At 62.9% G+C, this 56430-nt stretch carries 55 protein-coding genes (2 of these 55 cut by a window edge); 34 read left to right on the forward strand and 21 right to left on the reverse strand.

The features are described from left to right. The 6 genes from murC to lpxC all read left to right on the forward strand — a co-directional run. Positions 1-198, forward strand: partial view of a UDP-N-acetylmuramate--L-alanine ligase gene (gene murC / locus D906_RS12725; RefSeq protein WP_016713564.1) — the 3' portion only. Its footprint begins 1251 nt before the window's first position; only the last 198 of its 1449 coding nucleotides appear in the window; the start codon falls outside the window, past its left edge; the stop codon is at positions 196-198. After that, on the forward strand, positions 195-1151 hold the full coding sequence (locus tag D906_RS12730; protein WP_019097341.1) for a D-alanine--D-alanine ligase: 957 nt from the start codon (positions 195-197) through the stop codon (positions 1149-1151). The genes murC and D906_RS12730 overlap by 4 nt, the downstream gene beginning before the upstream one ends. Before the next feature lie 5 nt (positions 1152-1156). Next, positions 1157-2026: a cell division protein FtsQ/DivIB gene (locus D906_RS12735; protein WP_019097340.1), complete on the forward strand. Its 870-nt coding sequence runs from the start codon at positions 1157-1159 to the stop codon at positions 2024-2026. A gap of 14 nt (positions 2027-2040) precedes the next feature. Further along, positions 2041-3303 carry a cell division protein FtsA gene (ftsA, locus tag D906_RS12740; RefSeq protein ID WP_016713566.1) on the forward strand — a complete coding sequence of 421 codons (1263 nt, stop codon included), beginning with the start codon at positions 2041-2043 and terminating at the stop codon, positions 3301-3303. A 55-nt stretch (positions 3304-3358) separates the two neighbouring features. Next, entirely contained in the window at positions 3359-4555 is a 1197-nt protein-coding gene (ftsZ, locus tag D906_RS12745) for a cell division protein FtsZ (protein ID WP_003251871.1), read from the forward strand. 112 nt (positions 4556-4667) lie between these two features. Then, complete coding sequence (lpxC, locus tag D906_RS12750) at positions 4668-5579, forward strand: UDP-3-O-acyl-N-acetylglucosamine deacetylase (RefSeq protein WP_016713567.1); 912 nt, start codon at positions 4668-4670, stop codon at positions 5577-5579. A gap of 53 nt (positions 5580-5632) precedes the next feature. Here lpxC and D906_RS12755 read toward each other — a convergent pair whose 3' ends face one another. After that, a complete protein-coding gene (locus D906_RS12755; RefSeq protein ID WP_016713568.1) occupies positions 5633-6088 on the reverse strand; it encodes a DUF721 domain-containing protein in 456 nt (151 codons plus the stop codon). 302 nt (positions 6089-6390) lie between these two features. Here D906_RS12755 and secA point away from each other — a divergent pair, with 302 nt between their 5' ends. The 4 genes from secA (at position 6391) to D906_RS12775 (ending at position 12144) form a co-directional block, all read left to right on the forward strand. Further along, on the forward strand, positions 6391-9126 hold the full coding sequence (secA, locus tag D906_RS12760) for a preprotein translocase subunit SecA (RefSeq protein ID WP_027609132.1): 2736 nt from the start codon (positions 6391-6393) through the stop codon (positions 9124-9126). An 87-nt stretch (positions 9127-9213) separates the two neighbouring features. Further along, positions 9214-10431, forward strand: a complete 1218-nt coding sequence (gene argJ / locus D906_RS12765; RefSeq protein WP_019097337.1) for a bifunctional glutamate N-acetyltransferase/amino-acid acetyltransferase ArgJ — start codon at positions 9214-9216, stop codon at positions 10429-10431. A gap of 139 nt (positions 10432-10570) precedes the next feature. After that, complete coding sequence (locus D906_RS12770) at positions 10571-11203, forward strand: glutathione S-transferase family protein (RefSeq protein WP_019097336.1); 633 nt, start codon at positions 10571-10573, stop codon at positions 11201-11203. Then, positions 11200-12144 (forward strand): Nudix family hydrolase, encoded by a 945-nt coding sequence (locus D906_RS12775; protein WP_025753954.1) that lies wholly within the window; start codon positions 11200-11202, stop codon positions 12142-12144. Before D906_RS12770 ends, D906_RS12775 begins: the two co-directional genes overlap by 4 nt. A 39-nt stretch (positions 12145-12183) precedes the next feature. On the opposite strand, the gene D906_RS12780 is transcribed toward D906_RS12775, so the two are convergent. The 3 genes from D906_RS12780 to D906_RS12790 are packed head-to-tail and all read right to left on the reverse strand — an operon-like array spanning position 12184 to position 15731. After that, positions 12184-12750: a cob(I)yrinic acid a,c-diamide adenosyltransferase gene (locus tag D906_RS12780; RefSeq protein ID WP_025753953.1), complete on the reverse strand. Its 567-nt coding sequence runs from the start codon at positions 12748-12750 to the stop codon at positions 12184-12186. A 1-nt stretch (position 12751) separates the two neighbouring features. Next, positions 12752-14776: an ATP-binding protein gene (locus D906_RS12785; protein WP_027609134.1), complete on the reverse strand. Its 2025-nt coding sequence runs from the start codon at positions 14774-14776 to the stop codon at positions 12752-12754. A 37-nt stretch (positions 14777-14813) separates the two neighbouring features. Continuing rightward, on the reverse strand, positions 14814-15731 hold the full coding sequence (locus D906_RS12790) for a putative 2-dehydropantoate 2-reductase (RefSeq protein ID WP_019098326.1): 918 nt from the start codon (positions 15729-15731) through the stop codon (positions 14814-14816). 100 nt (positions 15732-15831) lie between these two features. Between D906_RS12790 and D906_RS12795 the strand changes: the two genes are divergently transcribed. The 3 genes from D906_RS12795 (at position 15832) to D906_RS12805 (ending at position 18625) form a co-directional block, all read left to right on the forward strand. After that, positions 15832-16317, forward strand: a complete 486-nt coding sequence (locus tag D906_RS12795) for a YajQ family cyclic di-GMP-binding protein (protein ID WP_016713577.1) — start codon at positions 15832-15834, stop codon at positions 16315-16317. Positions 16318-16429: 112 nt separating this feature from the next. Then, on the forward strand, positions 16430-17269 hold the full coding sequence (locus D906_RS12800; RefSeq protein ID WP_016713578.1) for a mechanosensitive ion channel family protein: 840 nt from the start codon (positions 16430-16432) through the stop codon (positions 17267-17269). Between the two features lie 111 nt (positions 17270-17380). Beyond that, positions 17381-18625: an MFS transporter gene (locus D906_RS12805; RefSeq protein WP_019098325.1), complete on the forward strand. Its 1245-nt coding sequence runs from the start codon at positions 17381-17383 to the stop codon at positions 18623-18625. A 114-nt stretch (positions 18626-18739) separates the two neighbouring features. Here D906_RS12805 and D906_RS12810 read toward each other — a convergent pair whose 3' ends face one another. Both D906_RS12810 and D906_RS12815 read right to left on the reverse strand, forming a co-directional pair. Then, the gene (locus D906_RS12810; RefSeq protein WP_016713580.1) at positions 18740-20287 is read right to left on the reverse strand and encodes an AmpG family muropeptide MFS transporter; all 1548 of its coding nucleotides are present in this window, start codon (positions 20285-20287) and stop codon (positions 18740-18742) included. A 43-nt stretch (positions 20288-20330) separates the two neighbouring features. After that, positions 20331-20684, reverse strand: coding sequence for an MGMT family protein (locus D906_RS12815; RefSeq protein WP_027615383.1), 354 nt, complete (start codon positions 20682-20684; stop codon positions 20331-20333). 152 nt (positions 20685-20836) lie between these two features. On the opposite strand from D906_RS12815, the gene D906_RS12820 reads away from it, so the two are divergent. The 5 genes from D906_RS12820 (at position 20837) to groL (ending at position 25425) form a co-directional block, all read left to right on the forward strand. After that, positions 20837-21847, forward strand: a complete 1011-nt coding sequence (locus D906_RS12820) for a DUF481 domain-containing protein (protein ID WP_019098324.1) — start codon at positions 20837-20839, stop codon at positions 21845-21847. Positions 21848-21939: 92 nt separating this feature from the next. Continuing rightward, positions 21940-22671, forward strand: a complete 732-nt coding sequence (locus D906_RS12825; RefSeq protein WP_019098323.1) for a HugZ family protein — start codon at positions 21940-21942, stop codon at positions 22669-22671. A gap of 67 nt (positions 22672-22738) precedes the next feature. Next, a complete protein-coding gene (locus D906_RS12830) occupies positions 22739-23200 on the forward strand; it encodes an FxsA family protein (RefSeq protein WP_019098322.1) in 462 nt (153 codons plus the stop codon). A gap of 242 nt (positions 23201-23442) precedes the next feature. Next, complete coding sequence (locus D906_RS12835) at positions 23443-23736, forward strand: co-chaperone GroES (RefSeq protein WP_016488938.1); 294 nt, start codon at positions 23443-23445, stop codon at positions 23734-23736. A 48-nt stretch (positions 23737-23784) separates the two neighbouring features. Further along, the gene (gene groL, locus D906_RS12840) at positions 23785-25425 is read left to right on the forward strand and encodes a chaperonin GroEL (RefSeq protein WP_016713585.1); all 1641 of its coding nucleotides are present in this window, start codon (positions 23785-23787) and stop codon (positions 25423-25425) included. A 100-nt stretch (positions 25426-25525) separates the two neighbouring features. On the opposite strand, the gene D906_RS12845 is transcribed toward groL, so the two are convergent. Further along, entirely contained in the window at positions 25526-26254 is a 729-nt protein-coding gene (locus tag D906_RS12845) for a phosphatase PAP2 family protein (RefSeq protein ID WP_019098321.1), read from the reverse strand. A gap of 183 nt (positions 26255-26437) precedes the next feature. Here D906_RS12845 and colR point away from each other — a divergent pair, with 183 nt between their 5' ends. The 5 genes from colR (at position 26438) to D906_RS12870 (ending at position 30145) form a co-directional block, all read left to right on the forward strand. Further along, a complete protein-coding gene (colR, locus tag D906_RS12850) occupies positions 26438-27121 on the forward strand; it encodes a two-component system response regulator ColR (RefSeq protein WP_003255215.1) in 684 nt (227 codons plus the stop codon). After that, positions 27111-28421, forward strand: a complete 1311-nt coding sequence (locus D906_RS12855; RefSeq protein ID WP_019098320.1) for a HAMP domain-containing sensor histidine kinase — start codon at positions 27111-27113, stop codon at positions 28419-28421. Before colR ends, D906_RS12855 begins: the two co-directional genes overlap by 11 nt. Positions 28422-28529: 108 nt before the next feature. Beyond that, positions 28530-29210 carry a class I SAM-dependent methyltransferase gene (locus D906_RS12860; RefSeq protein WP_019098319.1) on the forward strand — a complete coding sequence of 227 codons (681 nt, stop codon included), beginning with the start codon at positions 28530-28532 and terminating at the stop codon, positions 29208-29210. A 6-nt stretch (positions 29211-29216) separates the two neighbouring features. After that, entirely contained in the window at positions 29217-29915 is a 699-nt protein-coding gene (locus tag D906_RS12865; protein ID WP_019098318.1) for a lipopolysaccharide kinase InaA family protein, read from the forward strand. After that, entirely contained in the window at positions 29915-30145 is a 231-nt protein-coding gene (locus D906_RS12870) for a hypothetical protein (RefSeq protein ID WP_019098317.1), read from the forward strand. The genes D906_RS12865 and D906_RS12870 overlap by 1 nt, the downstream gene beginning before the upstream one ends. A gap of 169 nt (positions 30146-30314) precedes the next feature. On the opposite strand, the gene D906_RS12880 is transcribed toward D906_RS12870, so the two are convergent. The 9 genes from D906_RS12880 to D906_RS12920 all read right to left on the reverse strand — a co-directional run bounded on the left by D906_RS12880 (position 30315) and on the right by D906_RS12920 (position 43816). Further along, the gene (locus D906_RS12880) at positions 30315-33359 is read right to left on the reverse strand and encodes a multidrug efflux RND transporter permease subunit (protein ID WP_027615384.1); all 3045 of its coding nucleotides are present in this window, start codon (positions 33357-33359) and stop codon (positions 30315-30317) included. A 10-nt stretch (positions 33360-33369) separates the two neighbouring features. Then, complete coding sequence (locus tag D906_RS12885; protein WP_027615385.1) at positions 33370-34518, reverse strand: efflux RND transporter periplasmic adaptor subunit; 1149 nt, start codon at positions 34516-34518, stop codon at positions 33370-33372. A gap of 233 nt (positions 34519-34751) precedes the next feature. Next, positions 34752-35849 (reverse strand): DUF1513 domain-containing protein, encoded by a 1098-nt coding sequence (locus D906_RS12890; RefSeq protein WP_019099630.1) that lies wholly within the window; start codon positions 35847-35849, stop codon positions 34752-34754. Between the two features lie 2 nt (positions 35850-35851). Continuing rightward, a complete protein-coding gene (locus D906_RS12895; RefSeq protein ID WP_016713598.1) occupies positions 35852-36916 on the reverse strand; it encodes an imelysin family protein in 1065 nt (354 codons plus the stop codon). A 20-nt stretch (positions 36917-36936) separates the two neighbouring features. Beyond that, entirely contained in the window at positions 36937-38364 is a 1428-nt protein-coding gene (locus D906_RS12900; RefSeq protein ID WP_027615386.1) for a di-heme oxidoredictase family protein, read from the reverse strand. A gap of 162 nt (positions 38365-38526) precedes the next feature. Then, entirely contained in the window at positions 38527-39864 is a 1338-nt protein-coding gene (locus D906_RS12905) for an imelysin family protein (RefSeq protein WP_019099628.1), read from the reverse strand. 157 nt (positions 39865-40021) lie between these two features. Then, positions 40022-42076, reverse strand: a complete 2055-nt coding sequence (locus tag D906_RS12910) for a bifunctional diguanylate cyclase/phosphodiesterase (protein ID WP_019099627.1) — start codon at positions 42074-42076, stop codon at positions 40022-40024. A 259-nt stretch (positions 42077-42335) separates the two neighbouring features. Then, positions 42336-42932 (reverse strand): superoxide dismutase, encoded by a 597-nt coding sequence (locus D906_RS12915; RefSeq protein ID WP_012274023.1) that lies wholly within the window; start codon positions 42930-42932, stop codon positions 42336-42338. Positions 42933-43216: 284 nt separating this feature from the next. Then, complete coding sequence (locus D906_RS12920) at positions 43217-43816, reverse strand: LysE/ArgO family amino acid transporter (protein ID WP_019099626.1); 600 nt, start codon at positions 43814-43816, stop codon at positions 43217-43219. A 100-nt stretch (positions 43817-43916) separates the two neighbouring features. Here D906_RS12920 and D906_RS12925 point away from each other — a divergent pair, with 100 nt between their 5' ends. The 3 genes from D906_RS12925 (at position 43917) to D906_RS12935 (ending at position 46808) form a co-directional block, all read left to right on the forward strand. Further along, positions 43917-44807, forward strand: coding sequence for a LysR family transcriptional regulator ArgP (locus D906_RS12925; RefSeq protein WP_019099625.1), 891 nt, complete (start codon positions 43917-43919; stop codon positions 44805-44807). 49 nt (positions 44808-44856) lie between these two features. Further along, the gene (locus D906_RS12930; protein WP_027615387.1) at positions 44857-45852 is read left to right on the forward strand and encodes an NAD(P)-dependent oxidoreductase; all 996 of its coding nucleotides are present in this window, start codon (positions 44857-44859) and stop codon (positions 45850-45852) included. A gap of 86 nt (positions 45853-45938) precedes the next feature. Next, positions 45939-46808: a hypothetical protein gene (locus D906_RS12935; protein ID WP_025753944.1), complete on the forward strand. Its 870-nt coding sequence runs from the start codon at positions 45939-45941 to the stop codon at positions 46806-46808. Between the two features lie 67 nt (positions 46809-46875). Here the strand turns inward: D906_RS12935 and D906_RS12940 are convergent, their stop codons facing one another. Together D906_RS12940 and D906_RS12945 are read right to left on the reverse strand one after the other, a co-directional pair. Continuing rightward, on the reverse strand, positions 46876-47925 hold the full coding sequence (locus D906_RS12940; protein ID WP_025753943.1) for an alkene reductase: 1050 nt from the start codon (positions 47923-47925) through the stop codon (positions 46876-46878). 17 nt (positions 47926-47942) lie between these two features. Further along, entirely contained in the window at positions 47943-48245 is a 303-nt protein-coding gene (locus D906_RS12945; RefSeq protein WP_019099623.1) for a helix-turn-helix transcriptional regulator, read from the reverse strand. A 150-nt stretch (positions 48246-48395) separates the two neighbouring features. On the opposite strand from D906_RS12945, the gene D906_RS12950 reads away from it, so the two are divergent. Next, positions 48396-48980 (forward strand): ACP phosphodiesterase, encoded by a 585-nt coding sequence (locus D906_RS12950; protein WP_019099622.1) that lies wholly within the window; start codon positions 48396-48398, stop codon positions 48978-48980. Between the two features lie 124 nt (positions 48981-49104). Here D906_RS12950 and D906_RS12960 read toward each other — a convergent pair whose 3' ends face one another. Both D906_RS12960 and olsB read right to left on the reverse strand, forming a co-directional pair. Beyond that, complete coding sequence (locus D906_RS12960) at positions 49105-49893, reverse strand: lysophospholipid acyltransferase family protein (RefSeq protein ID WP_019099621.1); 789 nt, start codon at positions 49891-49893, stop codon at positions 49105-49107. Next, the gene (gene olsB / locus D906_RS12965; RefSeq protein ID WP_016713610.1) at positions 49893-50648 is read right to left on the reverse strand and encodes an L-ornithine N(alpha)-acyltransferase; all 756 of its coding nucleotides are present in this window, start codon (positions 50646-50648) and stop codon (positions 49893-49895) included. The genes D906_RS12960 and olsB overlap by 1 nt, the downstream gene beginning before the upstream one ends. A gap of 159 nt (positions 50649-50807) precedes the next feature. Between olsB and D906_RS12970 the strand changes: the two genes are divergently transcribed. The 6 genes from D906_RS12970 (at position 50808) to D906_RS12995 (ending at position 55551) form a co-directional block, all read left to right on the forward strand. After that, the gene (locus D906_RS12970) at positions 50808-51695 is read left to right on the forward strand and encodes an acyl-CoA dehydrogenase (RefSeq protein WP_027615388.1); all 888 of its coding nucleotides are present in this window, start codon (positions 50808-50810) and stop codon (positions 51693-51695) included. Positions 51696-51770: 75 nt separating this feature from the next. Then, complete coding sequence (locus D906_RS12975; protein WP_033694651.1) at positions 51771-52850, forward strand: serine hydrolase; 1080 nt, start codon at positions 51771-51773, stop codon at positions 52848-52850. Next, positions 52847-53143 (forward strand): hypothetical protein, encoded by a 297-nt coding sequence (locus tag D906_RS12980; RefSeq protein WP_027615390.1) that lies wholly within the window; start codon positions 52847-52849, stop codon positions 53141-53143. The genes D906_RS12975 and D906_RS12980 overlap by 4 nt, the downstream gene beginning before the upstream one ends. A 44-nt stretch (positions 53144-53187) precedes the next feature. After that, complete coding sequence (locus D906_RS12985; protein ID WP_027615391.1) at positions 53188-53769, forward strand: YceI family protein; 582 nt, start codon at positions 53188-53190, stop codon at positions 53767-53769. Between the two features lies 1 nt (position 53770). Next, on the forward strand, positions 53771-54928 hold the full coding sequence (locus tag D906_RS12990; protein WP_025753936.1) for a phosphatidylserine/phosphatidylglycerophosphate/cardiolipin synthase family protein: 1158 nt from the start codon (positions 53771-53773) through the stop codon (positions 54926-54928). Between the two features lie 44 nt (positions 54929-54972). Further along, complete coding sequence (locus D906_RS12995; protein WP_016713616.1) at positions 54973-55551, forward strand: DJ-1/PfpI family protein; 579 nt, start codon at positions 54973-54975, stop codon at positions 55549-55551. Between the two features lie 44 nt (positions 55552-55595). Here D906_RS12995 and D906_RS13000 read toward each other — a convergent pair whose 3' ends face one another. After that, entirely contained in the window at positions 55596-55994 is a 399-nt protein-coding gene (locus D906_RS13000; RefSeq protein WP_025753935.1) for a nuclear transport factor 2 family protein, read from the reverse strand. Positions 55995-56109: 115 nt separating this feature from the next. On the opposite strand from D906_RS13000, the gene D906_RS13005 reads away from it, so the two are divergent. Continuing rightward, positions 56110-56430 carry the 5' portion of a GNAT family N-acetyltransferase gene (locus D906_RS13005; protein WP_019099616.1) on the forward strand. The gene runs 270 nt beyond the window's last position, so the window shows 321 of its 591 coding nt (coding positions 1-321); the start codon lies at positions 56110-56112; the stop codon falls past the right edge of the window.

The raw sequence follows: 56430 nt of genomic DNA on the forward strand, positions 1-56430 counted from the left end.
TGCCATAGCATCCGCCAGCGCGGCAAGCTGGACCCGATCTACATCGAACGTGGCGCTGAGCTGGCACCGTTGGTGAAACCACTGCTGCGTGCCGGTGACATCCTGATCTGCCAAGGTGCCGGTGATGTCGGCGGCCTGGCCCCGCAATTGATGAAAAGCCCGCTGTTCGCTGGCGCCAAGCAGGAGAAGTCGAAATGACCAGCGCCTACGAAAAGCTGCACTCGACCCTGGACGTCAAGGCGTTCGGCCGTGTCGCCGTGCTGTACGGTGGCAAGAGCGCCGAGCGTGAAGTCTCGCTGAAGTCCGGCGCTGCGGTGATCGATGCCCTGACCACTGCCGGTGTCGACGTGGTCGCCATCGATGTGGGTGACGACCTGCTCGACCGCCTGCAACGCGAGAAGATCGACCGCGCCTTCATCATCCTCCACGGCCGTGGCGGTGAAGACGGCAGCATGCAAGGGCTCCTGGAATGCCTGGGGATTCCCTACACCGGCAGCGGTATCCTTGCCTCTGCGCTGGCCATGGACAAGTTGCGCACCAAGCAGGTGTGGCAGAGCCTGGGTATTCCCACCCCGCGCCACGCCGTGTTGGCGAGTGAAAGCGATTGTCTGCAGGCCAGTACGGAACTGGGCTTCCCGCTTATCGTCAAACCCGCCCATGAAGGCTCTAGCATCGGCATGGCCAAGGTGAACAGCACCCAGGAACTGGTCGCTGCCTGGCAGGACGCCGCCAAATACGATTCCCAGGTACTGGTGGAACAGTGGATCCACGGTCCGGAGTTCACCATCGCGGTCTTGCGCGGTCAGGTGCTGCCGCCGATCGCCCTGGGTACGCCGCATGTGTTCTACGACTACGACGCCAAGTACATCGCCAACGATACCCAGTACCGCATCCCGTGCGGCCTGGATAGCGTCAAGGAACAGGAACTGATCGACCTGACCGCACGCGCCTGTGATGCCATTGGCATCGAAGGCTGGGGGCGTCTGGACGTGATGCAGGACGAGCAGGGCCGGTTCTGGCTGCTCGAAGTCAACACCGCACCTGGCATGACTGATCATAGCCTGGTGCCCATGGCGGCCCGCGCGGCAGGCCTGGACTTCCAGCAACTGGTGCTGGCAATCCTGGCTGAAAGCGTGGCGACGCGAGGTTAATAACCATGCAAGGCGCGATGATACGTCAGCAGCAACCCGTTACCGGCCGTAGTAAGCCGGTACCGCGTGGTGCCAGCCGGCTGGTGGCCGACGAGCCCGTATCGGCGCGCCTGCCGCGTCCAAGCCTGGGCGGCCTCAAACGCCTGCTGTGGCCGGTGCTGCTGGTGGCGGCCGGCTTTGGTGCTTATGAGGGTGCCATTCGCCTGATGCCGTATGCCGACCGGCCGATCACCAAGATCGACGTGCAGGGTGACCTCAGCTACATCAGCCAGCAATCGGTGCAGCAGCGTATCGCGCCCTACGTGGCGGCGAGTTTCTTCAGCGTCGACCTGCCGGCGATGCGTGCGGAACTCGAACAGATGCCATGGATCGCCCACGCCGAAGTGCGCCGGGTGTGGCCCGACGAGGTGGTGATCCGCCTGGAAGAGCAGCTGCCGGTGGCACGCTGGGGTGACGAAGCCTTGCTCAACAACCAGGGCCAGGCCTTTACCCCGCGTGAACTGGCCAACTATGAGCACCTGCCGCAGCTGGTCGGGCCGCAACGTGCTCAGCAACAAGTCATGCAGCAGTATCAGGTATTGAGCCAGATGCTGCGCCCCCTGGGCTTTTCCATCGCTCGCCTGGAGCTGCGCGAGCGAGGCAGCTGGTTCCTGACCACTGGCGCGAGCAGCGCCGGGCCAGGCATCGAGCTGCTGCTGGGGCGCGACCATCTGGTGGAGAAGATGCGCCGTTTCATTGCCATTTACGACAAAACACTCAAAGACCAGATCACCACTATCGCCCGCATTGATCTGCGTTATTCCAACGGACTTGCCGTTGGTTGGCGGGAACCGATTGCACCGACGACGGCCCAACCCGCCGTTGCGAAGAATTAGAGAGAGGCAGGACCATGGCAAACGCGCATAGCGGCAAAATGATCGTCGGGCTGGACATTGGCACCTCCAAGGTGGTGGCGCTGGTGGGCGAAGTGGGCGAAGACGGCACCCTGGAAATCGTCGGGATCGGTACCCATCCGTCCCGTGGCCTGAAGAAAGGCGTGGTGGTGAACATCGAGTCCACCGTTCAGTCGATCCAGCGCGCGGTGGAAGAAGCGCAGCTGATGGCCGGCTGCCGTATCCACTCGGCCTTCGTTGGCGTGGCCGGCAACCACATCCGCAGCCTGAACTCCCACGGCATCGTCGCCATCCGCGACCGCGAGGTCAGCCTGGCCGACCTGGAGCGTGTACTCGACGCCGCCCAGGCCGTGGCCATTCCGGCCGACCAGCGTGTGCTGCACACCCTGCCGCAGGACTACGTGATCGACAATCAGGAAGGCGTGCGCGAGCCACTGGGCATGTCGGGCGTGCGCCTGGAAGCCAAGGTTCACGTGGTCACCTGCGCAGTGAATGCGGCGCAGAACATCGAGAAATGCGTACGCCGCTGTGGCCTGGAAATCGACGACATCATCCTCGAGCAACTGGCCTCGGCGTACTCGGTGCTGACCGACGATGAAAAAGAGCTGGGCGTGTGCCTGGTGGACATCGGTGGTGGCACCACCGACATCGCCATCTTCACCGAAGGCGCCATCCGTCACACCGCAGTCATCCCGATTGCCGGTGACCAGGTGACCAACGACATCGCCATGGCCCTGCGTACCCCGACCCAGTACGCCGAAGAAATCAAGATCCGCTACGCCTGCGCCCTGGCCAAACTGGCCGGTGCCGGCGAGACCATCAAAGTGCCGAGCGTGGGCGACCGCCCACCGCGCGAGCTGTCGCGCCAGGCCCTGGCCGAGGTGGTGGAGCCACGTTACGACGAGCTCTTCACCCTGATCCAGGCCGAGCTGCGCCGCAGCGGCTACGAGGACCTGGTGCCGGCCGGCATCGTCCTCACCGGCGGCACCGCGAAGATGGAAGGTGCCGTGGAACTGGCTGAGGAAATCTTCCACATGCCGGTACGCCTGGGCGTACCGCACAGCGTTCGTGGGCTGAGCGACGTGGTGCGCAACCCGATCTATTCCACCGGCGTGGGCCTGCTCACCTACGGCCTGCTGAAGCAGTCCGAGGACATGGTCCTGACCGGTAACAGCAACAGCAGCAACAACAGCTATGGCGATGAACCGAAGGCCCCAGTACTTGAGCGCTTCAAGAAGTGGGTCCAGGGCAACTTCTAAGTTTCAAAGCAGTAGTGGTAGGCGCAACAACTAGAGAACTGTAAGGAGAGGGAAAATGTTCGAGCTCGTAGACAACGTCCCGCAAAGCCCGGTCATCAAGGTGATCGGCGTTGGTGGTGGTGGCGGCAACGCCGTCAACCACATGGTCAAGAGCAGCATCGAAGGCGTGGAATTCATTTGCGCCAACACTGATGCTCAAGCGCTGAAAAACATCGGTGCGCGTACCATCCTGCAATTGGGCACTGGTGTGACCAAGGGCCTGGGTGCCGGTGCCAATCCGGAAGTCGGCCGTCAGGCCGCGCTGGAAGACCGTGAGCGCATCGCTGAAGTGCTGCAGGGCACCAACATGGTGTTCATCACCACTGGCATGGGTGGCGGTACCGGTACCGGTGCAGCGCCGATCATTGCCGAAGTGGCCAAGGAAATGGGCATCCTCACCGTAGCCGTGGTGACCCGTCCGTTCCCGTTCGAGGGCCGCAAACGTATGCAGATCGCCGATGAAGGCATCCGCATGCTGGCCGAAAGCGTCGACTCGTTGATCACCATCCCCAACGAGAAGCTGCTGACCATCCTGGGCAAGGATGCCAGCCTGCTGTCGGCGTTCGCCAAGGCTGACGATGTTCTGGCCGGTGCCGTGCGCGGTATCTCCGACATCATCAAGCGTCCGGGCATGATCAACGTCGACTTCGCCGACGTGCGCACCGTGATGGGTGAAATGGGCATGGCCATGATGGGTACTGGTTGCGCCAGCGGCCCGAACCGTGCGCGTGAAGCCACTGAGGCTGCCATCCGCAACCCGCTGCTGGAAGACGTCAACCTGCAGGGCGCCCGCGGCATCCTGGTGAACATCACCGCAGGCCCGGACCTGTCGCTGGGTGAGTACTCCGACGTGGGTAGCATCATCGAAGCCTTCGCCTCTGACCACGCCATGGTCAAGGTCGGCACCGTGATCGACCCGGATATGCGCGACGAACTGCACGTGACCGTTGTGGCCACTGGCCTGGGCGCGCGCATCGAGAAGCCGGTCAAAGTGGTGGACAACACCCTGCAGACCGCTCAGCAGGCGTACGAAGCATCCAACCCTGCACCGGTTCGTCAGGAGCAGCCAGCGGTCAACTACCGTGACCTGGAGCGCCCGACCGTGATGCGCAACCAGGCCCATGCAGGTGCTGCCGCAGCCGCTAAACTGAACCCTCAGGACGACCTGGACTACCTCGATATCCCGGCTTTCCTGCGTCGTCAGGCTGATTAATGGAATTTATCAGGGGTATAAAGGTGATTGGTATTCATCAAAGGTTGGGTCTGTTATCATCCCCAGCCTTTGTTGATACCTGTTCGCAATTTGCGCTGAAGCGGCCAATGCCATGATTAAACAACGCACCCTGAAGAATACCATCCGTGCCACAGGTGTCGGTCTGCACTCCGGGGAGAAGGTTTACCTGACCCTCAAGCCTGCACCTGTTGACACCGGCATCGTCTTCCGCCGCGCCGACCTCGACCCTGTGGTCGAAATCCCTGCGCGTGCGGCCAACGTCGGCGAGACAACCATGTCGACGACGCTGGTCAACGGTGACGTCAAGGTCGATACGGTCGAGCACCTGCTCTCCGCCATGGCGGGCCTGGGCATCGATAACGCCTACGTCGAGCTCTCCGCCTCGGAAGTGCCGATCATGGATGGCAGCGCCGGTCCTTTTGTATTCCTGATTCAGTCTGCTGGCCTGGAAGAACAGGACGCAGCCAAGAAGTTCATCCGCATCCTGCGTGAGGTAACCGTGGAAGAGGGCGACAAGCGCGCCACGTTCCTGCCTTTCGAAGGGTTCAAAGTGAGCTTCGAGATCGACTTCGATCACCCGGTCCTCAAGGGCCAGACCCAGAGTGCAGTCGTTGACTTTTCCAGCACCTCGTTCGTGAAGGAAGTCAGCCGCGCCCGCACTTTCGGTTTCATGCGTGACATCGAGTACCTGCGCAAGCACAACCTTGCGCTGGGCGGCAGTGTCGAGAACGCCATCGTCGTCGACGAAACGGGTGTGCTTAACGAAGACGGCCTTCGATCCGATGACGAATTCGTCAAGCACAAGATCCTCGACGCCATTGGCGACCTCTATCTGCTGGGCAACAGCCTGATCGGCGAGTTCAAGGGCTACAAGTCCGGCCACGCGCTGAACAACCAGCTGCTGCGCAAACTGATTGCCGAAACCGATGCCTGGGAAGTGGTTACGTTCGAAGATGCCAGCACGGCACCGATCTCGTACATGCGCCCTGTTGCGGCCGTGTAAGTTCGAACACTCTCTCTAGTGTTGTAATCAAGGCCACCTTCGGGTGGCCTTTTTTATGCCTTGCCGTTGGCGTGGGCAGCCAACCGTTCCAGTGCGGCACGTAGCTTGGGGTCGGTGATGCCCTCGGCGGTGTCGCGCAGGCTCTCGGCGGCGCTGTTCGAGAGTTCGGCAGCATGCCCGCCGCGCTTGGCTGGCACCAGCGGTGGCTGCACCTTGTACAGGATGCGCCGGAGGTTGCCGAAGGCTTCCATGGCCTGCAATGCCGCCAGCAGGCGCTTCTGCTGGTAGCGCAGGCGGGTTGCCCAATGGCCGTCGGTAACCACCAGCAACAAAGTACCATCGCGCCAGGACGCGACATGGCAGTGCTCGCGGGCAGCCGGTTGCAGCTGGCTTTCCAGCAGGCGCTGCAGGTGCTCCAGGCGCTCGGCCTGGTTCAGCAGCAGGCGCAGCGGGCGCACCTGTCGGAGCAGGGCGGAAGGTGGCTGGGCGGGGGAGGGTTTGTAGGCCATGGGGTATGCATGAGGTTACGTGGTCGGCAGTTTAACACCTCTATAGCCTGCACCGGCCTCTTCGCGGGCAGCAGAAGATAAGATTAGTTCTCGATACCTTTCATGTTGTCAAGCCTTGAACTCAGGGAGAATGACCCTATCTAAGACAAGCCCCCGCCAAAACGCTGTAATAGCATCGTGGAAATCCACCACTTTCCTCACCATCGTTTCCGGGTAGAATGCTCGTTCGCATGCGGCCTCAGGGCTGCACGGGCGACTCATGGGGCCGCCCTCCATCCCTACGTGTGGAAGATCCTGCCGATATGTTTGCGCCTTTGTTAAAGAAACTTTTTGGAAGCAAGAACGAGCGTGAAGTGAAACGCATGCTCAAGACGGTGAGTATCGTCAATGCCTTCGAAGAGAAGATGGTGGCCCTCTCCGACGAACAGCTGCGGGGCAAGACCGCAGAGTTCAAGGAGCGTTTGGCCAAAGGCGAGACACTGGACCAATTGCTGCCTGAAGCCTTCGCCGTAGCCCGTGAGGCCGGCAAACGCGTGATGGGCATGCGCCACTTCGACGTGCAGCTGATCGGCGGCATGACCCTGCACGAGGGTATGATCGCAGAAATGCGCACCGGTGAAGGCAAGACCTTGGTCGGTACCCTGGCCGTGTACCTCAACGCACTGTCCGGCAAGGGCGTGCACGTGGTCACCGTCAACGACTACCTGGCCCGCCGTGACGCCAACTGGATGCGCCCGCTGTACGAATTCCTCGGCCTGTCGGTCGGAATCGTCTCGGCGTTTCAGCCGCCGGAAGAAAAGCGTGCGGCCTATGCGTCCGACATCACCTACGGCACCAACAACGAATTCGGTTTCGACTACCTGCGCGACAACATGGCGTTCAGCCAGGACGAGAAGTTCCAGCGTGAACTGAACTTCGCCGTGATCGACGAAGTCGACTCCATCCTCATCGACGAAGCGCGCACCCCGTTGATCATCTCCGGCCAGGCCGAAGACAGCTCCAAGCTGTATATCGAGATCAACCGCCTGATCCCGCGCCTGACCCAGCACATCGAGGAAGTGGAAGGCCAGGTTACCCAGGAAGGCCACTTCACCATCGACGAGAAGAGCCGTCAGGTCGAGCTGAACGAAGCCGGTCACCAGTACATCGAGGAAATGCTCACCCAGGCCGGCCTGCTGGCCGAGGGCGAGAGCCTGTACTCCGCGCACAACCTGGGCCTGCTGACCCACGTCTACGCAGGCCTGCGCGCGCACAAGCTGTTCCACCGCAACGTCGAGTACATCGTCCAGGACGGCCAGGTACTGCTGATCGACGAACACACCGGTCGTACCATGCCGGGTCGTCGCCTGTCCGAAGGCCTGCACCAGGCCATCGAAGCCAAAGAGAACCTGAACATCCAGGCCGAGAGCCAGACCCTGGCTTCGACCACGTTCCAGAACTACTTCCGCCTGTACACCAAGCTGTCCGGCATGACCGGTACCGCTGACACTGAAGCGTTCGAGTTCCAGTCGATCTACGCCCTCAACGTGATGGTCATTCCGCCGAACAAACCACTGGCGCGTAAGGACTTCAACGACCTGGTGTACCTGACCGCCGACGAGAAATACGCTGCGATCATCGCCGACATCAAGGAAAGCATGAAGCAGGGCCGGCCGATCCTGGTGGGTACCGCGACCATCGAAACGTCCGAGCACATGTCGAACCTGCTCAAGAAGGAAGGCATCGACCACAAGGTACTGAACGCCAAGTACCACGAAAAGGAAGCCGAGATCATCGCGCAAGCCGGTGCCCCGGGTGCGCTGACCATCGCCACCAACATGGCCGGCCGTGGTACCGACATCCTGTTGGGTGGTAACTGGGAAGCCGAAGTGGCCGCCCTGGAAAACCCGACCGCCGAGCAGATCGCGCAGATCAAGGCCGACTGGCAGAAGCGTCACCAGCAGGTGATCGAAGCCGGTGGCCTGCACGTGATCGCCTCCGAACGCCACGAGTCGCGCCGTATCGACAACCAGCTGCGGGGCCGTTCCGGCCGTCAGGGCGACCCGGGTTCCAGCCGCTTCTACCTGTCGCTGGAAGACAGCCTGATGCGTATCTTCGCCTCTGACCGGGTGAAGAACTTCATGAAGGCACTCGGCATGCAGTCGGGCGAGGCCATCGAGCACCGCATGGTCACCAACGCCATCGAGAAGGCCCAGCGCAAGGTCGAAGGCCGCAACTTCGACATCCGTAAGCAATTGCTCGAATACGATGACGTGGCCAACGAGCAGCGCAAGGTGATCTACCACATGCGCAACAGCCTGCTGGCAGCCGAAAACATCGGCGACACCATCGTCGAATTCCGCAAGGAAGTGCTGGACGCTACCATCAGCCAGCACATCCCGCCGCAGTCGCTGCCCGAACAGTGGGACGTGGCCGGCCTGGAGGCGTCGCTGGCCAGCGATTTCGCCATGAAGTTGCCGATCCAGCAATGGCTCGACGAGGACGATCACCTCTACGAAGAGACCCTGCGCGAGAAGCTGCTGAACGAAATCACCACTGCCTACACCGAGAAGGAAGACCAGGCCGGTATCGACGCCCTGCGTACCTTCGAGAAGCAGATCCTGCTGCGCGTGCTGGACGACCTGTGGAAAGACCACCTGTCGACCATGGACCACCTGCGTCACGGTATTCACCTGCGTGGCTATGCGCAGAAGAACCCGAAGCAGGAGTACAAGCGCGAGTCGTTCACCCTGTTCCAGGAGCTGCTCGAGTCGATCAAGCGCGACACCATCCGCGTGCTTTCGCACGTTCAGGTTCGCCGCGAAGACCCGGCCGAGGAAGAAGCCCGTCTGCGCCGCGAGGCCGAGGAACTGGCCAGCCGCATGCAGTTCCAGCATGCCGCTGCGCCGGGCCTGGAAAGCGAACAACTGAGCGAAGAAGTTGCCGACGTGGCGGTAGCCTCGGCGCCGGTGCGCAACGACCAGAAGCTGGGCCGCAACGAACCGTGCTGGTGTGGTTCGGGCAAGAAGTTCAAGCATTGCCATGGCCAGATCGAGTGATCTGACCTGATTGCTGTATCGTGACAACCCTGGGGGCCGCATTGCGGCCCCCTTTTTCCATATTCACCGTTTTCTAGGAGCGCTCTAATGGCTGTTGGTCTTGGTCCTTTGCCCACCCTGCACCCGGTTCCGGGTTTTGAACTCGGCATCGCTTCTGCCGGCATCAAGCGCCCTGGGCGCAAGGACGTGGTGGTGATGCGCTGTGCCGAAGGCTCCAGCGTGGCCGGCGTGTTCACCCTCAACGCCTTCTGCGCAGCGCCGGTGATCCTTTCCAAGCAGCGTGTACAGGGCACCGTGCGTTACCTGCTGACCAATACCGGTAATGCCAACGCCGGTACCGGCGCGCCAGGCCTGGCGGCTGCCGAGCGTACCTGCGCCAAGCTGGCCGAATTGGCTGGCGTGCCGGCCGAGTCGGTACTGCCGTTCTCCACCGGCGTGATCGGTGAGCCACTGCCGGTCGAGAAGATCGAAGGTGCACTGCAGGCCGCCCTCGACAACCTGTCGGAAAACCACTGGGCTGAAGCCGCCACCGGCATCATGACCACCGACACCCTGCCCAAGGGCGCCAGCCGCCAGTTCCAGCACGACGGCGTGACCGTTACCGTCACCGGCATCAGCAAAGGCGCCGGCATGATCCGCCCGAACATGGCCACCATGCTCGGCTACATCGCCACTGACGCCAAGGTTGCCCCGGCGGTGCTCAAGGACCTGATGCTGGACGGCGCCAACAAGTCGTTCAACCGCATCACCATCGACGGCGACACCTCGACCAACGACTGCTGCATGCTGATCGCCACCGGCAAGGCCAACCTGCCGGAAGTCACTGAAGCGAGCGGCGCGCTGTTCGAAGCGCTGAAAAAAGCGGTGTTCGAAGTGTGCATGGAAGTGGCCCAGGCCATCGTTCGTGACGGCGAAGGTGCCACCAAGTTCGTGACCGTGCAGGTTAACGGCGGTGGCAACCACCAGGAATGCCTGGACGTCGGCTACGCCGTGGCCCACTCGCCGCTGATCAAGACTGCACTGTTCGCCTCCGACCCGAACTGGGGCCGTATCCTCGCGGCTGTTGGCCGTGCGGGCGTGCCGGAGCTGGATGTGAGCCTGATCGACGTGTACCTGGATAGCGTGTGCATCGCCAGCCAGGGCGGCCGCAGCCCAAGCTACACCGAAGCGCAAGGCTCGGCAGTGATGGCCCAGGAAGAGATCACCATTCGTATCGAGTTGGGCCGCGGTGCGTGCAGCGAAACCATCTGGACCACCGACCTGTCCCACGAGTACGTGAAGATCAACGCCGAATACCGTACTTGATGCAACTGGGGCCGCGTTGCGGCCCTTTCGCGGCACGAGGCCGCTCCTACAGGGACCGCGCGCGCTTTTGTAGGAGCGGCCTCGTGCCGCGAAAGGGCTGCAAAGCAGCCCCAAAATTCCAAAACAATGGAGCCGAACCATGAGCTATCACCTGATCATCGGCGACAAGCTGTATTCCTCCTGGTCGCTGCGTGGCGCCCTGGCCCTCGAGCTGGCTGGCGTGCCCTACGAAGAAACCCTGATCAAACTCAACCAGCCTGATACCCGTCAGCGCATCCTCGCATTCTCCGCCACTGGCAAGGTACCGCTGCTCAAGACCGAGCACGGTGTGATCGCCGACTCCCTGGCGATTGGCGAATACCTCAACGAACAGCACCCTGACGCGCAGCTGTGGCCTGCCGATGTCGCGGCCCGTGCCCAGGCCCGTTCTGCCTGCGCGCAGATGCACAGCGGCTTCTTTGCCCTGCGTGGCGCCATGCCGTTCGACTTGTCGCGTGACAGTGCCTTGGACGAAGTGCCACTGGACGTGCAAGTCGACATCGACCGTATCGTCGCGCTGTGGTCCGAATGCCGCGTGGTGGCCAAGGACAACGGCCCGTTCCTGTTCGGCAAGCCGAGCCTGGCCGATGCCTTCTTCGCCCCGGTGGCCGTGCGTCTGCGCACCTACCGCGTGGCGGTGCCAGCAGAGGCGGCCGCCTACATCGAGACCATTTATCAGTGGCCAGCCTTCAAGGCTTGGCAGCAGGCTGGCCTGGCGGAGCGTGAAGGGTGAAACGGATTCATGTAGTAGCTGCCGTCATTCGTGGCGATGACGGGCGTATTCTGATCGCACGTCGGGCGGATACCCAGCACCAGGGCGGCCTATGGGAGTTTCCCGGTGGCAAGGTAGAAGCGGGCGAAAGCGTGGAAGCGGCGCTGGCCCGTGAGCTGCGCGAGGAACTGGGCATCGAGGTCACCCGTTCGCGTGCGCTGATCAAGGTCAGCCATGATTACCCGGACAAGCAGGTGCTGCTGGACGTGCGCGAGGTCGACGCGTTCACCGGCGAACCCCATGGCGCCGAGGGGCAGCCGTTGGAATGGGTGGCCCCGCGCGACTTGCCGCAGTACGAATTCCCGGAGGCCAACAAGCCGATCGTTGCCGCTGCGCGCCTGCCGGACCAGTACCTGATTACCCCGGATGGCCTGGAAGTGCCGCAGATGCTCAAGGGCATCCAGAAGGCGGTGGCCAGGGGTATTCGGCTGATCCAGCTGCGTGCCCCGGACATGTACGACCCCAAGTACCGCGATGTAGCGGTGGACGCGGTCGGGCTGTGTGCGGGCAAGGCACAGCTGATGCTCAAGGGGCCGCTGGAGTGGCTGGGTGACTTCCCCTCGGCGGGTTGGCACCTGACGGCGGCGCAGTTGCGCAAGTACGCGGCCAAGGGCCGGCCGTTCCCCAAGGAACGTTGGCTGGCAGCGTCGTGCCACAGCGCTGAGGAGCTGGCGCTGGCGGAGCAGATGGGCGTGGACTTTGTCACCTTGTCTCCGGTGCAGGCGACCCAGACCCACCCTGAGGCGGTACCGCTGGGGTGGGATGATGCGCAGCGGTTGATTGCCGGGTTCAACAAGCCGGTCTACCTGCTGGGTGGGGTAGGGCCGGGTGAGCGCGAGCAGGCCTGGGATGTCGGGGCACAAGGTGTGGCCGGCATCCGAGCGTTCTGGCCTGAAATCTGAGTCGCCTTTGAGAGGGGCTGCAAAGCAGCCCCGGTAATATCAGCCTTGAGGCTTATCAGCAGGCTGCCACAGCACCTCTGCAATGCCCTGCCGCCGGCCAATGATCCGCGCCGCCACAAACAGCAGATCCGAAAGCCGGTTGATATACGCCAGCCCAACCCCCTCCAACGGCTCAACTGCATTCAACTGCTGACAGCGCCGTTCAGCGCTACGCGCCAAACAGCGGCACACATGCGCCTGTGCCACCAGCGCCGAACCACTGGGCAGTATGAAGTTCTTCAACGGCCCCAGCTCTTCATTCCACACATCGATAGCCGCCTCCAGCCGCTCAACCTCCGCCAGGTTCAGCGCCTGGTAACTCGGCATTGCCAGCTCCCCCCCAAGGTCGAACAGGCGGTGCTGACACGGCGCGAGCACGGCACTCACCTCATCCAGCCCTTGCTCGGCCAACCCCGCCAGTAGCACGCCCAACTGGCTGTTCAGGCTGTCCACCTCGCCAATCGCCTCGATCCGCGGGTGGTCCTTGGGTACCCGGCGACCGTCGCCCAGGCCGGTTTCGCCCTTGTCGCCGGTGCGGGTGTAGATCTTCGACAGGCGGTAGCCCATGTCACTTCTCCGTATTGGCCGGCGCCGCCGGCTGGCCGAGGGGCAGGCGCAGGGTAAAGCAGGTGCCCTGGCCGGGCGTGGACTGCACTTCCATCTGCCCCTTGTGGTTATTGGTGATGATGAAGTACGAGACCGACAGGCCCAACCCGGTGCCCTGCCCAATTTCCTTGGTGGTGAAAAACGGCTCGAAGGTGCGCTTGCGCACTGCTTCGGGCATGCCGATGCCGTTGTCCTCGACCTGAATCTCCGCCCAGGGCGGGTTCAGCCGCGTGCGCAGGGTTATACGCCCGGGTTCACTCGGCTGAGGGCGCAGGTGGATGGCCTGGGCCGCGTTTTTCAGCAGGTTGAGCAGTACCTGCTCCAGTTCGTTGGCCGTGCAGGGCACCGGGCCGAGTGTGGGGTCGAACTGGCGCACGATGGCCTGGCCCTTGAAGTCGAAACCGATGGTGAGGTCGAAGTCGTTGCTGGCAATTTCCACCGCCTGGTCGATCAGGGCCGGCAGCTCGCACGGCACCAGCTGGCGGTTGCTGCGGCGGCTGAAACTGAGCATGTGCGTGACGATCTTGGCAGCCCGCGCGCCGGCCTGCTGAATACCGTCCAGCAATTGCGGCACTTCGCGGCTGGCCAGGTAACGGTTGACCGTTGACAGGTCGATACCCAGCTCTTCGGCCTGTTCCTGGTTGCGCGGCAGCTCTGGTGACAGGCGCCGGCGGATGTTCTGCACGTTGTGCAGGATGGCACCCAGCGGGTTGTTGATTTCGTGGGCCATGCCGGCAGCCAGGCCACCGACTGAAAGCATTTTCTCCGACTGCACCATCATCTCCTCCAGCGACAGCCGCTGGGTGATGTCGTCGATGCGGATCACCACGCCGCGCCCGCCGCCGCCGGTCAGCGGGTAGAAGGTCAGGGCGTAGTGGCGAAGGTCGTCGCCCTTGGGCCAGGTGACCCGCTCGATCTTTGCCACCCGGTGCTTCTCGACCGTTTCCTTCAGTTGCGGAAGGAATGGCTTGAGCGGCTCGAAAGCGATGAATACCGGTTGGTTCAGCGCTTCGTCCAGTGGTGTGCCGGAGAGTACCGTGGCTTCGTGGTTCCACTGGGTCACGTAAAGCTGTTCGTCAAGGGCGATCAGCGCCGAGGGCATCGAGTCGATGATGCTGTTGAGGTAGTTCTGGAAACCCGTAAGCTTTTTCTCGATCTTGCTGCGTACCTGTACTTCCAGCTCCAGCTTGCGGTTGGTGTGGCGGGTTTCCTCGGCCAGGCCCTGGGCCTGGTCATAGGCATCCTGGAACTCGTCGCGGGCGCGCTTGAGCTGCTGCTCGCGGGCTTCGATGCGTGACAGCATGGTGTTGAAGGCATCAGCCAGGCTGCCGATTTCATCGTCGTTGCCGCGCCGGGCGCGCAGGGCGTAGCTTTCTTCGCGGGTGACCTGGCGGCTGAGCTCTTCAAGCTGGTTGATCGGCTGGGTGATCAGGCGTTTTATCTGCCGGGCGATGACGATCCACAGCAGGATACTGAACACCAGAATGCCCAGGCTGGCGCTGAGGGTGCCGGTGTAGAAGGCGGTGGGCAGCTCGCTGCTGGCCACCAGCAGCAGGTGCGCCGGCGGGTTGGCGTCGCGCGGGATGCGGATCAGCTGGGTGCTGCGAAACTCCATCAGGCGCCAGCCGTCGATGTTGCGAAAGCGCTTGGGCAGGGTTAGCGGATCGCCATGCTGCAATTGCGCCAGCATGCGGCCATCGCCACCGTAGACGGCGGCCGCACGCAATGGCGTGTAGCTGTCCAGCTCCTTGAGCAGGGCGTTGGCGGTTTCTGCGCTGTCACCCGCGCGGGCGGCAAGCTGCGGGTTGGCCACCAGCCGCCCGATAGTCTGCAGCGCCTGCGGGGCCATGCTCTCCTGGGTGATCCAGTAGGCGGCACTGATGAAGGTGAGGTTGGCCACCAGCAGGATGGTCACCAGCAATACCAGCAGGGCCGCCAGCAGCTTCTGCCCGACCGGGAGGTTTTCCAGGCGTTGGCGCAAGGTCATGGGCTAGGCAATGTCCGTATCCGGTTGAAGGGCCGCATCAGTCGCAGGGCAAGCCACGTGTGCGCAAGTTATCGACCAGGCGCTGCCGCAAGTGTTCAAGCTGCGGCAATTGCAGGCCATGGCGCCCGGCTGCGCGGCAGGCATGGCCGAGCAGGTAATGCACCTCGGTGCGTCGGCCGGCGCGTACGTCCTGGTACATGGAAGAGTAGTTGGCTGCGGTGGCGAGGATCACCCGTTGCACTTCTTCATCCAGCTCGACTGCTGCTTGCGGTTGGCCGCAGCGGCGCAGCAATTCGGCCAGTTCGGTACACAACGCGTCAACTTCGCCCAGGTGCCCCAGCAGCCCACCGTTCTGGCAGTCGTATAGCACGGTCAGCGGGTTGATGGCACAGTTGAGCGCAAGTTTGCGCCACAGGCGGGTGAGGATGTCCACGGTCCATTCAGCGGGGATGCCTGCGTCATGCAGGTCATCGAACCAGGCGGGGATGGTCGGGTTGCGCGGGTCACCCAGCCAGTTGAAACCGTGGCCGGCAAAGCGTACCTGCCAGTCGCCTTCGCGGAACGCCCCTTCGGTACTGGACGCGAAGATGCTGCGTGCATGGGGCACCAGGTCGGCCACGTCGTCCTGGCTGCCCAGGCCGTTCTGCAGCAACACCACTTCGGCACCCTCGGCTAGCCGGTGTGCCACACCGGCAATGGCCGGGGCGGCATCGTAGGCCTTGCAAGCCACCAGCAGGCGGTGGATGGGGCCTTGCGCCTGCGCGGTTTCGGCAGGAATGGCGTAGTGGTGGGGCTGGTCCTGTTCGACCAAGGTCAGGCCGCCGGCTTGCTGGTAGGCCTGCAGCCGTTGACCGTCCCGCAGGATCAGGCGCACAGCTTTGCCTGCGCGCGCCAGGCGGCAGGCCCACAGGCTGCCTAGGCTGCCGGCGCCGAGAATATGCCAGGTGCTGCTCATATGCGTTTCGCAACCCGTTATAATGAGCCCGCATTTTAACCGTCAAACCCAGCGCGCTCCATCGTCAGCCTGAGCGCGCTTTTATTTTGGGAGAACAACCATGCCTTCGTTCGACGTGGTATCGGAACTGGACAAGCACGAAGTGCAGAACGCGGTCGACAACGCCATCAAGGACCTGGATCGCCGCTACGACCTCAAGGGCAAGGGCACCTTCGAGTTCAAGGACAAAGAGCAGACCGTGATGCTCACCGCCGAAGAAGAGTTCCAGCTCGAAGCCATGCTGGAAATCCTGCGCCTGGCACTGGTCAAGCGCAAGATCGACGTGAAATGCCTGGAAACCAAAGATCCGTACGCCTCCGGCAAGGAAAAGAAGCAGGAAGCCAAGTTCCGCGAAGGCATCGACAAGGACCTGGCCAAGAAGATCGTCGCCACCATCAAGGATGGCAAGCTGAAAGTGCAGGCCGCCATCCAGGGCGAGCAAGTGCGCGTGACCGGCAAGAAGCGTGATGACCTGCAGGAAGCCATCGCCCTGCTGCGCACCAAGGAATTCGACATGCCGCTGCAGTTCAACAACTTCCGCGACTGAGCAGGTAATGCCCGGAACCCCGATGGCCAAATGATGTCCATCGGTTCCATGGCCGTGTTGCGGTTTCGGCCGGTTTTACCGTGTACATGCCTTCAGGCATCAGGAGATGAATATGGATTTGAACGCTGAAGTCGATCAGCTCGTCCGCCAGTCCCAGACGTGGATCCCGTTGATCATGCAATACGGCAGCCGCCTGCTGTTGGCGCTGCTGACACTGGCCATTGGCTGGTGGCTGATCAACCGGGTCAGCACGCGTCTGGGCAAGCTGGCCGGGTTGCGCGCCGATGCGGCCCTGCAAGGGTTTATCAGCACTTTGTCGAACATTGTGCTGAAGGTGCTGCTGTTCGTCAGCGTGGCGTCGATGATCGGCATCGAGACCACCTCGTTCGTCGCGGCTATCGGTGCCGCAGGCCTGGCGATCGGCCTGGCACTGCAGGGTAGCCTGGCAAACTTCGCGGGTGGGGTGTTGATCCTGATGTTCCGCCCGTTCCGCATCGGTGACTGGATCGAGGCGCAGGGTGTGGCCGGTACGGTCGACAGCATCCAGATCTTCCACACTGTGCTGCGCACCGGTGACAACAAGACAGTGATCATGCCCAACGGCAGCCTGTCCAACGGCATCATCACCAACACCAACCGCCAGCCGACGCGCAAGGTGGTGTTCGATGTGGGCGTGGACTACGAGGCCGACCTGCAAAAGGCCCGCAACGTGTTGCTGGAGCTGGCGCAGGACCCCCGCGTGTTGTCCGACCCGGCACCGCAGGCGGTGATTTCCACCCTGGGCGACAGCTCGATCACCGTGTCGTTGCGCCTGTGGGTCAAGACCGCCGATTACTGGGATGTGATGTTCATGCTCAACGAGCATGCGCGTGACCGGTTGAAGGCTGAAGGGATCGATATTCCGTTCCCGCAGCGGGTGATTCGCGTGGTGCAGGAGACTGCAACGCAGTAACACCGCATTGAAACCGGGGCGCAAGGCCCCGGTTTTTACACTTGTTCACAGCAATATCCCGCCATTTCTGGCATATAGCCTGACCCCTCCTGCCACACCCGATACGCCATCATGAAACCACTGCTTTACATCACCCCCCTGCGCGCCTTGTTGTTCGGCCTCACCCTTGCCCTGTTCGAGCTGCTGACCTACCTGGCCAGCGACGCGGTCATGCCGGCCATGCCGGTGGTGGTGGGCGACCTGAACGCCAGCCCCGAATACATCCCCCATGCCCTTAACCTGTACCTGCTGGGGGGCGTGGTGCTGCAATGGCTGATCGGCCCGCTGGCCGACCGTTATGGCCGGCGCCCGCTGTTGCTGGCTGGCTGCGCGTTCTTCGGCCTGGCCTGCCTGGCCACGTTCTGGGTCCACGACATCGGCCTGTTCAACCTGCTGCGCCTGTTGCAGGGCATTGGCCTGGGCTTCGTGGTCACGGTCAGCTACCCGGCCTTGAATGAAGCGTTCAGCGAAGCTGATGCGGTGCGCATGATGGCCCTGCTGGCCAACATCGCCTTGCTGTCGCCGTTGCTCGGGCCGCTGGTGGGCACCTTGCTGCTGCAGTGGCTGGATTGGCGCTGGCTGTTCGTGGCCTTTGCCATCGGCGCGGTGCTGGCTTGGGTGCTGTTGTACCGGTTGATGCCGGAAACGCTGGGCGTGGAGCGCCGTGACGGTTCACGCCTGGCGTTTACACCGATTCATCTGTTGCCACTGCTGGCAGGCTACGGCCAGTTACTGAGCAATCGCCGCTTCGTTGCCGGCAGCGCTGCCCTGGGCCTGGTTGGTTTGCCACTGATCGGCTGGATCGGCCTGTCGCCGGTGCTGCTGATTCACGATGAGGGGCTTAGCACCCTGGAGTATGCCCTGTGGCAACTCCCGGTATTTGGCGGGCTCATCCTGGGCAACCTGATCATCAACCGCATCGCCGACCGCTACCCGCTGCCGGCCCTGGTGCGTGGTGCACTGTGGCCCTACCTGGCCGGCCTGAGCCTGATGGTGCTGGCGACCTGGTACTGGCCGAGCGTGACCAGCGTAGTGGCGGGCATGTCGCTGTACGCACTGGGGTTGGGTGTAGCCAACGCAGTGCTGTACCGCATGACGCTGTTCTCCAGCGAACAGAGCAAGGGCCTGGTGTCGGCCATGCTGGGGATGATCACCATTGCCTTGCTGGGCTTGGGCGGGGCAGTGCTGGCGATGATTGGCGCCGGGGCCAGCTTGTTGCACTTTGCCTTGGCGGCGGGTGTGGCGGGGGCACTGGCGCTGTGGCCGCTGTGGTTTGTCGTGGGCGGGCGGCCTGGGGAAGGGGCTGTGGCTCAGTAATCCCTAGTCCCTGGTCTGGCCTTTTCGTGAGCAAGCTCGCTCCTCCAGGATCACCATAGTCCTTGTAGGAGCGAGCTTGCTCGCGATGAGGCCATTACAGGTTGTAGCAGTCTCTCAGGGCCGCTCGGCCGCTGATCCTTCCTCTGCCACCGGCGTTCCCCGTCCAGCCTCCTGCCGCCACTGCAGGGCGATCAGGATCAGCGTAGGCACACCCAGCAAAGCGGTAATCAGGAAGAAGTCGTGGTAGCCGAACTTCTCCACCATCACCCCTGAATACCCGCCGATCAACCTTGGCAACAACAGCATGATCGAGCTGAGCAGCGCGTACTGGGTCGCCGAGAACTTCAGGTTGGTCAGGCTCGACAGGTAGGCAACGAAGGCCGAGGTGGCCATGCCGGAGCTGAAGTTGTCCAGCGAGATGGTCACCACCAGCATTTCCAGGTTCGGGCCCATGTCGGCCAGCATCAGGAACAGGATGTTGGTGCCGGCCGAAGCTACGCCGCCGATGAACAGGATCGGCATGATGCCAAAGCGCACGATCAGCAGCCCGCCAACCCCGGCGCCGACCAAGGTCATGATCAGGCCGAAGATCTTGCTGACGCTGGCGATCTGGTCCTTGGTGAAGCCCATGTCGATGTAGAACACGTTGGCCATCACACCCATCACCGTGTCCGACATGCGATAGGTGGCGATCAGGCCGAGCAGCAGCAGCGCCTGCCAGCGGTAGCGGGTGATGAAGTCGTTGACTGGCGTCAGCACCGGGGCCAGGCCGCGACGGCCAAGGCTCGACAAGCACGCCCAGGTCAGCAGTACGTAGAGGATCAGGCGCAGGAACGCGCGGTCTTCCAGCAGCAGGTCAAGCGGTGTGGCATCACCGGAAATGACGCTGGACCAGCCGGTATTGAACATCTGGGTGAAGCTGGCCGGTACCGACACCAGCAGGATGATCAGCACGAACACCGAGGCCATCTGGTGCACCAAGCCGTAGCGCGCTGCCGACAGCTGGGTGCGCAAGGGCACCGGCGGTTCGCGCATCACCAGGGTCGTGAACAGGGCGGGCAGCATCATGACCCCGAACATCACATAGGTGCCGGCCCAGGCCTTGTGCAGGTAGCTGAAACCGGTGGAGCCGAACCACTCGGCAAAGAACAGGGCGCCGGCCGTGGCGAGCAGGGCGGCCACCCGGTAGCCAGCCATGTAACTGGCAGCCAGCGCGGCCTGGCGTTGATCGTCAGCGATTTCCAGGCGGTAGGCGTCGACAGCAATGTCCTGGGTCGCCGATGCGAAAGCCACCAGCACGGCCATGGCGATCAGCCACGACAGGTGCTGTTGCGGGTCGCACAGGCTCATGCCGACCAGGCCGATGACCACGAGCGCTTGCGACAACAGCAGCCACGAACGACGCCGACCCAGGCCACCCAACAGGGGCAGGCGCCATTGGTCGAGCAGCGGCGACCACACCCACTTGAAGGCGTAGGCCAGGCCGATCAGGCTGGCGTAGCCGATGGTCTCGCGGGCAACACCGGCTTCACGCAACCACACGGACAGGGTGGAGAACACCAGCATGTAGGGCAGACCGGCGGCAAAGCCGAGCAGCAAAAGTACCAAGGTTGACGGGCTGGCATAGGCAGCAAGCGCAGCGCGCCAGGTTTTACGGGGCATGGGCCAACATCTGCCTCAAGTTTGCGAAAACAAAGCGCGCACTCTAACCGCTGTGCTCCATTGGGCGCCAGCCATGGCGCGTCATATCCACCCGATTGTTGGTTACATTCACACCTTCCGCGCGTAAACGCGCCCGCTGTTCATCACCCGACGGGGTACCCAATGGCAGGCTCAGCCGGCCACCTGCGCCGAGCACCCGGTGCCAGGGCAGGCGGGTCTCCGCAGGCAGCTGCCCGAGGGTGCGCCCGACCCAACGCGCGGCACGGCCAAGGCCCGCCAGCTCGGCCAGTTGGCCATAGCTCACCACCTTGCCGGAAGGCACCTGGCCCAGTACTGAATATAGCGCCGTTCGTCGGCCCTCGGCGGATTCGAGCGCAGCCTCATATCCATCAGACATCACGCCCCCCTTGGGCTGTAGATGAAACCGGACAGGTGGTCCGGCAAATGAGAGTTGAACTCAACGGCATACGCTCGGTCTGTCCTTGCTCTGGTTGTCGGTATCTGGATAATGCCCGGCTTTTTTCGTCAAATCGAACCCGTAGTCCGCTTATGTATTCTAGATCCCTGTTGTGCTTGCTAGCTGCTTCCTTGTGCGCCGCCCCGGTATTCGCCGACACCGTGTGGATGAAGAACGGTGACCGGCTCAGCGGCAAGATCAAAGTGTTCGACGGCGGCAAGCTGCTGCTGGAAACCCCCTATGGCGGGTCCATCGCGCTGGACTGGAAAGAGGTCCAGACCCTGGAGAGTGACCAGGAGATGCTGGTCAAGCAGGACGCCTACACCGGGGAAAAGGCCAAGTCGCTGAAAGCGGCCGAGCCTGGCAAAGTCACTTTGGCCAATGGCGAAGCGCCCAAGACCGTGGAGCTGGCCAGCATCGAGCAGATCATGAAGCCCAGGCCGCTGGTCGAAGACTTCGTGTGGAAGGGCAACGTGGACGTGGCCCTGGACTACAAGCGCGCCGAGAACGACACCGACGATTACGACGTTGGCTTCAAGACCACCGCCCGTCATGGCCGCTGGCGGCACAACGCCGAAGGTGAGTACAACCGCGAAACCAAGGACGACGTCACCACCACCGACAACTGGAGCGCCGAGTACGCGCTGGACCGCTTCATGACCGAGAAGTGGTTCTGGCAAGGGCGTGCGGAGTACAAGCGTGACCGCATCGAAGACCTGGCCCGCCAGCGCACGATCGGTACCGGCCCGGGTTACCAGTTCTGGGACGACGAGCTGGGCGCATTCTCGCTGGGTTCGTTGATCAACCGTACCGACTTCGAATACCAGGACGGCGCCAAGGACAACTTCTACTCAGCGGCGGTGAAGTGGGACTACACCCGCTACCTGATCGGCAAGAACGTGCAACTGTTCACCAACGGCGAGTTTGCCAAGCCGCTGGGGGGCGTGGCCGATTACTCGCTGGATGCCGAGGTTGGCTTGCGCTACAAAGTTACCGAGTGGGCCTCGCTCAACCTCAAGGCGGAGAAGGACATCATCACCGGCACGCGCGACAGTGACCTGGACAAGACCCGCTATACCGCAGGCTTCGGCGTGACCTGGTAGGTTTTTGGGGGCCGCAAAGCGGCCCCATTGGCACTGGAACTGATAATGCTTATCTTGTCCCTATCCAGTCCGCTGCCAGGAGCCATCCCCAAGTGAGTACCAACGCCCTCCGCCCCGCCCGGGAACTGCTGCTCAAGGAATACCGCGGCGTGCTCTCGACCCATTCCAAGTCGATGCCCGGTTTCCCTTTCGGCTCGGTCGTGCCGTACTGCCTGGACGCCCACGGCAATCCATTGATCCTCATCAGCCGCATCGCCCAACACACCCACAACCTGCAGAAAGACCCCAAGTGCTCGCTACTGGTGGGGGAGCGCGAGGCCGAAGATGTGCAGGCCGTGGGGCGCCTGACCGTGATGGCCGAGGCGCACAAGCTGGTCGACGCAGCGGCTGTCGAGGCGGCTGCCGAACGCTACTACCGGTATTTCCCGGACGCTGCCAACTATCACAAGGCTCACGATTTCGACTTCTGGGTCTTGCAGCCAGTGCGCCATCGCTACATTGGCGGTTTTGGCGCGATCCACTGGCTCGACCAGGTAACCTTGGCCAACCCGTTCGCCGGCAAGGCCGAGGCGAGCATGGTCGAGCACATGAACAGCGATCACGCCAATGCCATCGCCCACTACGTGGAGCTAACCGACCTGCCACGCCATACCCCTGCGCAGATGGTAGGGGTAGACAGCGAAGGCATGCACTTGCGCATTGGCCAGGCAGTGCACTGGTTGCCGTTCCCAAGTACTTGCAACACGCCGACACAAGTCCGCGAGGCCCTTGTTTTGCTGGCGCGCGCCGACCAGTGGCCGGTTGCGACAGACGTTGTGGGTTGAAAAACCGAGCACACGCATCCATTTGTAGGTCTTACAGGAAGGTTGTCTTCCAACGAGGATTGCTTTGATGCGTGCTTTTCTACTGTTGCTTCTGCTGTTTCCCGTGCTGGAGCTGTTCGTCTTCGTGAAGGTCAGCGCGGCCATCGGGTTCTTCCCGGCGCTGCTGCTGATCATCGCTGGCTCCGCCCTGGGTGTGCTGGTGATGCGCGTGGCCGGCCTGGCCACCGCACTGCGCGCCCGTGAAAGCCTGCAGCGTGGCGAGCTGCCCGCCGAGGACATGTTCCAGGGCATGATGCTGGCCGTCGGTGGCGGCCTGCTGCTGTTGCCAGGCTTCATCAGCGACGTGCTGGGCCTGCTGTGCCTGTTGCCGTTCACCCGCCATTTGGCCGCGCGCAAGATGCGCGAGCGTGCCGAAGCCCAGGCGATGCGCCAGCGTGCGTTTCAGGACGACCCGTTCCAGACGCAGCCGCGTGAGGGGGGGCACCGCCCGAACGTGATTGAAGGCGAGTACGAGCGCCGAGACAAGTAAACCCCCGGGGCCGCACACGCGGCCCCGGTGTTTTTCAGCCTCAAGAAATTTTTTGTTTATCAAGCCTTGTAATTGATTATGGCGGCCTCATGTATGTGGTCACCGCAAGGTTTCTGGTGGCAACGCCAGACATGACTCAGGTGGTTCGCCCAATGCGGGCCACCTCCCGGCAACGCCGGACAGCATCAACCCGCCGGTGTCGACACCGGCCGATGAAAACCACAAATTGGGAGAGATCGACAATGAAGCTTCGTCCTCTGCATGACCGCGTCGTTATCCGTCGCAGCGAAGAAGAATCGAAAACCGCTGGCGGTATCGTCCTGCCGGGTTCGGCCGCTGAAAAACCAAACCGCGGCGAAGTCGTTGCCGTCGGCACCGGTCGCATCCTGGACAACGGCGAAGTTCGCGCGCTGGCCGTGAAAGTGGGTGACAAAGTAGTTTTCGGCCCTTACTCGGGCAGCAACACCGTGAAAGTCGATGGCGAAGACCTGCTGGTCATGGCCGAGAACGAAATCCTCGCCGTTGTCGAAGGCTGATTTCCCCGACTTCCCGTTACTCCAAAGAATTCCAAGGATTAAACGATCATGGCTGCTAAAGACGTAAAATTCGGCGATTCCGCTCGTAAGAAAATGCTGGTTGGTGTCAACGTTCTGGCTGACGCGGTAAAAGCGACCCTGGGCCCGAAAGGCCGTAACGTGGTATTGGCCAAGAGCTTCGGCGCCCCAACCATCACCAAGGACGGCGTTTCCGTCGCCAAAGAAATCGAGCTGAAAGACGCTTTCGAAAACATGGGCGCCCAGCTGGTCAAGGAAGTTGCTTCCAAGGCTAACGATGCTGCCGGTGACGGCACCACCACCGCTACCGTTCTGGCTCAGGCCATCGTCAACGAAGGCCTGAAAGCCGTCGCTGCCGGCATGAACCCGATGGACCTGAAGCGCGGTATCGACAAGGCCACTGCTGCCGTCGTTGCCGAGCTGAAGAACCTGTCCAAGCCATGCGCCGACTCCAAGGCCATCGCCCAGGTGGGTACCATCTCCGCCAACTCCGACAACTCCATCGGTGAAATCATCGCCGAAGCCATGGAAAAGGTCGGTAAAGAAGGCGTGATCACCGTTGAAGAAGGCTCGGGCCTGGAAAACGAACTGTCCGTCGTAGAAGGCATGCAGTTCGACCGTGGCTACCTGTCGCCATACTTCGTCAACAAGCCGGACACCATGGTTGCCGAGCTGGAAGGCCCGCTGCTGCTGCTGGTCGACAAGAAGATCTCCAACATCCGTGAGCTGCTGCCAGTTCTGGAAGCCGTTGCCAAGGCCGGCCGCCCACTGCTGATCGTTGCCGAAGACGTTGAAGGCGAAGCGCTGGCTACCCTGGTAGTCAACAACATGCGCGGCATCGTCAAGGTTGCTGCGGTCAAGGCCCCAGGCTTTGGCGACCGTCGCAAGGCCATGCTGCAGGACATCGCTGTCCTGACTGGCGGCCAGGTCATTTCCGAAGAAATCGGCCTGTCCCTGGAAACCGCTACCCTGGAGCACCTGGGTAACGCCAAGCGCGTGATCCTGTCCAAGGAAAACACCACCATCATCGACGGCGCTGGCGCCGACACCGAGATCGAAGCACGCGTCAAGCAGATCCGTGCCCAGATCGAAGAAACCTCGTCGGACTACGACCGTGAGAAGCTGCAAGAGCGTCTGGCCAAGCTGGCTGGCGGTGTTGCCGTGATCAAGGTCGGTGCTGGCACCGAAGTTGAAATGAAAGAGAAGAAAGCCCGCGTTGAAGACGCCCTGCACGCTACCCGTGCAGCCGTTGAAGAAGGCGTGGTGCCTGGCGGTGGTGTTGCCCTGGTTCGCGCCCTGGCGGCCATTGCCGACCTGAAAGGCGACAACGAAGACCAGAACGTCGGTATCGCCCTGCTGCGTCGTGCTGTTGAATCCCCGCTGCGCCAGATCACTGCCAACGCCGGCGACGAGCCAAGCGTTGTGGCCGACAAGGTCAAGCAAGGTTCGGGCAACTTCGGCTACAACGCTGCTACCGGCGAATACGGCGACATGATCGAGATGGGTATCCTGGACCCAGCCAAGGTCACCCGTTCGGCCCTGCAAGCTGCTGCTTCGATCGGCGGTCTGATGATCACCACCGAAGCCATGGTTGCCGACCTGCCAGAAGACAAGCCAGCTGCTGGCATGCCTGACATGGGCGGCATGGGTGGCATGGGCGGCATGATGTAAGCCAGCCTTACCCCTGCACCATGAAAAAGCCCCGGTTCGCGAGAACCGGGGCTTTTCTTTTTCCTGTTGGGCCCATTGGGGCCGCAAAGCGGCTCCAATGTCAGGCGACGCTACGTTCGACAGCTGGCGCTTCCACCGCCCCACGCCGATACAGAACCAGGTAATACGATCCCAACCCGATCAACCAGCAGAACACCGCCGTCCACACGTTATGCGACAGAAAGTGCGCCCCCTGCATCATCCTCCCTACGCCGAGTACCGAACCGGCCAGTAACGCCACCACAAATGCCGCCCGCGCCAACCGTGGTTTGCGATCACGCAGCATGAAGAACAGGCCGAACAGGCAGAATCCGGTCGCCGCATGCCCACCCGGCCAGCACAGGCCAGGCTTGTCGGTAGCAGGCCGCGGCTCCAGCAACTTGCTGTAGGTTTCCGTGCCGCCAAACTGGGTCAGGCTCCACGGGCACTGTACCTGTGTCACCTTCTTCAACGGCGTGACAAACGCCGTGGACAGGCCCAGTGCCAGCACCAGGCAGCCCAGCTCGCGGCGCCAGCCGAACAGGCGCTTCCAGAAGAAACTGGCAGCAAAGGTGAGCAGCGAGATCACCCCCAGCAAGATGACCACCTGCTTGACCCGGTCGTGCAGGATGTTTTCCAGCCAATAGCTGTGGCGGCCGATGAACTGCCCGGCAGCGGGGTCGAAAAACAGGTTGGCCAGGTCCATGTCGACTGACGTCAGCTCCAGCAGAATCAAGGCCAGCGCGGTCGCCAAGGGGATGCCCAGATACAGCCAGAAATTGATCGGGCGAGGGCGGGTTCGTTGCTGCATGGTGGCTCCAGGGCACGAAAAAGATCGGGCATTGTCGGCTGCCCGCTATCCTGTGTCCGTGAAGGATCAGTGAAAAAACCGTCAAGTGGGGTGAATTTTCCTCGGGGCTGGCACCGTGCAAGCATAGGCCGTAAGCTGCGCCTGCCGCGCGCCACTGCGAGAAGCGCCGCACAGGAGAAACCGATGCGCATTCTTTTGGTTGAAGACAACCGCGATATTCTGGCCAACCTGGCCGACTACCTGGGCATGAAGGGCTATACCGTCGACTGCGCCCAGGATGGCCTGTCCGGCCTGCACCTGGCCGCCACCGAACACTACGACCTGATCGTGCTCGACATCATGCTGCCCGGCATCGATGGCTACACCCTGTGCAAGCGCCTGCGCGAAGACGCCCGCCGCGACACACCGGTGATCATGCTCACCGCCCGCGACCAGCTGGATGACCGCTTGCAAGGCTTCCGCTCCGGCGCCGACGACTACCTGCTCAAACCGTTCGCCCTGTCTGAGCTGGCGGCGCGCATCGAAGCAGTGCTGCGCCGCGCCCAGGGCGGAGGACGCCGCACCTTGCAGGTGGCCGACCTCAGTTACGACCTCGACACCCTGGAAGTTACCCGGCAGGGCCGCCTGCTCAAGCTCAATCCGGTGGGCCTCAAGCTGTTGGCCGTGCTGATGCAGAAAAGCCCGCACGTACTGCGCCGCGAAGTACTGGAAGAAGCCCTGTGGGGCGACGATTGCCCCGACAGCGACAGCCTGCGCAGCCATGTACACCAGCTGCGCCAGGTGATCGACAAGCCGTTCGAAAAACCCTTGCTGCATACCGTCCATGGCGTCGGCTATCGCCTCGCCGAGGGCCGCGATGGAGTTTAAGCAAAGCCTTGCCCAGCGCATCATCATCGCCTTTGCCCTGATGAGCGCGCTGGTGGCCGGGGCGTTCGCCTTCGGCATCGTCGCCACCGTGCACCTGGTTGAAGAACGGCTGATTTCCTCTGTGCTGGGAGGCGACCTGCAGCGCCTGCTGCGCATGGACAGCGTCAGCGACTGGAGCCACCGGCCGCGCCCCGACCAGCTGTTCTACTTCAGTGGCGGGCGTGACGACTTCGAACTGCCCAAGGACTTGCGCCACCTTGACCGTGGTTTCCACGAAGTATTCCGCGACCAGCTGTCGTACCACGCCATGGTCGAGATCGTCGATGGCCGCCGTTACGTGCTGTTGCAGGACCAGAGCGACTTCGAAGAACGCGAGCGCGTGCTGTTCGCGGTGGTGGTGGTGGGCTTCGTACTCAGCCTGGTACTGGCGGTGATCCTCGGCTGGCTGGTGGCGCGCCGGGTAATGGCACCGGTGATCCGCCTGGCGCGCCAGGTGCGTCATCGCGATCAACTGCTGGGCCTGGCCCCGCCACTGGCACCGGACTACGCGGCGGACGAGGTCGGCCAGCTGGCAGTGGCCTTCGACGATACCCTGGGCCGTTTACGCGATGCGCTGACCCGTGAACGGCTGTTCACCAGTGACGTCAGCCATGAGTTGCGCACACCGTTGATGGTGCTGGCCACCTCCTGCGAGCTGCTGATGGAGAACCCCAACCTCGACGCCCGCGCGCGTAGCCAGGTAGAGCGCGTGGCGCGTGCCACGGAAGAGATGCGCGAACTGGTCAAGACCTTCCTCATGCTGGCCCGGGCCCAACGAGACGAAGGCGCGGTGGCGTCGCGGGCGACCTTGCGCGAAGTGGCCGACGAACTTATCGGTGTGTGGCGCGATACCATCGAGCAGAAGGGCCTGACCCTGTATTTCGATGGCCGCGTCAGCGCCAGCCCGGTGCTGTACAACGCTACCTTCCTGCAGTCGGTGATGGGTAACCTGTTGCGCAATGCTGCCCACTACACCGACAGCGGCTACATCCGGCTGAGCCTGGAGGCCAACGGTTTCAGTGTGGAGGACAGTGGCGTGGGCATCCCCGAAGAGCAGCGTGAGGCGATGTTCAAGCCGTTCGTTCGTGGTGACGAGCGGCGTGGCGAAGGCTTGGGCCTGGGTCTATCGCTGGTGCAACGAATTTGCGACGACCAAGGCTGGCATGTCACCCTCACATCGACCCTGCCGCACGGTTGCCGCTTCCAGGTGGACCTGAGCAACACCAAGGCCCAAGGCGGCCCGGACGCCATGGCCGAGTAATCTGTTGAAACAGGTTAAAGGGCGCGCAACGTTTTTTTCACATTGGCATAACCTGATTCCAACGCTTGCTTACCTAAGGTGAGCGGCACTGGAGTCAGGAGATGCCCAATGCGTAGCCCCATCAAGCTTGAATTTTCCGAGAAGTACGACAAAGACCACGCCCGCGAGTACTTTCTCAAGCACCAGGATGGCCTGGCGCGTCGCCTTTCCCACAAGCGAGATGAGCAGCTGGCGCGTCGCGCCCTGGCATTGGCCGGCGAGCCCGGCCTGGTACTGGACCTGCCTTGCGGTGCCGGCCGTTTCTGGCCACTGCTGGCAGAAAAGCCCAACCGGGTGATCATTGGTGCCGACAACTCCGAAGCGATGATCGAGACAGCCTGTGCCGCGCAACCGCCAGAAGTGGTGGCGCGGGTACGCCCTTTGCAAACTTCAGCGTTCGCCATTGACCTGCCGGATAATTCGGTGGACAGCATCTTCTGCATGCGCCTGTTCCACCACATTGGCGAATCGGCGCACAGAAAGACCATACTTTCGGAATTTCAAAGGGTTAGCCGTGATAGTGTGATTCTGTCGTTGTGGGTCGACGGCAACTTCAAGGCCTGGCGCCGGAAAAAACTGGAGCAACGCCGCAGTGCCAAGGCCGAGCAGGACAATTACCAGAACCGTTTCGTGTTACCAGCCGAAACGGTCGAAGAAGAATTCAGGGCCGCCGGCTTCAGAATCCAGGAACGCCTCGACTTCCTGCCGTTCTATGCCATGTGGCGGGTCTACGTATTGCGTAAGGGGTAGTGTTTGATGGCTGTAGCCCAGAAAGGGGAGTCGCGTTTCGATTTTTACTGGCGCCAGCAGGGCGAGTGGGTCGAGGAGCCTAACCAGCGCCGCGGCGGCGAGAGTGGCGTGCAACGCCTCAATGATGCCAATGGCAAGCTGCTGTATGCCAAGCGCCAGGTTGGGCATATCTATCGCAGCCTTATGCACCCTTTTGGGCGACCAACCGTATTGCGTGAACTCGATGCACTGAACAGCTTCGAGCAACTGGGCGTTCGCGTCCCGCGCATCGTCTTTTGTGGTGCCGAGCGCGATGCCGACCACCAATGGCGTGCGCTGCTGGTGAGCGAAGCGCTGGACGGATTTGTCGAACTCGACACCTGGCATGCCGAAGGTGCCCGTGAGCGTTACCCGCAGGTGGTGCATCAGCGCATGCTCAAGGACCTGGCGGACAACCTGGCGCGCATGCACCTGGGGCACTGGCAGCACGGCTGCCTGTATGGCAAGCACGTATTCATCAAGGTGATCGGCGAAGGCGAGCAAGCGCGGGTCGAAGTCGCACTGCTGGATCTGGAAAAGTGCCGGCGGCGCATCAGCTGCCAGCGTGCGGCAGGCAACGACCTGCGCCAGCTGCGCCGCCATTCGTCGATCAATGACGCCGAATGGCAAACGCTGCTCTACTTTTACAAGATGGCGTTTGGCAGCGCTGTCAAAGGGTTAGAGTAATGAAACTAGAAATAGCTCGAGCTTTGTTCCTGGTAGCTGGCCTGGCGGTGACCACCGTGGCGGTGGCTGCCTGGGAAGAGCCGAGGCCGACTGTGTTCAGCAAGGCTGAGATGGCCGACCAGTGCGCACTGCCGCGGGAAGCGAAACCGCAGCAGGCACAGGTCGCGCCGGATCAGGACCTGTTGCTGTTCCTGTTCGGCCTGCGTCAAGGGTTGCGGCCATTTGGTTGAACCCTGCGTTAGCTAGAAAAGCCAGAGGCCTCGCGATTGCGGGGCCTCTGGCATTTTTGTGTCTGCTTTGCTGGCCTCTTCGCGGGCTCGCCCGCTCCCACAGGTACTGCACCAGTCTCAGTAGCGGTGCCGTCCCTGTGGGAGCGGGCGAGCCCGCGAAGAGGCCGGATCAGGCTACAGCAGGCTGCTTGGCCACCGCCTTGTGTGCCAGCAAGGTATAGATACAAGGCAGCACAAACAGGGTAAACAGCGTGCCAATCGACATCCCGGTGGCAATCACCGTACCGATGTCAAAACGGCTCACCGCCCCCGCACCGGTCGCCAGAATCAGCGGCACCATGCCGAACACCATCGCCGCCGTGGTCATGAGCACTGGCCGCAGTCGAATGGCCGCCGCTTCCTCGATGGCCTCACGCACGCTCAAGCCGCGCTCCGCACGTAACTGGTTGGCGAATTCGACGATCAGGATGCCGTGCTTGCTGATCAGCCCGATCAAGGTCACCAGCCCGACCTGGGTGTAGATGTTCATGCTCGAAATACCCAGGAACAGCGGCAGCAGCGCCCCGCAGATCGACAACGGCACCGTTACCAGAATCACCAGCGGGTCGCGGAAACTCTCGAACTGTGCAGCCAACACCAGGAAGATAATTGCCAGCGCCAGGCCAAAGGTGACCCACAGTGCGCTGCCTTCCTGCACGTACTGGCGTGCCACGCCGGCATAGTCGAAGGCGAAGCCTTCCGGGGCCTCTTCGCGGGCGATGTCCTGCACGGTTTTCAGCGCTTCGCCCAGGCTGACCATGGGCACGCCCTGGATGATCGCCGAGTTCAGCTGCTGGAACTGGTTGAGCTGGCGCGGGCGGGCGCGGTCGGTGAGGGTGATCAGGGTCGACAGCGGCAGCATCTGACCCTGGTCATTCTTCACGTAGTAGTTGTTCAGCCAGCCGGGGTTGTCGCGGTACGGCCGTTCGACCTGGGCAATCACCTTGTAGCTGCGGCCTTCGAGGGTGAAGCGGTTGATTTCCGCCTCGCCCAGCAGGGTGGCCAGGGTGCCGCCGAGGGTGTCCATCGATACCCCCATCTGCGCGGCCTTGGCCCTGTCGATGTCCACCACCACTTCGGGCTTGTCGAAGGCCAGGTCGATGTCGAGGAACGCGAACTTGCCGGATGCCTGCGCGCGGGCCTTGATGCGCTGCGCTACGTCCAGCAGTGCCGGGTAGTCGCCAGCGGTGTTGATCACGAACTGGAACGGCAGGCCCTCGCCGGTGCCGGGCAGGGAGGGCAGGTTGAAGCCGAAGATCTGCAAGCCGCCGATTTCCTCAAGTTTGGCCTGCACCAGCGGCAACAGCTCCATCTGCGTGCGCTCGCGTTCGTTCCAGGGTTTGAGCAGGAAGCCGCCGATGCCGGTCTGCACGCCGTTGAACCCGTTGATCTGGAACGATGAGTAGTACTCGGGGAAGGTCTTGAACAAGGGGGTAAATTCGTCGGTGTAGGCGTTGAGGTAATCGAGGTTGGCCGGCTGCGGCGAGCTGCTCATCATGAAAATTACCCCCTGGTCCTCGTTGGGGGCGAGTTCGTTCTGGGTGAACGTGAGCAGCACCGGTATCAGGCACAGGATGATCACGGCAAACACCAGCACCACCGGGCGGCTGTCGAGGGTGGCATGCAGCAAGCGCTGGTAGCGCACCTTCAGGCGTTCGAACAGCACGTCCAGGCGGTGGGCCAGGCCACTGGGATTCTGCTCTTGGCGAAGCAGCAGAGCGCACATCATCGGCGACAGGGTGAGGGCGACGATGCCAGAGATGATGACCGCCCCGGCCAAGGTCAGGGCGAACTCCTTGAACAAGGCCCCGGTAAGCCCGGTGAGGAAGCCGATCGGTGCATACACGGCAGCCAGGGTGATGGTCATCGACACCACCGGCAGGGCGATTTCGCGGGCGCCCTCAAGGGCCGCATCGAATGGCGATTTGCCTTCTTCCATGTGCCGGTGGATGTTTTCCACCACGACAATGGCGTCGTCCACCACCAGGCCGATGGCCAGCACCATGGCCAGCAGGGTCAGCAGGTTGAGCGAGTAACCCATCATCTGCATGAAGAACAGCACGCCGATCATCGACAGCGGAATGGTCACCACCGGGATCAGCACCGAGCGCAAGGCACCGAGGAACAGGAACACCACCACGATGACGATCAGCACCGCCTCGCCAAGGGTCTTGATCACTTCGTCGATCGAGGCCTGGATGAACAGCGTGGCGTCGTAGGCAATCGACACTTTCAACGCCGAAGGTAACTGGCTCTCCAGCTCGGGCATGATGCGTCGCACTTCCTTGATCACGTCCAGCGGGTTGGCAGCGGGGGTGGCCTTGATACCGATGTACACCGACGGGGTGCCGTCGAACGAGCTGACCGTGTCGTAGTTTTCCGCACCCATCTCGACCCGCGCCACATCGCCCAGCAGCACGCGGCTGTCGCCGTTGGTCTTGACCGGCAGGGCGGCGAACGCCTCGGCCGACTTCAACTCGGTGCTGGCGTTGATGCTGGTGACCACGTATTCGCCCTTTACCTCGCCGGCAGCGGAGAGGAAGTTGTAGCGGCGCACGGCGTTGGTCACATCGGTGGCCGACAGACCGAAACCGGCCAGTTTCACCGGGTCCAGCCACAGGCGCATGGCAAACACCTGGTTGCCGAGGATCTCCGCTTCGGCCATGCCCGGCAGGGTGGCCAGCTTGGGCTGGATGACCCGCGACAGGTAGTCGGTGATCTGCGGGTTGCTCATCTCCTTGCTGTAGAAACTGACGTACATCAGCGCCGAGGCGTCGGCGGCTTCCTTGCTGAGTACCGGGTCTTCGGAGTCCTGCGGCAGTTTGTTGCGCACTTCGTTGGCCTTGGCCAGCAGCTCGGTGAACAACCGGTCGCTGTCGGCGCCGATGCGCGCGTAGATGGAAATGATCGAGAAGTTCTGCCGGCTCACCGAGGTCATGTAGTCGATACCTTCGGCACTGGCCAGGCTCTGCTGCAACGGCTGGGTGATGTAGCCCTGGATGGTTTCGGCGTTGGCCCCGGGGTAGGCGGTGGTCACCGTGATCAGGGCGTTTTCCATTTGTGGGTACTGGCGGATCTGCAGTTTGTTCCAGGCCTGGAAACCCAGCAGCAGGATCAGCAGGCTGACCACACTGGCCAGCACCGGGCGGCGGATGAACGGGTCGGTGAACGCCATGCCTGCCTCCTCAGTCCTTGCCCGGCGCGCCCTGTTGGGGCTTGAGGGCTTTGTCCTGGCCGATGCGGATCGCGGCGCCCGGGGTGAGCTTGAGTTGCCCGGCGGTAACCACCTGCTCCCCGGCTTGCAGGCCCTTGCTGACCACCACCACGCCGTCGCGGCGCTCGCCGGTCTGGACGGTGCGTTGTTCAGCGACTAGCTGGGGTTGGCCCTTGTCGTCGTTTTCCAGCTTGCCGTCCTTGTCCTTCTTCGGCGTGGCGACGTAAACCGAGTTGCCATACAGGGTGTAGGTAATGGCGCTTTCCGGCACCACCACTTGTGGCTGTGGGTTAGGCAGCAGCACCAACAGGCTGGCGAACATGCCCGGCAGCAGTTTGCCGTCGGGGTTGGCCAGGGTGGCGCGCACCAGCAGGTTGCGCGTGGTTTCCTCGACCTTGGGGTTGATGGCGCTGAGGCTGGCGGGGAAGGTCTGGCCGGGGTAGGCGGCTACCTGCACCAGCACCTGCTGGCCCAGGCTCAACTGCGGCAGGGCCTGTTCCGGTACGTTGAAGTCGACGTACAGGCTGGATGTGTCCTGCAGGGTGGCAATCACCGTGCCGGCGGCCAGGTACTGGCCGATGTCCACCTGGCGGATGCCGATGGTGCCGCTGAACGGGGCGTTGATGCTTTTTTTGATCTTCTGCGCCTTGAGTTGCTCGACCACCGCCTGGTTGCGGCGGTACTGAGTGGTGAGGCGGTCGAACTCGCCGCGCGAGATGGCCGAGTCGCCGACCAGCTGGCTGCCGCGGCCGAAATCGACCTTGGCCAGGCCCAGGTCGGCCTGGGCGGTGCCAAGCAGAGCGGTTTCCTGGTCATCGTTGAGTTGCAGCAGTAACTGGCCGGCTTTGACCTGCTGCCCCGAGTCGAAGTGCAGGGCTTTGACGATGCCTTCAACCTCCAGGCTCAGGTCCACACCCTGCAGTGCCTTGAGACTGCCCACGGCGGGCAGGCGCGCTTGCCACTGGCGCTGTTCGGCCAAGGCTGCCGCAACGGTGATGGGCGGCTTGGGGGCAGTGAACACCTGGATCTGCTGGTAGATCGAGAACGCCTTGTAGCCCCCCAGGGCCAGCACGATCAGCAGAACCACGGCCAACATGATGAGCATGCGGCGGCGTAGCATAAGTCCGGTTCCTTGGATTTGGTTGTTATTCGTTTAGACACGACAACGGGCGATCCTGCCCACGTGTGGATGGGGGAAGTATTGACTGTTTTTGGTTTGAGGGGGAGTGAAATGCCTGTACCGGCCCTTTCGCGGCTAAAGCCGCTCCTACAGAGAGCGCGTAGTCATCGGATCGCGCGGTCAGTGTAGGAGCGGCTTTAGCCGCGAAGAGGCCGGTCCAGGCAACAGAGAAATCAGACGAGATGCAGGTGGTTGTCCCAGAAACCGGACGGCAGGTTCATCGGCTGCCCGACCAGCTCGGCCTTGGTGCAATCATAGAACCGGCAACGGCCTTGCCCGGAAGTAACGACAAAACCATCCTTCACCGCGCCAACCCCCGCGCAATCGGGCATCGGTGCATCCAGCCGCACCGCACCCGTGTCCAGGTCCCAGACAAACAACCGGTTGGCCCGTGGCGCAGTCAGGGCCACCAGCCGCAGCTCGCTGTGGATCGCAACACTGGCGGTGTACTGGGCCATGGCCTGCAACTGCCGCTCCGGCACCGGGAAGGCCTTGAACGGCTCGCCCGGGCGCTTGATCGCCAACAGCTCGGCCGTTTCATCGGCATCACCCATGAACTGCTGGCAGGCGGCGATGGTGCCATCGCTGCCCACTGCCAGGTGACGCACGCTGTTCATCTGCTGGGCCAGGGTTTCCTTGCTCAGCAAGGTGCCGTCGCGCTGCATCAGCACAAGGCTCGGTTCCATGGCATTGAGGTTCATCTCCACCCGGCTTTCGGCTTCGGTACGAATGCCGCCGTTGGCCACGATCAGCGTCTCGCCGTCGGGCAGCCAGGCAACCTCGTGCGGGCCGATACCGTGGGTCGGGATTTCACCGGTGTGAACCAGGCGTTCGCCTTCAAAACGGTACACGCCCAGCACGCCACGCCCAGGGTCGGTAGTGTCGTTCTCGGTGGCATACAGCCATTCACCCCCTTTGTGCACCACGGCGTGGCCATAGAAGTGCCGGTTCGGCTGCGAGGTCACGGTTTGCAGCAGGCGCCCGTCGCGCAAATCGACCAGGTAGCTTTCGGTCCCGGGGCGGCGGGCGACGAACAGTGCGATCGGCTGCTCGGGGTGGTGGATGATGGCGTGGCAACGCTGGGCGACCTGGGTGCTGAACACCTGGGTGCCGTCCAGGCGAAAACCCACGGCATAGTGCTTGCCGTCGCCATCGTCACGCGCCGAAAGCAGCAGGGGTTCGCTGCCTTTGTTGCGGAACAGGCTCCAGCCGCCCAGGGTCAGGGCACTGAGCAAAACGCTACCGAGTTTGAGGGCCTGGCGTCGCAGCATGATCAGTCACCGTCGTTGGCATTGAAGCCCAGCTGAATGTTCAACGCCTTGGCCAGGTCGCCTTCGTGCAGGCGATGGACAGCGTTGAGGCTGTCGTAGATCTGGTTCAGGGTTTGCTGGCCAGCGTCGTCGGCCAGCAGCTCGCCCAGCGACTTCTGGTTGTCGGCCAGCAGTTTGAGCGAGGTAGCGTAGGCGGCGTCGATCTTGTCCGCCAGCGCTTTCTGATCGCTGGACAGCAAACCGCGCAGGCCCTGGTTGTCGACCCCGACCCAGACGGTTTCGGCCGCCTTGAGGGTGGCTTCCAGGCTCTTCAGCGAGGAGTGGCTGCGCCAGGCTTCGGCCTGCAACGGCTGCGGGATGCCCTTGCTCTGGCGGCCCATCGGCGCGCCCAGCTTCTTCTTCAGGGTATCCAGGGCGGTGACCTGGGAGCGCAGCAGGTCGGCGATCGCCTCGTGGGAGTCGGCGTAGCGCTGGTTGGGGAACTTGGTCATCTGCGACAGCATGCCGTCGGTGCTGTTCCAGCTCTTGAGGATATCCTCGGCCAGGACCTTCTGGTGTTCACCAATGGCCACCAGCAGCGGGCAGTAGCGTGCTTTCTGCTCGGCAGTGGCAATATCCGGCTTGCTGTCGAACAGGATGTACTCGTAGGCCGACAGGCCGCGTACCACCACGCTGGCCTTGCCCAGGGAAGCGACGTCTACCGGCTTGTCGCCGTTGACCAGCTGCTCGACCTGGCGGCCGACCAGGTTCTTCTTGTCGGGCCAGAACTGTACTTGCCAGGCGCGGTTGCCTTCGGCCAGCGGGCCGACCAGCAGCGGTTGCAGCTCGGCCCAGGCCTTTTGCGCCTTGAGGAAGTCGGCACGGGCCTTTTCCAGGTCTTCCTTGCCTTCGCAGTAGGCCAGGGCGCTGGCGGCCAGCGTGCGGTCGGCTTCGACCCAGCGGCTGTAAGTGGGCAGGATGACCTGCTTGGCGATGGCAGCGGAGGTGACGGCTTGCGGGTCCTGCGGCGAGCAGGCGCCGAGGGCGAGTGCAGCGAGGCTGGTGAACAACAGTTTGGGTCGGAACATGCCCGGCTCCTTTGCGCGTTTTAAAGTGAATTCAGGAACGCCAGCAGCGCAGTGCGTTGCTCGGCATTGAACGTGAGTACGAAGTTGCGTGCCGCCTCGGCTTCGCCCCCATGCCAGAGCACGGCTTCCAGCAGGTCACGGGCGCGGCCGTCGTGCAGGAACTGGCTGTGGCCGCTGACCGTTTCGCTCAGGCCGATGCCCCACAGTGGCGGGGTACGCCAGTCCTGGCCGTTGGCGGCGAACTCGGTGCGCTCATCGGCCAGGCCTGGGCCCATGTCGTGTAGCAGCAGGTCGCTGTAGGGGCGGATGACCTGGTTGGCCAACTCTGGCTCGGCAGCATCGGCAGCGGTGGTGAACTGCGGTGTATGGCAACCCTGGCAGCCGGCCTGGTAGAACAGGTTCTTGCCTGCCAGCACCTGCGGCGAGCCGACGTCGCGGCGGGCCGGCACCGCCAGGTTGCGGGTGTAGAAGGTGACCAGGCGCAGGATATTGTCGCTGACTTCCTTTTCGCCATTGGCGCCGTCGCCATTGGGCGCGGCGAGGCAATCGGTTTGTGCCGGGGTGCAATCGTCTTTGGGCTGCAGGGTGCTGGTCAGGCCCATGTCGCCGGCAAAGGCGTGCACGTTCTGCTGGTTGACGTTGGGCTGCCCGGCTTTCCAGCCGAAGCGGCCGACCACGGTCTTGCCCAGGGCGTCGTCCCACACGCGGTTGGCCCGCCCGCGGATGCCGTCGCGGTTGTGGTCATCGGGGTCTTCGTTGGCCAGCAAGTCGGCTTCGGGGATGGCTTCGAGCAGGCCCAGGCCGATCATTGGCGGCGCCACCCGCGCCGAAAAGCGCGTGTCGGGGTGCATGACGCCGTAGCCGAGCTGGCTGATCTGCAGGGTCGGCTTGCGCAGTTCGACCTGATGGCCGTCCTTGAACGACACGGTTTCGCGGGTGTAGCTCACCCGTACCTTGCCTTCGGGGGCCACACCGGGGATGGCCATGTCCTGCAGCTGAGTGCCGTACACCGGCTCAGGCACCACGCCCAGGCGCTCGATGACCTTGGCCAGATAGGGCTGGTCGGGGATCGACAGGCGCACCAACATGCCCACCGCGTTGCTATTGCCCGGCTCTGGCGGGTGGCCGCGGCCATCGCGCACATGGCAGTTCTGGCAGGCGTTGGTGTTGAACAGCGGGCCCAAGCCGTCGCGGGCGGTGGTGGTGGAAGGGGCGATCACCCAGGGGTTGCGGAAGAAACTGTTGCCCACGGCGAAGTCCACGCGACCTTCGGCTGCGAGGTTGGCCGAGGGCAGGGAATAGGCGTTGCGGTCAGTCCGCTGCACGGTTGCCTTGCCGCCCGACAATGCTTCGCCGGGTTCGGCCTGGGTGAAACGCGGGGCGTCGTCACAGGCAGAGAGGGCGAGGACCAGCATCAGCGGGGAGAGTCGGGACAGCGACGAGGACATGCAAAATCCTGGGCGTGGACGAAAAACCGGCGTGCAAGCTTAGCAAAGTGGGGGTGTTTGAATAAGAGCAATTTGCAATTGCTGGATGAAATTGGTGTCAGAGGGCCATAAGCAAAAAAGGCGACCCGAAGGACGCCTCTTTTCAGAACCGCTACCGCAAGATCAGAATTCGTGATCTGCAGTGTCCGGGTTCAGGTTGGCAATACCCAGCTTGCCAGCCGCCTGCTCGATTGCACCGGTCTGCTTGACCAGTGCGGCGATCGCGTCACGCACGATCTGGTTGCCGGCAGCGTTGTCGGCCGCGATCAGCTGGTCGTAGTGCTCGCCTTTGAGGGCGTGGTCGACCATTACCTGGATCTTGGCTTCGGTGGCTTCCAGGTCGGCCTTGAGGGTGGCGTCGGCGGCCGGGTCGACCTTGGCTACCAGCGACGACAGGCTTGGGCCGGTCACCTTGGTACCGTCCGGGCGGGTGTACTCGCCCAGGTAGACGTTGCGGATACCCTTGGCGTCGTAGAAGTGCGAGTAGTGGGTGTTGTCGCTGAAGCAGTCCTGCTCGTCTTCCGGCGAGTTGGCTTCCAGCGAAACCTTCATGCGCTCGCCCGCCAGTTCGCCCAGCGACAGGCTGCCCATGCCGAACAGCATCTTGCGCAGGCCGTCGTTGACAGGCTCCGCTTCCAGCTTGGCGCGGTAGTTGTCGGCGACGTTCGGCGCCCAGTTGCCGACCATTTCTTCAAGGTCGGTAACCAGCAGCTGGGTAACGGCTTTCAGGTAGGCACGGCGGCGCTCGTTGTGGCCACCGGTGGCGCCCTGGCCTTCCAGGTAGTCGGATGCCGGGCGGTTGCCAGCGCCTGGGCCGGTGCCGTTCAGGTCCTGGCCCCAGAGCAGGAATTCGATGGCGTGATAGCCCGTGGCAACGTTGGCCTCGGAGCCGGCCAGTTCGTTCAGGCTGGCCAGTTTCTCTGGGGTAATGTCCTTGACGTCGACCTTCTCCTCGCCAACCTGGATCTCGGTGTTGGCGATGATGTTGGCGCCGGCGGCCGGGTTGCCCAGGGCATGCTCGTAGCTCTTGTCGACATAGTCGATCAGGCCTTCGTCCAGGGGCCAGGCGTTCACCTGGCCTTCCCAGTCGTCGATGATGGTGTTGCCGAAGCGGAAGGCTTCGGATTGCAGGTACGGAACGCGCGCGGCGAACCAGGCTTGCTTGGCGGCTTTCAGGGTTTCGTCGTTGGGCTTGGCCAGGAACGCGTCCACTGCAGTCTGCAGGGTTTTGGCGGTGCTCAGCGAGTCGCTGTACACAGCATGAACCATTTCGGCGTAATGCTTGACCACGGCTTTGCCGGCGGCTTCGTCGACAGCCCCGGGCGCGGCAGCGGTGGTGCTGGCGGCAGCAGGTGCCTGGGCTTGCGGCGCGGCGGCTTTGTCGTCCTTGCCTTCACCGCAGCCGGCGAGAGCGATGGCAATGGCCAGCAGACTGGCGGAGGCCAGAGGCATTCGAATCATTGTTGGTTTTCCTGCATCGTGTGGTTGGACCAAGGGGTGGACCGTGCGCCGTGGCACGCGAAACCGCAACATCATGCGAAAGATTTGCATTTGCTGTAAAGAGGCGGCGTGCAATTCATGTAAATGGCGGTCACGGCGTGTAACCGGGCAGGCGTACTCAGAACATCGAAACCTGGTGACGCTGCGCCTGCTTCAGGAAACTGGTCAGCTCGCGGGCCGACAGCGGCTTGCTGTAGTGGTAGCCCTGGCCCTCGTGGCAGCCCTGGGCAACGATGTAGGTTTCCTGCTCGGCGGTTTCCACGCCTTCGGCGATCACCTGCATGCCCAGGCTCTTGCCCAGCTGGATGATGGCGCGAACGATGGTGGCGTCGTCATCGTCGTCGAGGAGGTCCTGGACGAAGCTCTTGTCGATCTTGATCTTGTCCAGCGGCAGCGATTTCAGGTAACTGAGCGACGAATAGCCGGTGCCGAAGTCGTCGATGGCAATCAGTGCCCCGGAACGGCGCAGGCTCAGCAGATGCTGGGCAGCGGTGCTGATGTCTTCCATCAGGCCGGTTTCGGTGACTTCCAGCTCCAGGCTGCGCGGTGGCAGGCGATAAGCCTGCAGCAGGTTGTTGACCACCCGTGGCAGCTCGCTGTGGTGCAGCTGTACGGTCGACAGGTTGACCGCCATGCGCAGCTCACTGAAGCCCTGGTCGTGCCATTCGCGCAGTTGCCGGCAGGCTTGGTCCAGTACCCATTCGCCGATGCTGATGATGCTGCCGTTTTGCTCGGCCAACGGGATGAACTGGTCGGGCGGCACCATGCCCAGCTCCGGGTGCTGCCAGCGCAGCAGCGCTTCCACGCCGACCACGCGGTGGTCGCGGTAGCTGATTTGTGGCTGATAAACCAGGTACAGCTGGTTGCGTGGCAGGGCTTCGCGCAGGTCTTTTTCCAGCTCGCGGCGGCGGCGCATCTCGCTGTCGACGCTGGCAATGTAGAACTGGTAGCGGTTGCGCGAACGGGCCTTGGCCAAGGTCATGGTCTGTTCGGCTTTTTGCAGGAGTTTCTCCGTGCTGTCGCCGTCTTCGGGGAACAGGGTAATGCCGATGGTGGCGCGCAGACGGATCTGCTGGTGGTGGTCGAGGTCGAACGGCACTTCCAGGTCGTCGAGGATGCTTTGCGCCAGTTCGGCTGCCTCGTAGGGCTGCTCGATATTGGCTTGCACCAGGGCAAACTGGTCACCGCCCAGTCGCGCCAGGGCCCCCAGCCGGCCACTGTGGGCGCGCAGGCGGTCAGCCAGGGCCAGCAGCAACTGGTCGCCCACCTGGTAGCTGAATTGCTCGTTGATGCCCTTGAAATCGTCAAGGCCCACGCACAACACCGCCACACGGTGCTGCAGGCGACCGCCGTCGACGAGAATCTTGTCCAGTTGCTGCTGCAGTTGCTGGCGGTTGGGCAGGCCGGTGAGGAAATCGTACTGGGCCATGCGTTGCAGGCTGTTTTCGGCCTCGTGGCGCAGGTGGGTGTTGCGCTCGATCGAAGCCAGCAACTGGTTGGCGGTGTTGACCCACAGGCCCAGTTCGTTCTTCTCGTGGCCCTTGAGCAGCGGTATCTGGTGCTGACTGGGGCGGTCGGGGTTGATTTGGGTGAGGTGCTCGATGATCTTGGACAGCGGCTTGGTCAGCAGCCAGTGGTACACCAGGTACAGCACCAGGCCCATGGCCAAGGCCCGCAACACGCCGGAAATGAAGATGATTACCGCATTGATCAGGAAGTCTTCGCCGTAGGACGATGTGTCGAGGGTGATGCTGAGGTCGCCGTAGTATTCGCTGTAAGGGCCACGGCCGACCAGTTGTGTGGTGTAGGTGCGTTCCTGGCCGAGGATAAGATCGGTCAGCCAGCGCATGGACATGTCCTGCAGCGGGCGCGACTTTTCGGCCAGCATGGTTTCGTTGGGGTGCCCGATGGAGGCCATACGCACCGATTCGTCCTGGAACAGGCCTTCCATCACTTGCATGCCCATTTCGCGGTCGAGGCTGTACACCGCCTGGGTGGAAGGGTCACGGAACATGTCGAGGATGCGCTGGGCATCGTTGTTAACGGCCTGGCGGGTCTTGTAGGTGTCGTAGACGATTTGCGCACAGCTGAGCACAACGCCGACTGCCAGCGCCGACAGCAGCACGACCCTGAGCAACTTGACCGACAAGCTGTTCCGCAATTCCAGCTTCAATGGGGTTTCCTTAATCCATGCGCATGGCATCATTTTGCCATCAACGATGACGATACACTATCGGCCGATCATGAGCAGTGTATCGGTTGCCTGACCCCGCAACTTGAATGCGCTGTGTGAATCTTCCAGAGGTTTGATGTTAGCGCGCTATGCGGGCTGAGCAAGCAAAACCGTGTTGGCGTTCGTGGGCGCGGGAGGCCGGTACTGGCATAAAAAAACCCGGCACAGGGCCGGGTCTTCATGTTCAGGGCTGAATGACTCAGGCCTTGAAGGTCTTGCCTTCGAACTGTTCGGCAACGAAGGCCCAGTTGACCAGGTTCCAGAACGCCTCGACGTACTTCGGACGCAGGTTGCGGTAGTCGATGTAGTAGGCGTGTTCCCAGACGTCGCAGGTCAGCAGCGGGGTGTCGCCGCTGGTCAGCGGGCAACCGGCGCCGATGGTGCTGGCCAGGGCCAGGGAACCGTCAGCTTTCTTCACCAGCCAGCCCCAGCCGGAACCGAAGGTACCAACCGAAGTCTTGGTGAACTCTTCCTTGAACTTGTCGAAGGACCCGAAAGCGGCGTTGATGGCGTCAGCCAGGGCACCGGTCGGTTGACCACCGGCGTTTGGCGCCAGGCAGTTCCAGTAGAAGGTGTGGTTCCAGACCTGAGCGGCGTTGTTGAAGATGCCGCCCGAAGAGGTCTTGACGATCTCTTCCAGGGTCTTGCCTTCGAATTCGGTGCCTGGGACCAGGTTGTTCAGGTTCACGACATAGGTGTTGTGGTGCTTGTCGTGGTGAAACTCCAGGGTTTCCTTGGAGATGTGCGGCTGCAGGGCATCGTGGGCGTACGGCAGCGGCGGCAATTCAAAAGCCATGGTGGATCTCCTGATTCAGGTCTAGTTCGCGGTTTGCGCAGGGCCGATCACGGGCGGCCCTATGTACGTCGGCGAGTTTGTACTCTTTGCGACGCAAGGGCCCGATCATAGCACCAGCCCCGGCGCATAACCACGCAACAAACATAGGGAATAGAGGTTCCAGAGCGGTTGGGGTGTGCCGACCGGTGGTGTTCGGCTTACCCCTTGTGGCGCCTGGCAGATCGAGCGCCGCCCGCGCGGCGCTCGATCTGCCAGGCGCTAGAAATGTTGTGACAAGCCCAGGGTCAGTTGAAGATCAACTGCGCCGCCACCGCGAACATCATCACCGCCACCATCAAATCGAGCATGCGCCAGGTTGCCGGCCGTGCCAGCCACGGTGCCAGCCAGGCTGCGCCGATGGCCAGGGTGGAGAACCACAGCAGCGAAGCACTGGCCGCGCCCGCCACGTAGGCACCGGGGGCGGTCTGCTGGGCGCCCAGCGAGCCGATCAGCAACACCGTGTCGAGGTACACGTGCGGGTTCAGCAGCGTCACTGCCAGGGCGCTGAGCAGCACTGCGCGGCGTGAGCGCATGCCTTGGCCTTCCTGGTGCTGCAGGCTCTGCTTGGAGCAGGCGCTGCGCAGTGCCTTGGCGCCGTACCAGATCAGGAACACCGCACCGCCCCAGCGCGCGACCGCGAGCAAGGTCGGGTTGTGCGCCAGTACCGTGGCCAGGCCAAACACACCGGCAGCCACCAGAATGGCGTCACAGACGATGCACAGCGCCGCCACGGGCAAGTGATGTTCCCGGCGCAGGCTCTGGGCGAGGACGAAGGCGTTCTGAGCGCCGATGGCCATGATCAGGCCGAAGGCCACCAGCATGCCGTTGAGATAGCTTTGCCACATGATGGGGCTCTCCGGAAAGGTCATAAAAGATGCTGGCTATTGTGATGACCGGCGCTGTATAAGAAAAACAAATAAAGCTGATAAGGCATTAGAGAAATCGATGTTCGACTACAAGCTGCTGGCCGCCCTCGCGGCGGTGATCGAACAGGGGGGGTTCGAGCGTGCGGCGCAAGTGCTCGGCTTGTCGCAGTCGGCCATTTCCCAGCGCATCAAGCTGCTGGAGGCGCGCGTCGGCCAGCCGGTGCTGGTGCGTGCCACGCCGCCAGGCCCGACCGAGGTAGGCCGCCAGTTGCTCAACCATGTGCAGCAGGTGCGCCTGCTTGAACGTGACTTGCAGCGCCAGGTGCCGGCGCTGGACGAAGAGGGTATGCCGGAGCGCCTGCGCATCGCCCTCAACGCCGACAGCCTGGCCACTTGGTGGGCCGGCGCGGTGGGGGATTTCTGCGCACAGCAGAACGTTTTGACCGACTTGGTGGTAGAGGACCAGGAAGTGGGCCTCAAACGTATGCGTGCCGGCGAAGTGGCGGCCTGCCTGTGTGGTAGTGAGCGCCCGGTAGCGGGGGCACGCAGCCAGCCACTGGGCGCCATGCGCTACCGGGCACTGGCTAGCCCCGGGTTCATGGCGCGGCATTTTCCCCAGGGTTTTGTCGCCAGCCGCCTGGCCCGTACCCCGGCGATCGTGTATGGCCCGGACGACTTCCTGCAGCATCGCTACCTGGCATCGCTGGGCATCGAGGACGGTTTTCTGCATCACCTGTGCCCGTCCTCCGAAGGCTTCCTGCGCATGACCGAGGCCGGCCTGGGCTGGGGACTGGTGCCCGAATTGCAGGCCCGGGAGCAACTGGCCAGCGGGCAGTTGGTGGAAATCTGCCGCGATACCCCTATCGATGTGCCGCTGTACTGGCATCATTGGCGCAATGGCGGGCAATTGCTCGCGCAACTGACCGACCACCTGCGGTACACCGCACTGCAATGGCTGGTGCCCTTGTAGCCACGGCTGGCGTCAGTTGCATCTGAAATCTGGCAAGACGGAGTCTTACATGCGAATTCTGGTCACCGGCGCGAGCGGCTTCATCGGCGGGCGCTTTGCGCGCTTTGCCCTGGAGCAGGGCCTGGACGTGCGGGTCAGCGGCCGCCGCGCCGAAGGGGTCGAGCACCTGGTCAAGCGCGGCGCCCAGTTCATCCCTGGCGACCTGGGCGATGCCGAGCTGGCCCGTCGCTTGTGCCAGGGCGTCGAGGCCGTGGTGCACTGCGCTGGCGCGGTGGGCAGCTGGGGGCGCTACCAGGACTTCTACCAAGGCAACGTGGTGGTTACCGAGAACGTGGTTGAGGGCTGCTTGAAGGAGCATGTCAGGCGCCTGGTGCACCTGTCGTCGCCGTCGATCTATTTCAATGGCCGTTCGCGCCTGGATGTCCGTGAAGACCAGGTACCGCGCCGCTTCCACGACCATTACGGGCAAACCAAGCACCTGGCCGAGCAGAAAGTATTCGGCGCGCAGGAGTTTGGCCTGGAAGTGCTGGCGCTGCGCCCGCGCTTCGTCACGGGCGCCGGTGATGCCAGCATTTTCCCGAAGCTGATGCAAATGCAGCGCAAAGGCCGCGTGGCAATCATCGGCAATGGCCTGAACAAAGTTGACTTCACCAGTGTGCACAACCTTAACGAGGCGCTGCTCAGCGCCTTGTTCGCCGACGATAGGGCGCTGGGCCAGGCCTATAACATCAGCAACGGCCAGCCGCTGCCGCTGTGGGATGTGGTCAACTACGTGATGCGCCAGATGCAGCTGCCGCAGGTTACCCGCTACCGTTCCTACGGCCTGGCCTACAGCCTGGCCGCGCTGAACGAGGCGGCCTGCATGCTGTGGCCAGGTCGCCCGCAACCGACCTTGTCGCGCCTGGGGATGCAGGTGATGAGCCGCGATTTCACCCTGGATATCAGCCGCGCCCGGCAGTATCTGGAGTACCAGCCCAAGGTCAGCCTGTGGACAGCGCTGGATGAATTCTGTGGCTGGTGGAAGCACCTGCCGCCGGGGCAGTGAAGCGCAGGGCTGACAATGGTCATCAATGCGCCGCGTTGGCGGTTTATACTCGTGCCTCTTTGCGACTAACGCGGTTGAATGTATCCATGCGTAACCATGCTCACGATGACTACGATGACGTGCCTACCTTGCGTGCGGGCACCGTTGATGATGACGAACTGATGCCGGCGCATGTCGTGCGCAGCCGCCAGAAGGCCGCGCGCGGGCCAAGCACGGCGCCGTTGTGGGCGTTGCTCGGTGCTTCGTTCATCGCCTTGGTAGGCCTGGGTTGGTGGAGCTTCCAGCAGATCTCCTTGATGGAGCAGCAACTGGTGGCGACCCAGGAAAGTTTTGCCCGCATCAGTGAAGAAGCGGCAGGGCGCCTGCAGGCGATCAGCGGCAAGGTGGATGCCAGCGAGTCTGGCGCTACCACCAGCAGCGAGGCATTGAAGCTTCAACTGCGCCAGTTGCAGAAAGGTGTGGCCGGGCAGACCGGTGACCTGGGCAAACGCCTGGAACAGGTGCTGGCCGATACCCGTGAACAGCAGAAGGCTGTGACCGAGCTGCAAAGCCAGTTGCAGGCGCAGTTGAAGCTGGTGAATGGCGAACTGGCCGCGCTGCGTTCGGGCCAGGTGGATGGGGGCAAGCTGGATGCCCAGTTCAAGGGGCTGAACGAGCAGGTTGCCGCGCTGAAAGCCGCGCAGGTGGATGGCGGCAAGCTGGATGTGCAGCTCAAGAGCCTGGGCAGCGATATAGCAGCGCTGAAGAAGCAGGGGAACCCGAGCGCTGCCATTCAAGGCCTGGAGCAGGACATGCTGGTGCTCAAGAGCCAGATCGACAACCGCCCGGCTGCGGCGGCGTCCGGTGGTGCTTCGGTGCAGGAGTTCGATGCCTTCCGAGCTCAGATGACCCGGAACCTGAATACTTTGCAGAGTCAGATTCAGAACCTGCAACAGCAGATCAACGCCCGGCAGTGACACCGCAGGGGAGGGCGTTGCCCTCCATTCGCGGCACAGGGCCGCAAAGCGGCCCCGGCAATCTCGATTACAACCGCGGGTAATCGATGTACCCCACCGGGCCCCTGCCATAGAAGGTCTCGGGTCGCGCCTCGTTCAGTGGCGCATCCGCCGCCAACCGCGCCGGCAAATCAGGGTTGGCGATGAACGGCACGCCAAACGCCACAGCATCGGCCTTGCCGCTGGCCAGCGCCGCATTGGCACTGGCTTTGTCAAACCGCTCATTGACGATGTAAGGGCCGCCAAACGCTTCCTTGATCAGTGGACCAATGCTGTCATCGGCTTCCCTTTCCCGCGAGCAGATAAAGGCAATGCCACGCTTGCCCAGTTCACGGGCCACGTAGGTAAAGGTTTCGGCGCGATCGGCATCGCCCATGTCGTGCGCATCGGCACGCGGTGCCAGGTGCACGCCCACGCGGTTCGCGCCCCACACTTCAATGGCTGCATCGGTCACTTCCAGTAGCAGGCGTGCACGGTTTTCCAGCGAGCCGCCATAGCGGTCAGTGCGCTGGTTGGTGCTGCTTTGCAGGAACTGGTCGAGCAGGTAACCGTTGGCGCCGTGGATTTCTACACCATCAAAGCCAGCCGCCTTGGCATTCTCGGCACCGCTGCGGTAAGCCTCGACGATGTCGATGATTTCTTCGGTTTCCAGCGCGCGTGGGGTGGGGTAGTCACTCAACGGGCGCACCAGGCTTACATGCCCCTTGGGCTGGATCGCGCTGGGGGCCACCGGCAGCTCGCCGTTCAGGTAGCTGGGGTGGGAGATACGGCCAACGTGCCACAGTTGCAGGAAGATGCGTCCGCCTGCGGCATGCACAGCCTTGGTGACGTTGTTCCAGCCACGTACCTGCTCGTCGTTCCAGATACCGGGGGTATCCGGGTAGCCGACCCCCATGGCACTGACCGACGTCGCCTCGCTGAGGATCAGCCCGGCGCTGGCGCGCTGCACGTAGTATTCGGCCATCAGCGCATTGGGCACGCGGCCTTCGTCGGCACGGCAGCGGGTGAGTGGGGCCATGATGATGCGGTTGGGCAGTTGCAGGTCGCCCAGGGTGATCGGATCGAAAAGCGTGGTCATAGCGGTTACCTGCTTTGTCAAAGTGCTTGGCGCAGTTGTTCGAGGAACGCCTCGATGGTGGCTTCGTCGCGTTTGAAGAAGTGCCATTGGCCGATCTTCTGGCTGCGGATCAGCCCGGCGCGCTGCAAGGTGGCCAGGTGGGCAGAGACGGTCGACTGCGACAGGCCGCAGCGTTGGTCGATCTGCCCGGCACACACACCGTTTTCGGTGCTGTGGTGCTGGTCGGGGAACTGCGTTGCCGGGTCTTTCAGCCAGCTGAGGATTTCTCGCCTGACCGGGTGGGCCAGCGCTTTTATGATTTCGTCGAGATCGAGAGGCATGGGTTGAGGCTCGTTGTAGCGGTATATCGCGATGGAGCGAAATGTAAATCGTCCGTTCCCGATATACAAATATGAAGAGGTTCTGAGCTGAGCACGAATCGCTATATCGCGTTATGACGATATAGGCGCAAGGGGTGCTAGACTGCGCGCATGAACTACCTTGCGCACCTGCACCTGGGCGGCCCGGCGCCGCAACAACTGCTTGGCAGCCTATATGGCGACTTTGTCAAAGGCTCGCTGGAAGGGCGCTTCCCGCCTGCGCTGGAAGCGGCCATACGGTTGCACCGGCATATCGACAGCTACACCGATCAGCACCCGTTGGTGCTGGCTGCACTGGCGCGGTTTGCGCGCGAGCGGCGGCGCTTTGCGGGCATTGTGCTGGACGTGTTTTTTGATCATTGCCTGGCGCGGCATTGGCAGGACTATGCCGAGCAGCCGCTGGCGCAGTTCACCGGGGATTTTTATCGGGTGTTGTTGGCGGAGCCCGAGCTGCCGGGGCGGCTGGCACGGATTGCGCCGTTCATGGCGGCTGATGACTGGCTGGGGGCGTATGGCGAGTTTGCCACGCTGGAGCAGGTGTTCAACGGCATTGCCCGGAGACTGTCCCGGCCGGAAGGGATGGCCGGTGTGATGGGGGAGCTGGAACGGCTGTATGAGCCGCTGATGGCGGACTTCCGGGAGTTTTACCCGCAGTTGCAGGCGTTTGCGGCGGCGGGGCGGATGTCTGACAGTTAGTTTTGTATTGGCTTCTTCGCGGGCTCGCCCGCTCCCACAGGTACGGCGCAGTTCTCAATATATGCGCGGGCCCTGTGGGAGCGGGCAAGCCCGCGAAGAGGCCAGCGCCGACAGTGCAAACGTATCAGGCAGCCCGCGCCTGCCGCCGTGGCACTGCTTCGACTTCTTCCACCCCGAACAACGCCAGGTGAATCACCTGTTGCGCCTGCAACGCCAGCACCGCCCGCTCTTTACCTACACTGCCAATTGGCGCCAGCAGGTGAATGCAAACCTCCCCCCGTGGCTGGGCGAACAGGCGCATCAGGTGTGACACCAAATCGTCATCGCCAATGAACGGCGCAATCGGGTCGATCTGGCCATCGCGCAAGTACTGGATAGCCACCGGCTGCACCGCCACACCCCGGTCGATGGCGCCTGCCAGCAGCCGGCCGTGGAAGGTGCGCAAGGTGCGACCGCAGGTGGTGGTGCCTTCGGGGAAGATCAGCAGCGGCCGGGCCAGGCCCAGTTGCCCGGCGATCTGCTCGCGCAGGCGCTGGCTGTCGCCACCGCCACGTCGAATGAACAGCGTTCCGGCTTTTTCCGCCAGCCAGCCGGCCACCGGCCAGTGACGCACTTCGGCTTTGGACAGGAACGAAAGCGGCAGCAGCATGCCCAGCAAGGGGATGTCGGTCCAGGAAACATGGTTACTCACCCATAGCATCGGCCGCTGCGGCAGTTCGCCCACCACCCGCACGTCGAAGGGCAGGGCGGCGACCAGGCGCTTCATGAACAGGCAGGTCCAGCGCTGGCGGCGTGCGATGGTGGCCTTGTAGCCCAAGCGTTCGCCAAGGGCGATCAGGCAGGCCATCAACATGCCCAGCAACAGCACCAGCAGCAGTCGAGCCAGGCGGGCCATTACCCGCAGCTTCGGCATCAGACGGCCGCCTTGAAGTGGCGCGCGTAGCGCGGGCACAGTTCGTCGCGCTTGAGCAGGATGAAGACATCAGCCACCTGGAAGTCTTCGTCCCAGCACGGCTCGCCGCAAATTTTTGCACCCAGGCGCATGTAGGCCTTGAGCAACGGTGGCATTTCGGCGATGACGTTACCCGGAAGGGCCAGGTTCGGCAGCGGGTTCTTCGGCTCGGCGCGCAGGTGCTCGGTGCACAGGTAACGATCACGCAGGCGCTGCATCACGGCATGGGCCTGCACGCCGCCGTCTTGCATGGGGATGCTGGCACAGCCCATCAGGTAGCTGTAGCGGCCCTCGTTGAGCACTTCGGCCAGTTCGCCCCACAACACGGCGATGGTGCCGCCGTTGCGGTAGTCGGGGGCGACGCAGGTACGGCCCAGTTCGAGGATGGGCCCTTGCAGCTGCAAAAGACCGTGCAGACGGAATTCTTCTTCACTGTAGAAGCGGCCCAGGCTGCTGGCGGCCTGGTGGTCGAGCAGACGGGTGGTGGCGACCAGCTCGCCGGTGCTCAGGTCGCGAACACCGATATGGCGGCAATGCACGTCGTAGTCGTCCATGTCCAGACCTTGCTCGGCACCCTTGAGCTTGGCCTTGAATTCTGCGCTGAACACTTTGTAGCGCAGGGCCTGGGCCTCTTGCAGCGCCGTGGCGCCAACCAGGCGTTCGGCTTGCAGACGGCGTTCAGTGCTGTTGTCGCCAGAGAGAGCGATCCGAGTCATTGCGAGTCTCCATAAGCCAGCCATGAAGGGTTGCGGCCGGTCGGCTTTGTTGTGCAAAGTCAGCCTAGGTAGGCGCGGTGTCACCCCTGTGAATCTTTGGTGATGCTTGCGTGACACCCCTAGAACCTTGACCAGAAAGCCCCAGCAAGGAGCCGTCACATGGCCTGGTTGCAACGACTGAACGACCCGCTTCGCCAAGCGCTGGCGGGCACCCTGGGCGAAACCTACGCCGTGCTGCTTGAGCGCCTCGGCCCGGTTGCCCCTTTTGAACTGGCGGTGTTGGGCGGGCGTGCGATGGCCACGCCGGGCCTGGCGTTCCTGGTGGGTTACCAGGCAGCCTTGCGCGTGCTGTGGCCCAGTGCCCCGCCAAGCCTCGGCGCCCTGTGCGCCACCGAGCGGCGCAGCGTGCGGCCAGCGGACATGCATACGCGGCTCGACCACTTGCGGCTCACGGGCAGCAAGGATTTCGTCACGGCCGGGCTGGATGCCGAGTGGCTACTGGTGGCGGCACGTAGCGAGGCGCCTGGCGCGGCGCCGCAGTTGAACCTGGCGGTGGTCTATCCCGGGGAGCCGGGAGTAACGCTGGAGCCGCTACCAGTCCTGCCGTTGATGCCGGAAGTGGGCCATGGCCGGCTGGTGCTGGAGCAGGCCGCATGCGAGTTGCTGGCCGGTGACGGTTGGGATGCCTATGTGAAACCGTTCCGCTCGCTGGAAGACTTGTATGTGCTGGCGGCGTTGACGGCCTGGTTATATGGCGTCGGACAGGAGTGCGCCTGGCCGCAGGGTTTGCGGCTGCAATTGATTGGGTTGCTGGCCGGGTGTGCCGAGGGCAGCCGGCAGTGTGCCGACAGTGTGGGGTGCCATTTGCTGCTGGGTGGGTTGTTTGCGCAGTTCCAGGCGTTGCGGGGGGAGGTTGATGCGGCACTGGCAGCGGGGCCGGCGCATTGGGCGCAGATCTGGCAGCGCGACCAAGGGGTGATGGGGCTGGCGGCGGCGGCCCGGGAGAAGCGGCTGAACAAAGCTTGGGCTGCTACGGGATTGTCATGAATGCCTGATAGTTTTTCATGAACTTCTGACTCCAGGGGCTGCGCAGCAGCCCCAAATTTGCGAGCCTTGAACCGGATGCTGAAAGGTCTGCTGCTGCTTTTTTGCATGGCTATGGCAACCGCCGAGGCCGAGGACTGGCCTGATCCGCAGTGGCAGACCGACCCTGACACCCTCAACTGGCAAGCCGTCGACACTTACGCCTTCCCCGCCCGCACCCCTGATCGCAGCGGCATCCGCACCGACGCCCTGCTGATCATCCGCGACGGCCGCATCCTCCACGAACGCTATGCGGCCCCCACCACTGCCGCCACCGCACACCTGACCTGGTCGGTCAGCAAAAGCGTGCTCGCCACGCTGATGGGCGTGGCACAAGGAGAGGGACGCTTCCAGCTGCAAGATCCGGTTACACGCTTCTATCCCGCCATGCGCACCCACCCGGGCGTGCGCATGACCGACCTGCTGCACTGGGCCAGTGGCCTGGACTGGCAGGAAGACTACGAATATGCCCCGCTCAAGTCCTCGGTGGTGGCCATGCTGTATACCCGTGGCCACGAAGACATGGCGGCCTACACGGCAGCACGGGGTGCGACGGCCAGCCCCGGCCAGCGGTTCCTCTATTCCAGTGGCGACAGCAACCTGCTGGCCGCCGCACTGCGCGGCATGCTCGATGCCGGGCAGTACGCCGAATACCCCTGGCACGCATTATTCACCCCGCTGGGTATCGACGGCGCGGTGTGGGAACGTGACCAGGCGGGCACCTACGTGGGCTCTTCCTACCTCTACCTCAGTGCCCGTGACCTGGCCCGTATCGGCTTGCTGATGCAACGGGAGGGGCGGTGGCAAGGTCGGCAACTGCTACCCAAGGCCTGGGTGGCCTTCAACCGTACACCGTTTGCCCATGCCGAACCTGTCCCCGCAGAGGCCAACCCAGGCGGCCACTGGTGGCTCAACCAGCCGTTGGCCGGCGCTACGCGGCCCTGGCCAAATGCGCCCGCAGACACCTTCGCCGCCCTGGGCCATTGGGGCCAGGCGCTGTACATCTTGCCCACGCAAAAGCTGGTGATCGTGCGCTATGCCGATGACCGGGACGGCGCTTACCAGCATGACGAACTGCTCAAGCGAGTGCTGGCCGCACTGGCCGGGGAGGGGGCATGAAGCGCGTACTGCTACTGGTGTTGCCAGGGCTGGTGTTCTGGTCCTGGTACGAGCGTCAGGCCCTGGCAGACTTCCCCGGTATCCTCTCGGCCTACTCGGCCAAGGAATACTGCTCGTGCCGCTTCGTCATGGGCTTCGAGCAGGCGTATTGCCAAGGCTATGTAAAACAGTGGCTGCCGCTGAGCCTGCTTGAAGAAAACACCCCGCAGCGGCACATCATTGCCGAGGGCCTGGGGCGGCGCAACCAGGCTGCCTGGCTGGGCCCGCGCGAGGGCTGCCGCTTGCTGCCATGAAGGCGGGCGGGTAAGGTTGGCGGCCTGGTTTCACGAGATCTGTCATGTTCAAGCTGCCCCGTCTTTTGCCCGCCCTGCTGCTGGCTTTGTGCCTGCCCGCCCACGCCAATTGGCACCTCGATGGCGAATCGTCGCGCCTGTCGTTCATTACCGGCAAGAACGGTGACACGGCCGAGGTGCATCGCTTTCTGGTGCTGCATGGCAAGGTCGACCGCAAGGGCGCGGCCGGCCTGAGTATCGAGATGGATTCGGTTAGCAGCGGCATCCCGCTGCGTGACGAGCGTATGCGTGACGACCTGTTCGAGGTCGAGCGTTTTGCCGAAGCCAAGGTGCAGGCGCAACTGGACCTGCGGCCAATCAACGACCTGGCCAACGGTGCCCAGATCGAACTGCGCCTGCCGCTTACCGTTACCCTGCATGGCCAGTCGCACAGCTACAACGCCCTGCTGCTGGCCACGCGTCTGGATGAACGACGCTTTCAGGTGGTAACCCTCGAACCCCTGGTGCTACGTGCCGAGGATTTCGGCCTGCTGCCTGGGCTGCAAACCCTGCGCAAGCTCGCCGGGCTCAAGTCCATCAACCCGTCGGTGCCGGTTAGCGCGGTGCTGATCTTCAACGCCCGCTGACATGCCGGGGCCGGTCTTCCCCTGGCGGGATGGCAACCAGTTCGAACTGCTGATCGACGGCCCCGAGTTCTTTCCGCGCATGCTCACGGCGATCGTGCGTGCTGAGTTCCAGGTCGATCTGGAGTTGTATCTGGTCGAGGCTGGCGCGTGTGCCGAAGCCGTGGTCGAGGCGTTGGAACAGGCCGCACGGCGCGGTGTACGGGTGCGCTGCCTGTTCGATGACTATGGCTCGCTGGCGTTCAACAGCACCTTGCGCCAGCGCCTGCTGGACGCCGGCGTGTACCTGCGTTGGTATAACCGCCTGCGCTGGAAGCGCGGCCTGCGCAACCTGTACCGCGACCACCGCAAACTGCTGCTGGTGGATGAACGCTGGGCAGTGGTGGGCGGCACGGGTGTTACCGACGAGTTCTGGACGCCGGGCGATGCGACCAGCGAATGGCATGAGGTGATGGTGCAGATCCAGGGGCCGGTGGTTACCGACTGGCAACTGCTGTTTGACCGCCAGTGGTCCGCCAACAACCGCCGCACTGCCTGGCGCCCCGCCGAAGGCTTTGGCCTGCCGCGCCTGCCCAAACTGCCTGCGCAAGGGCAAGGCATGGGGCGAGTGGCCTATGCCGACGCCCGCCAGCACCAGGACATTCTGCATTCGTTGGTGCGGGCGCTGAACAGTGGCAAGCAGCGGGTATGGCTGGCCACACCTTACTTTCTGCCGACCTGGAGCGTGCGCCGTTCGTTACGCCGTGCTGCCAGCAAAGGGCTTGATGTGCGCCTGTTGCTGACCGGCCCACGTACGGACCACCCGTCGGTACGCTACGCCGGGCACCGCTACTACCCACGGCTGCTGCGTGCCGGGGTGCGGATTTTCGAGTACCAACCGTGCTTCCTGCACCTGAAGATGGCCGTGGTCGATGACTGGGTCAGCGTCGGTTCGTGCAACTTCGACCACTGGAACCTGCGCTTCAACCTTGAAGCCAACATCGAGGCGCTGGACCCGCCACTGACGGCGGCGGTGGTGGCCAGCTTCGAGCGTGACTTTGCCTTGAGCGAGGAAGTCGACCTCGATCACTGGCATGCCCGGCCGCTGTGGCGCAGGGTGAAGCAGCGGATCTGGGGATGGATCGACCGGCTGGTGGTCAACCTGCTCGACCGCCGTGACTGACAGCGGCTATCGTGCAGTATCTGTTAACCGAAGGAGTGGGTGCGATGACGGCGAAGAAGATCCTGATGCTGGTGGGCGATTACGTCGAGGACTACGAGGCGATGGTGCCGTTCCAGGCCTTGAGCATGGTCGGCCACACGGTGCATGCGGTGTGCCCGGAAAAACTGGCGGGGCAGACGGTACGCACCGCCATTCATGATTTTGAGGGTGAGCAGACCTACAGCGAAAAGCCGGGGCACAACTTTGCCCTGAATTACGACTTCGTGCGGGTGCGGGCCGAGCGTTATGACGCACTGTTGATCCCCGGGGGCCGTGCGCCAGAGTACCTGCGCCTGGATGAAAAAGTGCTGGAGCTGGTGCGGGCGTTCGACCAGGCCGGCAAGCCGATTGCGGCGGTGTGCCATGGCGCCCAATTGCTGGCGGCGGCGGGTGTGCTGGAAGGGCGTGAATGCAGCGCGTACCCGGCCTGTGCGCCGGAAGTGCGGTTGGCGGGTGGGACGTTCATTGATATTGCGGTGGACCAGGCCCATGTGGATGGCAATCTGGTGACCGCACCGGCATGGCCAGCGCACCCTGCGTGGCTGGCTGCCTTCCTCAAGGTGTTAGGCACTCGTATTGCCTGACCGGGCCCCTTCGCGGGCTTGCCCGCGAAGAGGCCGGTACAGGCTTAGGCAACCTGCTCAACCCAGTCATTGAGGTTGCAGTAGTTGGTCACCCGGGCAATCTTGCCGCAGTGGATATAGAAGAAGGCCCCCGCCGACAGCACATAGGTCTGCCCGTTGGCCGCTGGCAGTCCTTCGTCATCGGCCAGGTATTCACCGTGTACCGTGAACTCTGCCGCCGCACGGCTGCCATCGGCGTTCTGCATCACCACGATGTCGGCCAGGCGCTCGCGGTAGCAGCGGTTCATCTTGTCCATGAACGCGGCAAACCGGGCCTTGCCCATCTCCCGCTCACCCTGGTTGATGTCGTGGATCACATCCTCGCTGAGCAGTGCCAGAAAGCCCTGCATGTCACCGGCGTTGAAGGCGGCATAGTAAGCATTTACCAGTTCGGTAGCGGTCATGGAACAGTACCTGTCGTGTAGGGAAAAGGCCGGTCGTCGCCCCGGATGATAGGGTTTCCCCTCAAGCCCGGCTTAGCCGAGCGCGTCATCCACATCGACAAAACGACCGCCAAGCATGGAAATACGCCTGTTGCACGGCGCCGCTATCGCGCCTTACATCGATGACCTTGCTCGCCTGCGCCTTAGCGTGTTTCGCGAGTTCCCCTACCTTTACGACGGCACTCCGGAATACGAGGCCGACCACCTCGCTACCTATGCCCGCTCCGGGCGCAGCCTGGCGGTGCTGGCACTGGACAACGGCAAGGTGGTTGGCGCCTCCACCGGCTTGCCATTGGTGGATGTAGCCCCCGAGTTCCAGCAGCCGTTCCTGGCCCAAGGGCGTGACCCGGCCAGCGTGTACTACTTCGGTGGGTCGCTGGTACTGCCGGAATACCGT

This window comes from Pseudomonas sp. LAIL14HWK12:I1, from assembly GCF_003202095.1.
GTDB lineage: Bacteria > Pseudomonadota > Gammaproteobacteria > Pseudomonadales > Pseudomonadaceae > Aquipseudomonas > Aquipseudomonas monteilii.

Coding starts and splice junctions, on each gene's coding strand:
- D906_RS12730 (WP_019097341.1), top strand. CDS start 195: ATGACCAGCGCCTACGAAAAGCTGCACTCGACCCTGGACGTCAAGGCG.
- D906_RS12735 (WP_019097340.1), top strand. CDS start 1,157: ATGCAAGGCGCGATGATACGTCAGCAGCAACCCGTTACCGGCCGTAGT.
- ftsA (WP_016713566.1), top strand. CDS start 2,041: ATGGCAAACGCGCATAGCGGCAAAATGATCGTCGGGCTGGACATTGGC.
- ftsZ (WP_003251871.1), top strand. CDS start 3,359: ATGTTCGAGCTCGTAGACAACGTCCCGCAAAGCCCGGTCATCAAGGTG.
- lpxC (WP_016713567.1), top strand. CDS start 4,668: ATGATTAAACAACGCACCCTGAAGAATACCATCCGTGCCACAGGTGTC.
- D906_RS12755 (WP_016713568.1), bottom strand. CDS start 6,088: ATGGCCTACAAACCCTCCCCCGCCCAGCCACCTTCCGCCCTGCTCCGA.
- secA (WP_027609132.1), top strand. CDS start 6,391: ATGTTTGCGCCTTTGTTAAAGAAACTTTTTGGAAGCAAGAACGAGCGT.
- argJ (WP_019097337.1), top strand. CDS start 9,214: ATGGCTGTTGGTCTTGGTCCTTTGCCCACCCTGCACCCGGTTCCGGGT.
- D906_RS12770 (WP_019097336.1), top strand. CDS start 10,571: ATGAGCTATCACCTGATCATCGGCGACAAGCTGTATTCCTCCTGGTCG.
- D906_RS12780 (WP_025753953.1), bottom strand. CDS start 12,750: ATGGGCTACCGCCTGTCGAAGATCTACACCCGCACCGGCGACAAGGGC.
- D906_RS12785 (WP_027609134.1), bottom strand. CDS start 14,776: ATGACCTTGCGCCAACGCCTGGAAAACCTCCCGGTCGGGCAGAAGCTG.
- D906_RS12790 (WP_019098326.1), bottom strand. CDS start 15,731: ATGAGCAGCACCTGGCATATTCTCGGCGCCGGCAGCCTAGGCAGCCTG.
- D906_RS12795 (WP_016713577.1), top strand. CDS start 15,832: ATGCCTTCGTTCGACGTGGTATCGGAACTGGACAAGCACGAAGTGCAG.
- D906_RS12800 (WP_016713578.1), top strand. CDS start 16,430: ATGGATTTGAACGCTGAAGTCGATCAGCTCGTCCGCCAGTCCCAGACG.
- D906_RS12805 (WP_019098325.1), top strand. CDS start 17,381: ATGAAACCACTGCTTTACATCACCCCCCTGCGCGCCTTGTTGTTCGGC.
- D906_RS12810 (WP_016713580.1), bottom strand. CDS start 20,287: ATGCCCCGTAAAACCTGGCGCGCTGCGCTTGCTGCCTATGCCAGCCCG.
- D906_RS12815 (WP_027615383.1), bottom strand. CDS start 20,684: ATGTCTGATGGATATGAGGCTGCGCTCGAATCCGCCGAGGGCCGACGA.
- D906_RS12820 (WP_019098324.1), top strand. CDS start 20,837: ATGTATTCTAGATCCCTGTTGTGCTTGCTAGCTGCTTCCTTGTGCGCC.
- D906_RS12830 (WP_019098322.1), top strand. CDS start 22,739: ATGCGTGCTTTTCTACTGTTGCTTCTGCTGTTTCCCGTGCTGGAGCTG.
- D906_RS12835 (WP_016488938.1), top strand. CDS start 23,443: ATGAAGCTTCGTCCTCTGCATGACCGCGTCGTTATCCGTCGCAGCGAA.
- groL (WP_016713585.1), top strand. CDS start 23,785: ATGGCTGCTAAAGACGTAAAATTCGGCGATTCCGCTCGTAAGAAAATG.
- D906_RS12845 (WP_019098321.1), bottom strand. CDS start 26,254: ATGCAGCAACGAACCCGCCCTCGCCCGATCAATTTCTGGCTGTATCTG.
- colR (WP_003255215.1), top strand. CDS start 26,438: ATGCGCATTCTTTTGGTTGAAGACAACCGCGATATTCTGGCCAACCTG.
- D906_RS12855 (WP_019098320.1), top strand. CDS start 27,111: ATGGAGTTTAAGCAAAGCCTTGCCCAGCGCATCATCATCGCCTTTGCC.
- D906_RS12860 (WP_019098319.1), top strand. CDS start 28,530: ATGCGTAGCCCCATCAAGCTTGAATTTTCCGAGAAGTACGACAAAGAC.
- D906_RS12865 (WP_019098318.1), top strand. CDS start 29,217: ATGGCTGTAGCCCAGAAAGGGGAGTCGCGTTTCGATTTTTACTGGCGC.
- D906_RS12870 (WP_019098317.1), top strand. CDS start 29,915: ATGAAACTAGAAATAGCTCGAGCTTTGTTCCTGGTAGCTGGCCTGGCG.
- D906_RS12880 (WP_027615384.1), bottom strand. CDS start 33,359: ATGGCGTTCACCGACCCGTTCATCCGCCGCCCGGTGCTGGCCAGTGTG.
- D906_RS12885 (WP_027615385.1), bottom strand. CDS start 34,518: ATGCTACGCCGCCGCATGCTCATCATGTTGGCCGTGGTTCTGCTGATC.
- D906_RS12890 (WP_019099630.1), bottom strand. CDS start 35,849: ATGCTGCGACGCCAGGCCCTCAAACTCGGTAGCGTTTTGCTCAGTGCC.
- D906_RS12895 (WP_016713598.1), bottom strand. CDS start 36,916: ATGTTCCGACCCAAACTGTTGTTCACCAGCCTCGCTGCACTCGCCCTC.
- D906_RS12900 (WP_027615386.1), bottom strand. CDS start 38,364: ATGTCCTCGTCGCTGTCCCGACTCTCCCCGCTGATGCTGGTCCTCGCC.
- D906_RS12905 (WP_019099628.1), bottom strand. CDS start 39,864: ATGATTCGAATGCCTCTGGCCTCCGCCAGTCTGCTGGCCATTGCCATC.
- D906_RS12915 (WP_012274023.1), bottom strand. CDS start 42,932: ATGGCTTTTGAATTGCCGCCGCTGCCGTACGCCCACGATGCCCTGCAG.
- D906_RS12920 (WP_019099626.1), bottom strand. CDS start 43,816: ATGTGGCAAAGCTATCTCAACGGCATGCTGGTGGCCTTCGGCCTGATC.
- D906_RS12925 (WP_019099625.1), top strand. CDS start 43,917: ATGTTCGACTACAAGCTGCTGGCCGCCCTCGCGGCGGTGATCGAACAG.
- D906_RS12930 (WP_027615387.1), top strand. CDS start 44,857: ATGCGAATTCTGGTCACCGGCGCGAGCGGCTTCATCGGCGGGCGCTTT.
- D906_RS12935 (WP_025753944.1), top strand. CDS start 45,939: ATGCGTAACCATGCTCACGATGACTACGATGACGTGCCTACCTTGCGT.
- D906_RS12940 (WP_025753943.1), bottom strand. CDS start 47,925: ATGACCACGCTTTTCGATCCGATCACCCTGGGCGACCTGCAACTGCCC.
- D906_RS12945 (WP_019099623.1), bottom strand. CDS start 48,245: ATGCCTCTCGATCTCGACGAAATCATAAAAGCGCTGGCCCACCCGGTC.
- D906_RS12950 (WP_019099622.1), top strand. CDS start 48,396: ATGAACTACCTTGCGCACCTGCACCTGGGCGGCCCGGCGCCGCAACAA.
- D906_RS12960 (WP_019099621.1), bottom strand. CDS start 49,893: ATGCCGAAGCTGCGGGTAATGGCCCGCCTGGCTCGACTGCTGCTGGTG.
- olsB (WP_016713610.1), bottom strand. CDS start 50,648: ATGACTCGGATCGCTCTCTCTGGCGACAACAGCACTGAACGCCGTCTG.
- D906_RS12970 (WP_027615388.1), top strand. CDS start 50,808: ATGGCCTGGTTGCAACGACTGAACGACCCGCTTCGCCAAGCGCTGGCG.
- D906_RS12975 (WP_033694651.1), top strand. CDS start 51,771: ATGCTGAAAGGTCTGCTGCTGCTTTTTTGCATGGCTATGGCAACCGCC.
- D906_RS12980 (WP_027615390.1), top strand. CDS start 52,847: ATGAAGCGCGTACTGCTACTGGTGTTGCCAGGGCTGGTGTTCTGGTCC.
- D906_RS12985 (WP_027615391.1), top strand. CDS start 53,188: ATGTTCAAGCTGCCCCGTCTTTTGCCCGCCCTGCTGCTGGCTTTGTGC.
- D906_RS12990 (WP_025753936.1), top strand. CDS start 53,771: ATGCCGGGGCCGGTCTTCCCCTGGCGGGATGGCAACCAGTTCGAACTG.
- D906_RS12995 (WP_016713616.1), top strand. CDS start 54,973: ATGACGGCGAAGAAGATCCTGATGCTGGTGGGCGATTACGTCGAGGAC.
- D906_RS13000 (WP_025753935.1), bottom strand. CDS start 55,994: ATGACCGCTACCGAACTGGTAAATGCTTACTATGCCGCCTTCAACGCC.